46 protein-coding genes and 1 pseudogene (1 of these 47 cut by a window edge) are annotated in these 57,671 nt (G+C 42.0%); 21 read left to right on the top strand and 26 right to left on the bottom strand.

The features are described from left to right. The 3 genes from ACEYW6_RS00920 to ACEYW6_RS00910 all read left to right on the top strand — a co-directional run. Positions 1 to 397 carry the 3' portion of a hypothetical protein gene (locus ACEYW6_RS00920; protein WP_412978274.1) on the top strand. 197 nt of this gene lie to the left of the window's left edge, so the window shows 397 of its 594 coding nt (coding positions 198-594); its start codon lies off the left edge, out of view; it ends in the stop codon at positions 395 to 397. A 68-nt stretch (positions 398 to 465) separates the two neighbouring features. Continuing rightward, on the top strand, positions 466 to 2,196 hold the full coding sequence (locus ACEYW6_RS00915) for an ABC transporter ATP-binding protein (RefSeq protein ID WP_412978273.1): 1,731 nt from the start codon (positions 466 to 468) through the stop codon (positions 2,194 to 2,196). 239 nt (positions 2,197 to 2,435) lie between these two features. After that, positions 2,436 to 4,244, top strand: coding sequence for an ABC transporter ATP-binding protein (locus tag ACEYW6_RS00910; RefSeq protein ID WP_412978272.1), 1,809 nt, complete (start codon positions 2,436 to 2,438; stop codon positions 4,242 to 4,244). Between the two features lie 111 nt (positions 4,245 to 4,355). Here the strand turns inward: ACEYW6_RS00910 and ACEYW6_RS00905 are convergent, their stop codons facing one another. The 8 genes from ACEYW6_RS00905 to grpE form a co-directional block, all read right to left on the bottom strand. Then, complete coding sequence (locus tag ACEYW6_RS00905; protein WP_190899417.1) at positions 4,356 to 4,628, bottom strand: hypothetical protein; 273 nt, start codon at positions 4,626 to 4,628, stop codon at positions 4,356 to 4,358. A 407-nt stretch (positions 4,629 to 5,035) separates the two neighbouring features. Next, positions 5,036 to 5,887 (bottom strand): SDR family oxidoreductase, encoded by an 852-nt coding sequence (locus ACEYW6_RS00900; protein ID WP_412978271.1) that lies wholly within the window; start codon positions 5,885 to 5,887, stop codon positions 5,036 to 5,038. A gap of 128 nt (positions 5,888 to 6,015) precedes the next feature. After that, positions 6,016 to 7,605: a glycoside hydrolase family 57 protein gene (locus ACEYW6_RS00895; RefSeq protein WP_190899413.1), complete on the bottom strand. Its 1,590-nt coding sequence runs from the start codon at positions 7,603 to 7,605 to the stop codon at positions 6,016 to 6,018. Positions 7,606 to 8,080: 475 nt separating this feature from the next. Then, complete coding sequence (rsgA, locus tag ACEYW6_RS00890; RefSeq protein ID WP_412978270.1) at positions 8,081 to 9,190, bottom strand: small ribosomal subunit biogenesis GTPase RsgA; 1,110 nt, start codon at positions 9,188 to 9,190, stop codon at positions 8,081 to 8,083. Further along, positions 9,187 to 9,444, bottom strand: a complete 258-nt coding sequence (locus ACEYW6_RS00885; protein ID WP_190899400.1) for a sulfurtransferase TusA family protein — start codon at positions 9,442 to 9,444, stop codon at positions 9,187 to 9,189. The genes rsgA and ACEYW6_RS00885 overlap by 4 nt, the downstream gene beginning before the upstream one ends. Continuing rightward, positions 9,444 to 10,574, bottom strand: a complete 1,131-nt coding sequence (gene dnaJ, locus ACEYW6_RS00880; protein WP_190899398.1) for a molecular chaperone DnaJ — start codon at positions 10,572 to 10,574, stop codon at positions 9,444 to 9,446. Before dnaJ ends, ACEYW6_RS00885 begins: the two co-directional genes overlap by 1 nt. 664 nt (positions 10,575 to 11,238) lie before the next feature. Further along, a complete protein-coding gene (dnaK, locus tag ACEYW6_RS00875) occupies positions 11,239 to 13,197 on the bottom strand; it encodes a molecular chaperone DnaK (RefSeq protein WP_412978269.1) in 1,959 nt (652 codons plus the stop codon). Between the two features lie 226 nt (positions 13,198 to 13,423). Further along, complete coding sequence (gene grpE, locus ACEYW6_RS00870) at positions 13,424 to 14,164, bottom strand: nucleotide exchange factor GrpE (RefSeq protein ID WP_412978268.1); 741 nt, start codon at positions 14,162 to 14,164, stop codon at positions 13,424 to 13,426. A gap of 470 nt (positions 14,165 to 14,634) precedes the next feature. On the opposite strand from grpE, the gene ACEYW6_RS00865 reads away from it, so the two are divergent. From ACEYW6_RS00865 to ACEYW6_RS00850, 4 genes are all read left to right on the top strand, one after another. Then, on the top strand, positions 14,635 to 16,641 hold the full coding sequence (locus ACEYW6_RS00865) for a GspE/PulE family protein (protein ID WP_412978267.1): 2,007 nt from the start codon (positions 14,635 to 14,637) through the stop codon (positions 16,639 to 16,641). An 84-nt stretch (positions 16,642 to 16,725) separates the two neighbouring features. Then, a complete protein-coding gene (locus ACEYW6_RS00860; protein ID WP_412978266.1) occupies positions 16,726 to 17,856 on the top strand; it encodes a type IV pilus twitching motility protein PilT in 1,131 nt (376 codons plus the stop codon). Between the two features lie 81 nt (positions 17,857 to 17,937). Continuing rightward, the gene (locus ACEYW6_RS00855) at positions 17,938 to 19,161 is read left to right on the top strand and encodes a type II secretion system F family protein (protein WP_412978265.1); all 1,224 of its coding nucleotides are present in this window, start codon (positions 17,938 to 17,940) and stop codon (positions 19,159 to 19,161) included. A 134-nt stretch (positions 19,162 to 19,295) separates the two neighbouring features. Further along, positions 19,296 to 19,856, top strand: coding sequence for a hypothetical protein (locus ACEYW6_RS00850; RefSeq protein WP_412978264.1), 561 nt, complete (start codon positions 19,296 to 19,298; stop codon positions 19,854 to 19,856). 134 nt (positions 19,857 to 19,990) lie between these two features. Here the strand turns inward: ACEYW6_RS00850 and bioU are convergent, their stop codons facing one another. From bioU to ACEYW6_RS00835, 3 genes are all read right to left on the bottom strand, one after another. Further along, the gene (gene bioU, locus ACEYW6_RS00845) at positions 19,991 to 20,995 is read right to left on the bottom strand and encodes a (S)-8-amino-7-oxononanoate synthase BioU (protein ID WP_412978263.1); all 1,005 of its coding nucleotides are present in this window, start codon (positions 20,993 to 20,995) and stop codon (positions 19,991 to 19,993) included. Positions 20,996 to 21,291: 296 nt separating this feature from the next. Beyond that, positions 21,292 to 21,789, bottom strand: coding sequence for a DUF3368 domain-containing protein (locus tag ACEYW6_RS00840; protein ID WP_412978262.1), 498 nt, complete (start codon positions 21,787 to 21,789; stop codon positions 21,292 to 21,294). After that, on the bottom strand, positions 21,786 to 22,031 hold the full coding sequence (locus tag ACEYW6_RS00835; RefSeq protein WP_094348425.1) for a UPF0175 family protein: 246 nt from the start codon (positions 22,029 to 22,031) through the stop codon (positions 21,786 to 21,788). The genes ACEYW6_RS00840 and ACEYW6_RS00835 overlap by 4 nt, the downstream gene beginning before the upstream one ends. Before the next feature lie 162 nt (positions 22,032 to 22,193). Here ACEYW6_RS00835 and ACEYW6_RS00830 point away from each other — a divergent pair, with 162 nt between their 5' ends. From ACEYW6_RS00830 to ACEYW6_RS00805, 6 genes are all read left to right on the top strand, one after another. Further along, positions 22,194 to 22,760, top strand: coding sequence for a hypothetical protein (locus tag ACEYW6_RS00830; protein ID WP_412978261.1), 567 nt, complete (start codon positions 22,194 to 22,196; stop codon positions 22,758 to 22,760). A 206-nt stretch (positions 22,761 to 22,966) separates the two neighbouring features. Next, positions 22,967 to 23,314 carry a DUF6883 domain-containing protein gene (locus ACEYW6_RS00825; RefSeq protein WP_412978260.1) on the top strand — a complete coding sequence of 116 codons (348 nt, stop codon included), beginning with the start codon at positions 22,967 to 22,969 and terminating at the stop codon, positions 23,312 to 23,314. Between the two features lie 20 nt (positions 23,315 to 23,334). Next, positions 23,335 to 23,583: a DUF4926 domain-containing protein gene (locus ACEYW6_RS00820; RefSeq protein WP_412978259.1), complete on the top strand. Its 249-nt coding sequence runs from the start codon at positions 23,335 to 23,337 to the stop codon at positions 23,581 to 23,583. Between the two features lie 750 nt (positions 23,584 to 24,333). Further along, the gene (locus ACEYW6_RS00815) at positions 24,334 to 24,543 is read left to right on the top strand and encodes a DUF2997 domain-containing protein (protein ID WP_012406943.1); all 210 of its coding nucleotides are present in this window, start codon (positions 24,334 to 24,336) and stop codon (positions 24,541 to 24,543) included. A 39-nt stretch (positions 24,544 to 24,582) separates the two neighbouring features. Then, a complete protein-coding gene (locus ACEYW6_RS00810) occupies positions 24,583 to 24,969 on the top strand; it encodes a DUF1257 domain-containing protein (protein WP_190727888.1) in 387 nt (128 codons plus the stop codon). Then, positions 24,969 to 25,430, top strand: a complete 462-nt coding sequence (locus tag ACEYW6_RS00805; RefSeq protein WP_196509570.1) for a ferredoxin — start codon at positions 24,969 to 24,971, stop codon at positions 25,428 to 25,430. The genes ACEYW6_RS00810 and ACEYW6_RS00805 overlap by 1 nt, the downstream gene beginning before the upstream one ends. A 145-nt stretch (positions 25,431 to 25,575) precedes the next feature. On the opposite strand, the gene ACEYW6_RS00800 is transcribed toward ACEYW6_RS00805, so the two are convergent. From ACEYW6_RS00800 to ACEYW6_RS00790, 3 genes are all read right to left on the bottom strand, one after another. After that, positions 25,576 to 25,860 carry a YiaA/YiaB family inner membrane protein gene (locus ACEYW6_RS00800; RefSeq protein ID WP_412978258.1) on the bottom strand — a complete coding sequence of 95 codons (285 nt, stop codon included), beginning with the start codon at positions 25,858 to 25,860 and terminating at the stop codon, positions 25,576 to 25,578. A gap of 269 nt (positions 25,861 to 26,129) precedes the next feature. Further along, a complete protein-coding gene (locus ACEYW6_RS00795; RefSeq protein ID WP_412978257.1) occupies positions 26,130 to 27,800 on the bottom strand; it encodes a DUF4335 domain-containing protein in 1,671 nt (556 codons plus the stop codon). Between the two features lie 230 nt (positions 27,801 to 28,030). Beyond that, entirely contained in the window at positions 28,031 to 28,636 is a 606-nt protein-coding gene (locus ACEYW6_RS00790) for a DUF3038 domain-containing protein (RefSeq protein ID WP_012406938.1), read from the bottom strand. Positions 28,637 to 29,606: 970 nt separating this feature from the next. Between ACEYW6_RS00790 and ACEYW6_RS00785 the strand changes: the two genes are divergently transcribed. Next, the gene (locus ACEYW6_RS00785; protein WP_412978256.1) at positions 29,607 to 29,759 is read left to right on the top strand and encodes a hypothetical protein; all 153 of its coding nucleotides are present in this window, start codon (positions 29,607 to 29,609) and stop codon (positions 29,757 to 29,759) included. Positions 29,760 to 30,019: 260 nt separating this feature from the next. On the opposite strand, the pseudogene ACEYW6_RS00780 reads toward ACEYW6_RS00785, so the two are convergent. Together ACEYW6_RS00780 and ACEYW6_RS00775 are read right to left on the bottom strand one after the other, a co-directional pair. Continuing rightward, positions 30,020 to 30,169: pseudogene (locus tag ACEYW6_RS00780) on the bottom strand (IS5/IS1182 family transposase); the annotation flags it as partial. Between the two features lie 81 nt (positions 30,170 to 30,250). After that, positions 30,251 to 32,668, bottom strand: a complete 2,418-nt coding sequence (locus ACEYW6_RS00775) for an endonuclease MutS2 (RefSeq protein WP_412978255.1) — start codon at positions 32,666 to 32,668, stop codon at positions 30,251 to 30,253. 450 nt (positions 32,669 to 33,118) lie between these two features. Here ACEYW6_RS00775 and ACEYW6_RS00770 point away from each other — a divergent pair, with 450 nt between their 5' ends. Both ACEYW6_RS00770 and ACEYW6_RS00765 read left to right on the top strand, forming a co-directional pair. Next, complete coding sequence (locus tag ACEYW6_RS00770; protein ID WP_412978254.1) at positions 33,119 to 33,784, top strand: DUF1449 domain-containing protein; 666 nt, start codon at positions 33,119 to 33,121, stop codon at positions 33,782 to 33,784. Between the two features lie 19 nt (positions 33,785 to 33,803). Next, entirely contained in the window at positions 33,804 to 35,753 is a 1,950-nt protein-coding gene (locus ACEYW6_RS00765) for an SPFH domain-containing protein (RefSeq protein ID WP_412978253.1), read from the top strand. On the opposite strand, the gene ACEYW6_RS00760 is transcribed toward ACEYW6_RS00765, so the two are convergent. From ACEYW6_RS00760 to ACEYW6_RS00750, 3 genes are all read right to left on the bottom strand, one after another. After that, positions 35,750 to 36,046 (bottom strand): DUF2288 domain-containing protein, encoded by a 297-nt coding sequence (locus tag ACEYW6_RS00760; RefSeq protein ID WP_412978434.1) that lies wholly within the window; start codon positions 36,044 to 36,046, stop codon positions 35,750 to 35,752. The two genes, ACEYW6_RS00765 and ACEYW6_RS00760, sit on opposite strands and share 4 nt — an antisense overlap. A gap of 77 nt (positions 36,047 to 36,123) precedes the next feature. Beyond that, positions 36,124 to 37,161 (bottom strand): AI-2E family transporter, encoded by a 1,038-nt coding sequence (locus ACEYW6_RS00755; RefSeq protein ID WP_412978433.1) that lies wholly within the window; start codon positions 37,159 to 37,161, stop codon positions 36,124 to 36,126. 154 nt (positions 37,162 to 37,315) lie between these two features. Beyond that, positions 37,316 to 37,954, bottom strand: a complete 639-nt coding sequence (locus tag ACEYW6_RS00750) for a lysophospholipid acyltransferase family protein (RefSeq protein ID WP_412978252.1) — start codon at positions 37,952 to 37,954, stop codon at positions 37,316 to 37,318. 307 nt (positions 37,955 to 38,261) lie between these two features. Here ACEYW6_RS00750 and ACEYW6_RS00745 point away from each other — a divergent pair, with 307 nt between their 5' ends. Then, positions 38,262 to 44,132, top strand: a complete 5,871-nt coding sequence (locus ACEYW6_RS00745; RefSeq protein WP_412978251.1) for an AAA family ATPase — start codon at positions 38,262 to 38,264, stop codon at positions 44,130 to 44,132. A gap of 284 nt (positions 44,133 to 44,416) precedes the next feature. Here ACEYW6_RS00745 and fabD read toward each other — a convergent pair whose 3' ends face one another. From fabD to ACEYW6_RS00710, 7 genes are all read right to left on the bottom strand, one after another. After that, positions 44,417 to 45,298: an ACP S-malonyltransferase gene (gene fabD, locus ACEYW6_RS00740; RefSeq protein ID WP_412978250.1), complete on the bottom strand. Its 882-nt coding sequence runs from the start codon at positions 45,296 to 45,298 to the stop codon at positions 44,417 to 44,419. A gap of 122 nt (positions 45,299 to 45,420) precedes the next feature. Beyond that, positions 45,421 to 46,413 carry a beta-ketoacyl-ACP synthase 3 gene (locus tag ACEYW6_RS00735; RefSeq protein ID WP_412978249.1) on the bottom strand — a complete coding sequence of 331 codons (993 nt, stop codon included), beginning with the start codon at positions 46,411 to 46,413 and terminating at the stop codon, positions 45,421 to 45,423. Between the two features lie 112 nt (positions 46,414 to 46,525). Further along, on the bottom strand, positions 46,526 to 47,548 hold the full coding sequence (plsX, locus tag ACEYW6_RS00730; RefSeq protein ID WP_412978248.1) for a phosphate acyltransferase PlsX: 1,023 nt from the start codon (positions 47,546 to 47,548) through the stop codon (positions 46,526 to 46,528). Between the two features lie 263 nt (positions 47,549 to 47,811). Further along, a complete protein-coding gene (locus ACEYW6_RS00725; RefSeq protein WP_412978247.1) occupies positions 47,812 to 49,293 on the bottom strand; it encodes a leucyl aminopeptidase in 1,482 nt (493 codons plus the stop codon). 313 nt (positions 49,294 to 49,606) lie between these two features. Then, a complete protein-coding gene (locus tag ACEYW6_RS00720) occupies positions 49,607 to 50,788 on the bottom strand; it encodes a hypothetical protein (protein WP_412978246.1) in 1,182 nt (393 codons plus the stop codon). A gap of 414 nt (positions 50,789 to 51,202) precedes the next feature. After that, the gene (locus ACEYW6_RS00715) at positions 51,203 to 52,030 is read right to left on the bottom strand and encodes an alpha/beta fold hydrolase (protein ID WP_190896823.1); all 828 of its coding nucleotides are present in this window, start codon (positions 52,028 to 52,030) and stop codon (positions 51,203 to 51,205) included. Between the two features lie 158 nt (positions 52,031 to 52,188). Beyond that, entirely contained in the window at positions 52,189 to 52,914 is a 726-nt protein-coding gene (locus tag ACEYW6_RS00710) for a lysophospholipid acyltransferase family protein (RefSeq protein WP_412978245.1), read from the bottom strand. 379 nt (positions 52,915 to 53,293) lie between these two features. On the opposite strand from ACEYW6_RS00710, the gene metG reads away from it, so the two are divergent. The 4 genes from metG (at position 53,294) to ACEYW6_RS00690 (ending at position 57,394) form a co-directional block, all read left to right on the top strand. Further along, positions 53,294 to 54,898, top strand: a complete 1,605-nt coding sequence (metG, locus tag ACEYW6_RS00705; protein WP_412978244.1) for a methionine--tRNA ligase — start codon at positions 53,294 to 53,296, stop codon at positions 54,896 to 54,898. 166 nt (positions 54,899 to 55,064) lie between these two features. Next, positions 55,065 to 55,694 carry an NYN domain-containing protein gene (locus ACEYW6_RS00700; RefSeq protein WP_041565095.1) on the top strand — a complete coding sequence of 210 codons (630 nt, stop codon included), beginning with the start codon at positions 55,065 to 55,067 and terminating at the stop codon, positions 55,692 to 55,694. Further along, positions 55,694 to 56,902 (top strand): LPS export ABC transporter periplasmic protein LptC, encoded by a 1,209-nt coding sequence (gene lptC, locus ACEYW6_RS00695; RefSeq protein ID WP_412978243.1) that lies wholly within the window; start codon positions 55,694 to 55,696, stop codon positions 56,900 to 56,902. Before ACEYW6_RS00700 ends, lptC begins: the two co-directional genes overlap by 1 nt. A gap of 96 nt (positions 56,903 to 56,998) precedes the next feature. Beyond that, positions 56,999 to 57,394, top strand: a complete 396-nt coding sequence (locus tag ACEYW6_RS00690) for a metal-sensing transcriptional repressor (protein WP_190896817.1) — start codon at positions 56,999 to 57,001, stop codon at positions 57,392 to 57,394. Positions 57,395 to 57,671 lie beyond the last annotated feature (277 nt).

Raw genomic sequence — 57,671 nt, 5'->3', positions numbered from 1 at the left:
GTACGATGGTTCTGTTGTAGAGTATGCAGTAAATATTGGCGATGAAATATCAGAACAAGGTTCTCAAAGCCCTAAAAGAGCAACCCATGATGAAGCTCGAACTATTGTAACTTTACTACGTCCTGAATTAGTCAAAGCTTCCCCCAATCTTCCTAAAGATTCTCCAAAAGACGATGAGTTTATCCTTTTTGTACCCAAAGTTGCCCGCCAATCTCAATATGCATTATCAGTTCGATTTCGCTATCCTGAGAACACTTTTCAAAATTCTGTAGCTCAACCAAAAAATGTTCCTAATCAAGCATTAATGTCTGTTCATCCCTACTGGAATTTTCCCATAACTATGGGCAAAGTAAAATTTGAGCAATCGGTTAAAACAACAATTGAAGATATTTCTTAATTACCAAATAAGGGTGTAGGTGCGGTTCCTAACCACTTTTTTAGCTACTTTCAATACGGAAATTACTTATGAAACAAAAACCAGACGTGCCTATTGAGGCACTAAAGCGAATTTTGACAATGTTGCAAAAATACCCAGTAATGGTATTAGCTGCGATCGCTAGTTTGTTAATCATGACGGTTGCTAATATGGCTACTCCTCAAATTATTCGTTGGGGAATTGATGCAGGTATTGCCAAAAACAACTTAAAAGTGATTTTGACTTGTGGGGGATTGATGGTTTTGGTGGCTTTGATTCGGGGATTGTTCAATTTTGGACAAAGTTTTTTTGCAGAGACAGTATCTCAAGGTATTGCTTATGACATTAGAAACACATTTTTTAGCCAAACCCAGCATCTAAATTTAAGCTACCACGATCGCACCCCCACATCACAATTGCTCACCCGCATTAATAATGATATCGAACAAATCTGCGTCTTTATTGGTGCCACCCTGCTGCAAATTTTCGGTGCTGCGATCGTATTATTAAGTAGTGTGGCAATTTTGCTATTAATGAATTGGAAGTTGGCACTAATAGCATTAGCAGTTATCCCAATTTCATTCATTTTACTAGGCGGATTTTTTCAGAAAAATGCTTCCTTATTTACTAAGGCGCAGATGCAATTAGAGAATTTAAACGCAATTTTAAAAGAAAACTTACTCGGTGTGCGTGCAGTCAAAGCTTTTGTGCGTCAAGAAACAGAAATAAACCGCTATGGTGTTGCTAACCAAGAGTTTATTGCAACAAGTATCAAAACCATTTATGCGTTGCGAGATACATTTCCGATAATTTTTCTAATTAGCAATTTACTTGCAGTTATCATTTTTGGCTACGGAGGTTTAGAGGTAATCAACCAGAGCTTTTCTATTGGCAAATTAATCGCCTTCAATTCTTATTTAGTATTTATTATTCAACCAATATTTCAGACGACTTTCGCATTTCAATCTGTTGCCCAAGCAGCAGCATCAGCAGCTAGAGTTTATGAAGTAATAGATACAGAAATTGAAATTAGGGAATCTCCGAATGCAATTTTTTTGAAAAAATGCGAAGGCAAAATTTCGTTTGAAAATGTTGATTTTCGCTATCCAGAAGCAAAAGAAAATACCTTAAATAGTATTTCATTTGAAATTCAAACAGGTCAAACAGTGGCAATTTTAGGCATGACGGGAGCAGGTAAAAGTACAATTGCTAAATTGATACCACGCTTTTATGATGCGACAAATGGAATAGTCAAGGTTGATGGATATGATGTTCGCTCTTTAAATTTAATTAGCTTACGTTCTCACATTGGTTTTATTTCTCAAGAAGCAAATTTATTTTCTGGAACTATCCGTGAGAATATCGCTTATGGAATACCAGATGCTTCTCTTTCAAAGGTGATTGAAGCAGCTAAATTTGCTCAAATCCACGATTTTATTATTAGTTTACCTGATAGTTACGATACTGTTATTGGTGAACGAGGAATTGGTTTATCAGGTGGGCAAAAACAAAGAATTACTATCGCTCGTATATTGATAAATGATTACAAAATTTTGATTATAGATGATAGTCTTTCTGCTGTTGATGCAAAGACAGGAGCGTTAATTCAAGAATTCTTCAAATTACTAATGCAGCAGCGCCAATGTACTATAATTTTTCTCAGCCAACGGATTAATAATATAGTAAATAGTGCTGACGAAGTTTTCATAATTGATCAAGGACAGTTAGTCACCAGAGGTTCCTATGTAGAGTTAATCGAAAATACCATCCTAAAAATATAAATGAGCCGCTTAATACGAACTAATTTCATTATTTTTGACATTAGTTATTGTCAGAGGCTGATATCAACTAGAGTTAATTACTTATCATTTGTCATTGCGAAATATTCGCCTTTGGCATTCCCATAGGGAAGCAATTACAAGGTTTTGCGATTACTTCCCTTCTCTGAAAACGGTCGTAATGACGGTTATTTACGCGGACATGATATTATCTTCACCTTGCTCTTATCCTTATGTCATCTATGAACAGAAGAAATAATATTTTGGAATCGGCATCAAAGGTAAATACACCATTACCTGTTATACGTCGTTTTAGTCAATACTTTCGCCCATATATCAAAGGTATCCCTAAGATTTTGGGGCTAATTATTATTAGCTCAATTACCCAAGCCATAGCACCATTACTGACTGGTTGGTCAGTAGATAATTTGATAGTAAAAGGTAATTTATTAGGATTGTTATGGATGCTCGTTATATTATCAATAGTATATTTTATTGGGTTTTTCTCAAGTCGCACTTTGATTGTTAAAGTTGGCGTGATTATGCAGCGTATACTCGCACAATTACGCCAAGATATTATGAACAAATTACAAACATTACCCCTCAGCTTTTTCGATCAAAGTAAAGCGGGTGATTTAATGAGTCGTCTACTGAGCGATGTAAATACCTTAAATCAATTATTCAGCCCTATCTTGCCACAAGTTATTGGTAGCTTTTTTGGTTTATTAGTAAGTGCTATATTCATGCTTTATATAAACTTACAATTAGGTTTAATTACTAGCCTAATGATGCCAATCATACTATTGACAACTGCCTTTTTTGCACGGTTAGCTAGAGCAAAGTTTCGCATTACGAGACAAACAATTTCTCAACTTTCGATTAAAATAGAAGAAAATCTTAACAATATCCAGGAAGTTCAAGCATTTAACCGCGCACAACTCAACATTCAAGAGTTCCGCACACTTAATGCAGACAACCGAAATGCCAATATTCAAGCTACAGCAATTACTGCTGCTTTTCTACCAACAATAGACCTATTTAATACACTTGCTTGGGGGATTGTATTAGCTTATGGTGGTTTTCTCGTCTATCAAAATATCATGACAGTGGGAGCAGTCACCGCATTTTTGTTTTATGTCCAGCAATTTTTTCAACCCATCCAACTTATCAGTAACTTCTATACTCAAGCACAATCTGGATTAGCCGGATTAGAAAGGATATTTTTGCTTTTGGATGAACCAGTCCAGCTTCAAGATGCCACAGATGCGATCGCAATGCCACCAATTCAGGGTAAAGTTCAATTTGAACATGTAAATTTTGAGTATAAGCCTGGACAGAAGGTTTTAGAAAATGTATCTTTTAATGCTGAAGCAGGACAAGCGATCGCTTTAGTTGGAGCCACTGGTGCAGGAAAAACTACTATAATTAGCCTGCTTTCCCGCTTCTATGATGTGTCAGATGGTGCAGTAAAAATTGATGATATAGATATACGAAAAGTTACACAAGCCAGCTTGCGTCGTCAAATTGGTGTTGTGTCACAAGATACTATGATTTTCAGCAGTAGCGTTGCCGAAAATATTGCCTTTGGCAATCCTCAAGCAACAACAGCAGAAATTGAAGCAGCTGCAAAGATTGCAAATATTCATGACTTTATCTTGACCTTACCCGAAGCCTACGCTACACAATTAGGAGAACGGGGAATGAATCTCAGCAAAGGACAACAACAATTAATCAGTATAGCTCGTGCGGTTTTGGTCAACCCGCGCATCTTGATTTTGGACGAAGCAACCAGTAACATTGACAGCCAAACAGAGAATTTAGTTCAGCAAGCGATCGCTAATTTAATTAAAGGTCGCACCAGCTTTATTATCGCTCACCGCCTGACGACTGTAACTAACGCAGACAAGGTATTAGTCATCGAGCAAGGACAAATCATCGAACAAGGTACACATGCACAATTGATGGAGCAAAAGGGAGTATATGCAAACCTTTATTCTCTACAATTGGCAAATAATATCAAAACTAGTTTGAAAATAGGGTCTAGGAACTAATCATTAGAGATGAGCAAAGAGACATTTTCATGGTTATTTGTAGTATTGTTCTGTGATTGACTTATCTACTGCCATGACTGAAGAATTTTACCCATACGCGAACAGTTATAACTACTGAATTTTGAATGCGATAATACCAATAAATACAGCAAGACCTAGCGCTCTCCGAAAATAATTAACACCTTGAAATAATTCCAACCACGCCCAAGTAAACAAGGAGCCAGTTGCCAGTACGTCTAACACTGTATTAATTTTGCCACTTGTAAAAACTAGAGTTAGTAAACTAGTTACTATCCAAACAATAAGCGGTAGGTTTGGCATCTGAGCTATAACAATTTTGCCATCGCTGTCACGGAAGGTTTTATCAACTAATGTATTTTCCATTATTGCTACCTAGCTAAAAATGATTAACTTACAAAAACTATCGGCGGCTCTATCGAGAATATGCTTGCATTTAATTGCAATTTCCTTGATTATCTTAAAACATTCAAAACTCTCTTTCCAAGCATCTAATTGCTGAGATTAGAGCGGGAAGCATATTCATATATGATTATATTGATAGGCATACTCACCAAAGCGGCGGGAAGCTCACTTTTTCAAAGGGTGTCTGGGATAGTCGCCCCGCCGCTGTTGACTGATGACTGATGACTGTTGACTGTTAACCGTCATCAGTCAACGTAAAATACCATCCCCTTTTAGGGGTGGGATGAACTTAAACGAAATCTGCCAATATATCTGTCATCGGCTTTTGCAATTTGGAGCGATTGACAAAAACCGCTATGCCACTTACTTTATAACCAAAAATGTCGATAGTCCTCGACATACTGTCGTATAGTCAGCGGTGAACGATTGAGCAATTGCTCTGTATCAGATGTGATGTTGCCCGCCAATCCTAAACGAGCGGTTGTGTAGATTGCTACCATTACTAAAACAAAGTCCATTGGCAACCCCGATAAGCGCATTTGTCGAACAAACTTTAGCGCATAGGGATTATAGCGTACCCTTTTACCTAAAACCGATGTGAAGATGTCAGCTACTTCGTAATAGGTTAAGGCTTCTGCACCCGTAAGCGCATAGGCTCGTGACTGATGACCATCTTCAATCAAAGTACGAACTGCAACAGCAGCAATATCTCGCACATCAATAAAACTTGTTTTACCATTACCTGCTGGCATCAGCAATTCACCACGAGTTTTGATGTCTTCTAGATGGGTGGTGTTAAGATTTTGCATAAAAAAGCTGCCCCGTAAAAAGGTGGCAGGAATACCCAATTGTTCGATATAGCCTTCAATTTTTGAGTGCGGCACAAAAGGGTTGCGTTCGGCTCCCAGTATTGAAAGAAACACGATATGCTCAACGCCTGCAAGTTTTGCAGCATCGAGCGCTGGGGCAATTTGTTTGCGAACATTCGCAAGGGCAGGCGGACGCACTAAAAAAAGTTTATTGACTTTCTCAAAAGCATGAGCAAAGGTGTCGGGATTGTTAAAATCGAACGGGACGCTCTGGATATTGCTGCCTAATATCTGTTTAGCGCTCTTCGGATTTCTAACTGCGGCACAGACATTACAATCGTGGGATAGCAGTAAGCGAAGAACTTCTTGACCGACATTTCCAGTCGCACCAGTCACTAAAATTTTCAGCATTATCAGCAATTCTTGTTAGAGCGGACTGAATTTCATAAACGCTCTGTTGTTGGAAAAATAAACACTCCTTACTACTAATATAAGGTGGGCATTGCCCACCTTACTGCTGTTGATTACTTTGTGTGAGCCTATAGTGGACGGTAGACGCGATAGTTGATTTCGGGGAAAATATTATCCATTAACTCGACTTTTTCCAGCCAACCACTGTCAACTTTGCGGATTTTAACGTCTTCATAGAGCTTATTAAACCGCATCAGGTGCGATCGCGTCCGTCTCACCGCATAGGGTACCATCGTTCCCGTCCGCATAATAAATGCCCAGTCGGAAGATTGTGCTAACAACAATTCCCTTGCTGCTTGGTTGAGCGCTCTCCACTGCAATTCATCCTCTGGTTCCAAATGCGATATTTCAATCATCCGTTCAGCAGCTTTGTGCAAATGCGGATAAACCCACGCATTCGTTTCGTTCAACCAATACTCGTGGAAACCCTTGAAACCCCAACTTGATTGCGAAGGGCGACAAACTTGCTGCGTCGGCTGATCTCGCAAATAGTCTGCTAAATGGGTCATTGCATAGGTTCCTTGGTCATACCATGACTTGCGGAATAGGTAATCGATGAACCAGGGACCTTCATACCACCAATGTCCAAATAACTCTGCGTCATAAGGCGAAACGATAATTGGCGGTCGCTGCATTATACCATAGAGATGCTCAGATTGCCGCTCTCGGTTATACATAAAGTTAGCAGCGTGTTCCGCAGCCTTTTCCTTAGCCCAATACGGATCGTAGAGTGCTTTATCTGAAAGTCCTAAGCCACGCCCAGTAATTTTGTGATACTTAATGCCCGTGTTTTTCCGCTGACCATTGGGCATAATGTAGGGCTTGATGTACTCATATTCTGCTTCCCAGCCCAAATCTTTGTAAAATTCCCGATATTCCGCCGCCCCAGGATAGCCCACCTCAGAAGACCATACCTGTTGGGAAGATTCATGATCTCGTCCAAAGACAGCAACACCAGTTTCTGTATAAATTGGGGCATAAGTGCCAAAGCGCGGACGGGGACGGGCATAAAGGATGCCATGCCCATCAGTGAGGAAGTAGCGTAACCCAGCATCGGCTAGCATCCGCTCTAAACCTTCATAGTAGGCGCATTCAGGCAACCAAATGCCTCTGGGTGCTTGTCCAAAGCTTTGCTCGTAATGTTCGCAAGCTACCTGAATTTGCGCCCATACCGCCTCTGGATACATTTTCATCAACGGCAAATAGCCGTGAGTAGCGCCGCAAGTGATGATTTCCAGGTTGTTACTGTCTTGGAACTGCTTAAAAGCTGTCACCAAGTCACCTTGATTGCGTTCCCATATCTGACGCGCTTCTTTAAACTCAGTAATGTAATGTTCGGCTAAATAACGAAGATGTCCGTTATTGACATTATGTTCTGCTTCTAGTTCTATAAGTTCTTCTAGTTGGGTCAAGTGCGCGTCATAGCGTTCTTGCAGCAGAGGATCACGAAGCATCGACACTAGAGGTGGTGTCATACTCATCGTGATTTTAAAGTCGATACCGTCTCGCTTTAAGCCTTCAAATACTTTCAATAAGGGGATGTAGGTTTCTGTGATGGCTTCATAGAGCCATTCTTCCTCCAGCACGTAGTCACTTTCCGGGTGACGAACGAAGGGCAGATGTGCGTGGAGTACAAGCGCGACGTAGCCGATAGCCATAGTGATTTTGGGGTGATACTTGTAAGTTGAAGGTCGAGAGGTTTGGCAGAAATTAACAATATTTTAAGACTTATGGGGATCGTAAAAGCAGTTTTCAATTGAGTTAAATACAGTGTTTGTAGGCGCACAATAATGTTGTACCCCCACCGCGTGTTGTTAACTAGCTTTGAATCTCTGTAAAACCTGCCTATTTGTTTATTCTATAATCCTGTACTTAAAATATTTACTCAGCTTCAATTCCTATGGCTCGTAAGCGTTCTGCCAATTTTTCAGCACGTTGGCATTCCTGTTCTAGTTATTGCTTGCCTTGCTGTAACTGTTGATTTGCTTCTGCTAGCAACATTACTAGATGTTCATCTGGGGTAAAAAAGCGTAATCTACCAGACAAGATAGTTTTTATATTTGTATCGATGCTGTAGTGACAAACCTTTACATATTAGTGCGTAGGTGCAGCCCGTCGTAGACATCGCACTCCTTATTCCTCATCTCGATATAATTCCTGCAAGTCTTGTAATTGAGTCTTCCGGGAAATGCGGCGGTATTTTTTACTTTCTAACTTGGGTTCGTATTGACTCTGCCCTTTGCCTTTGCTTTTGCTTTTTAACTTCATGGTAGATTCAGGATCAGCTTGTTGGTGCAGCTGAGTTTGACGGGCGATCGCATCGGACAAAAATTCTAAATAATGTTCATATCGTTCCCAGTCTCCCCGCACCACGCACTCAGGCTCATCTCGATGCAGACAATCACTAAACCGACAGCTAGCAACTGCTAACCGCTTTCTTGCTTCTGGGAAATAATGGATTAATTCTTCTGGGTTACAATCCATGTCTGGCTGGTTAAAGCCGGGAGTGTCTGCCAACAAACCACCGTTAGGCAACTCAAATAATTCTATATGGCGAGTGGTATGACGACCACGAGCCAGTTTGCCAGAAACTTCTCCCACTCGCAGCTGAAGAGAGTCAATCAGCGTATTAATCAGGCTGGATTTGCCAACGCCGGAAGGCCCAGCAATTACAGTAACTTTATTGCTCAAATATCTGGCTGCTTGGTCGGTATTTATACCATCTTTGACGCTGATAAATATCGGTTGATAGCCCCAACCAAGCAAGCGATCGCTAACTTGCTGCTGTTCCTGTTGGGAAATTAAATCACTTTTATTCAAACATAAAAGCACATTTAAGCCAGTAGACTCAGCCTTAATCAGAAACCGACTCAGTTGATAAGGTTCCAAAGGCGGATCGGCAACGGCAAATACTAATAGGATTTGGTTGACATTGGCGATCGCCGGACGATCTAATTCGCTGTGACGGGGTAAGACATCAGCGATCGCTCCCCGTCCCCCAGCCCAATCTGGCTCTTCTACCACAACGCGATCGCCTACCATCACCTGTTGCCCAATTTTTTTCAGGCGTGTTCGGCGAGTACAGAGCAGCAGGAGGGGATGAGGGGGATGGGGAAGATGAGGAGGATCTTGCTCCCTCATCTCCTCATCCTTTTCATCCAGCTGTACTCGGTAAAAATTAGCTTGCACGGCTAGCACCGTACCCAATAACTGTCCAGTTGTGGCAAAATTTTCCCCTGTCATTGGCCAGTAACTGGACGGCGTACTATCAGAGAAAAATAACTACTACAGTCTGTAATTTGTTCTACCTGATAACCTGCCATTGTCAGACTATCGGGAACCTGCTCAATCGGCTCACCAGGGTCTAGCCAGACTTCTAGCAAACCTCCCAATGGCATTTTCTCCAGACGTAGTTTTGTCCGCACAAAATTAATTGGGCAAGGGGTGCCGCGTAAATCAAGTTGAGCATCGGGAGTTAAAAGAGAAGAGGGCTTCATTACTTAAATAAGTTTCCCAAGAATCCTTCTAGACCGCCTTTACCAGTGCGATCTCCCTTAATTTTAGCCAGTTTCTCCAACAGTTCCCTCTCCTCAGGGGTGACCTTGGTGGGAATATCAATTAATACTGTCAGCATATGATCCCCTCTACTAACCGGATTACCCAAACGGGGTACACCGCGATTTTCTAACTTCATCACCGTATTGGGCTGGGTTCCAGCCGGAATGATTAGTTCCACTGGCCCATCTACCGTATCTACCTCTAACCGACAACCTAAAATCGCTTGCAGATAGCTAAGTTTGATTTCAGAGAGAATATTAATGCCATCCCGTTGGAATTCCTCGTCCTCATTTACGAACAAGTAAACGTATAAATCTCCAGGAGGGCCACTGCGTTGACCGGCATCTCCTTCACTAGAAATCCGCAAGCGTGTGCCATTATCCACCCCAGCCGGAATGGTAATTTTGAGTTTCTTTGTAACTTGATTTGCGCCCTTTCCATCACAGGCATCACACTTATCTTCAATTACCATCCCTGTCCCATTACAGGTGGGACAAGTTGAGACTTGGGTAAAACTGCCAAAGGGTGTTCTAGTGACACGGCGGACTTGACCCGATCCGCTACAAGTAGAACAAGTCCGGGGGCGGGTTCCAGGTTTAGCACCAGAACCGCTACAGACTTCACAATTTTCTAGATGGGAAATGCGAATTTCTTTTTCGCCGCCAAATACCGCTTCCCGAAAGTCTAACTTCAGGTCTAGCCGTAGGTCATCGCCCCTGGCAGGCCCACTGCGCCGTCTTTGTTGCGTGGGACTACCCATACCGCCAGCAAAGCCGCTAAAAATGCTTTCAAATATATCGGCAAAACCACCCATATCGCCGACATCTTGGAAGCCAGGGCCAGCAGCACCTGATACACCCTCTGGACCAAAGCGATCGTAACGAGCGCGGGTTTCTGGCTCTGAGAGTACCTCATAAGCACGGTTAATTTCTTTAAAGCGATCCTCCGCGCCCGGTTCTTTGTTCACGTCTGGGTGAAACTTCCGGGCTAAACGGCGATAGGCTTGTTTGATTTCTTCTTTGTCGGTGTCACGAGAGACACCCAGGATTTCATAATAGTCGCGGGCCATATAGCAAAGGTAAAAGTTAGAAGGAAGAAAGCAGAAGGCAGTAGAACGTCACTCGCGGTCACTTGCTACCCTACAGGAAGGCGTTTTGCCTACAGCTCTAGAAGAGCAATGCAGTGTCCTTCAGAGGGTGGCTTGCCGGAGGTCAGGCAGAAGATAAAATTAATTTTTGTTAATAATTGATTTTACCCTTTACCCTTTACAAAAATCACCGACAAATCTTGAGCAACATGTGCTTTCCTCGTGGGAGACGACAAAAGCCACAGAATTTATGAGCAGAGGAAGCCTATGCTCAGACTTCTCACTGCCGAGTCGGCTATCTCTTTTACAATTGTGCTACGTAGGAGAGGAAAACCCCGCCCATTAACCAGAGGGGCTAGCCGCACCATTAGGTGTGGAAAACCACCCATATGCAATGGAAGTGCATCTGAACTGGCACACTGCCTAGCCCACTGTAATTTGCTTCTACAATCTAGCAAACCGCTGGGGTCTTGTGAAACTTCGCTAAATTTATAATTAATATATATTTTAGATAGATTAAATTCTTTTAACAAAAATCTGCAACTTTGGGGAGTGGGGAAGATGAAGGAGGTGGGGGAGCAGGGGAGACGGGGAAGAAATAACTAATGACTAATAAGCCCCATAACCCATACCCCATGTCCAATCCCTAATCTATCGCCTCATAATCAACCTGGGCAGTACTTTCTTCGTCGAAATCAAAGTTGAATTGTGGTATGAGTGTACCGTTCATTGGTGAGTCTACTTCTGGGGTAAAGTGACTACCTGAAGCCTCTTCAATCTCATCTGTTTGGCTGTTAGCTCGATTGTAGACATCAGCACCAATTGCAAACAGGGTTTGTTGGAAGTCGTCTAAGCGCTGCTTAAATTCTACTGTGGAGATGCTAGAGTCAATCATTGCAGCTTGGAGTTGTGAAACTTTTTCACTAGCCAAGGTTTTCATCTGGTCGCCGATAAAGTTGCTATTATCCTTGATGGTGGATTCGTAACTGAACAACAGATTATCTGCTTGGTTTTTGAGTTCAACCAGTTCTTTACGTCTTCTATCTTCTTCGGAAAACAGTTCGGCCTCTTGGCGCATCCGTTCAACTTCGTTGGTACTCAAACCACCTGTATTGGTAATCCTGATACTCTGTTCTCGACCTGTACCTTTGTCTTGGGCAGAAACCTTCAGGATGCCGTTGACATCGATTTCAAAGGATACTTCGATTTGCGGCACACCACGGGGCGATGGGGGTATTCCTGCTAGCAAAAACTTGCCGAGACTCTTGTTATCTCGTGACATTGCCCGTTCACCTTGGAGGATGTGAATTTCTACTGAGGTTTGCCCATCAACTGCTGTGGAAAAAATTTGTGACCTACTTGTAGGAATTGTGGTGTTGCGTTCAATAATTTTGGTGAACACTTCACCCAAAGTTTCAATTCCCAAAGACAAAGGAGTGACATCCAAAAGTAAGAGATTATCTACTTCGCCACCCAACACCCCTGCTTGGATAGCCGCTCCTAATGCTACCGCTTCGTCAGGGTTGATAGAGCGATCGGGAGCTTTGCCATTGAAAAACTTAATCAGCGCATTTTGAACTGCGGGAATACGAGTAGAACCACCTACCAAAATAATCCGATCTATAGCTTGTGGTTTGAGATCCGCATCTTTGAGCGCTTGGATCATTGGTTCGATGGTACCTTCAATTAATTTCCCTGCAAGCTCTTCAAATTTAGAGCGGCTGAGTTCCATCTCCAGATGTTTTGGCCCGGTATTATCAGCCGTGATAAACGGCAAGTTGATGGAGGTATTCACCATGCTGGAGAGTTCAATTTTTGCCTTTTCCGCTGCTTCCCGCAGGCGTTGCAGTGCCATCTTATCTTGGGAAAGGTCGATCTTTTCTTGCTGCTGGAAACGTTCCATCATCCAACGCACGATCGCATTATCAAAGTCGTCTCCACCTAGGTGGTTGTTGCCACAAGTCGCCTTAACTTCAAAAACACCATCTCCAAGTTGCAAGATCGATACGTCGAAGGTACCGCCTCCCAAGTCAAATACTAAAATTAGCTGCTCTTGGTCTTGCTTTTCCAATCCGAAAGCTAAAGCCGCAGCTGTTGGTTCATTAATGATTCGCAGGACTTCTAGTCCAGCAATTGTGCCAGCATCTTTAGTTGCTTGTCTTTGGGCATCTGTAAAATATGCTGGTACGGTGATCACTGCCTGAGTGACCTCCTCACCCAAAAAGTTTTCCGCATCCTGCTTGAGCTTTTGCAGGATCATGGCGGATAGTTCTTGTGGCGTGTAGTTTTTTGAGCGAATTTGAACATCAACGGTATCGTCTCGACCTTTGATGCAGTTGTAGGGGACGCGATCGCGTTCTATATCAGTGTCATCCCAACGCCGCCCGATGAATCGTTTAATACTGTAAATTGTGTTTTCGGCATTGGTTACGGCTTGGCGCTTTGCCAATTGACCAACCAAGCGATCGCCACTCTTCCCAAATCCCACAATACTTGGAGTAGTTCGTCCACCTTCAGAATTGGAGATCACCAGTGGTTGACCGCCCTCCAAAACTGCGACGCAACTGTTAGTAGTGCCTAAGTCGATCCCAATAACTTTTCCCATACTTGCCAGTATTTTTACTGATTCTTTATGCTGTAATATGTCGCGGACTAACTTTTTTGCTTTGAACCAAGGCTAGCGGATAACGTCTGTGGAATCCCTGTTGCTGGTAGCAAAAGAGAAGTTAAGCACAGAGAGTTATCCAAAGCCTTGTCCAAGTTTTAGGTACGCGATGCTCGTCCTTGCTAGAACCCAGGCACTTCAGGTCAGTGAGGCGAGCGACTACAGCTTAACTGTTGGCTGAACTCGACTGATCTTCTGGTGCAGCAGGGGTATCTTCCTTAGGAGCAGCTACTTTGACCATTGCATGGCGTAGCACGCGTTCGCCCAAGAAGTATCCGCGCACTAACTCTTCTAACACTGTTCCTTCAGGATGTTCATCCGTAGGTTCGCGCATTACTGCTTCGTGCAGGTTAGGATCAAATTCTTGGCCTTCAGGACGCATTGGTGATACACCCAAGCGCTTCAGGCTATCTACTAATTGTTTGTAAACGCCTTGGTAACTTTTGTGCATGGTCATTTCGCCATCAGATTGAGGTTTGAGGTGCGATCGCGCCCGCTCAAAATTATCGACTACTGGCAGCAATTCCAGAATGGTATTCCGCTTGATTTGTGTCTCTAGCTCTTCTTTTTCTTTGCTAGTACGTTTCCGATAATTCTCAAAATCAGCGGCAATCCGCATATATTGCGTACTACGCTCTTCTAGTTGGGTTTTGAGAGACTCGATTTGTTGAGTCAGTTCTGCCAAAGCTGTCGTTTCCACTTCAGTTGCAGCGACACCATTTTCTTGATTGAGAGTAGTCGTATCTCCCGATACATTAGTTTGGGCTGCCACTTGCTCTGCAACCTCGCTACCAGATTCATTGAAATTAGTTTGGGCTGGGGAGTCACTCTTCATTGCTTGCTTTACCTCTGTTGGTTCACCCAATTGCTGGCTTGTATTGTTTATCTGTTTATTTTCATCCATCATTGTCTACTCATTCCAGATGCTTTTTATGGCAGTGTATCTCCACAGCTTGCAACCGTCGTCATCCACGACGTGCCACTGAGGCTGATTTTTTTGCCGATAAGTTCCTGGAAGTGATGTAACCGTCATCTTATTGTGACAAATGGTGAACACGTTAGCCCAGACTCTACTAAGGCGGTAACCCGAACGAGTAATTTGCAATAGTAGTGCTGAATGTGACTCGTCCCTCATTTTATTTGAAAATATTTTGAATTTTGTTAGCGCAGCGTAATAGCCTTCTTTTCTCCCAAGGGGACACGCTAACGCGAACGAGAGGCTTCTCTACGAGACGCTACGCGTAGCGTCTCGTAGAGAGCGTCATTTTAAATTCGGAGGAAAGTGACGTGACTCAGGACTTTTTTAGGAAATGAGAATTCTGTCTCACAGCCTGGGAATACTTTAAGCATAGGTTTCCCCAAATCAATTGCTCATTTATGACTTACTCGTCACCACAACGGCGCAGTACCGCTCTAACTACCAGAACAGAGTTTTCGCCCTTCGGCAACAAGCTAGTGCAATCTGGCTATGTCAATACCGAGCAGATGAGGCAGGCACTAATTGAAAGCCGCAAATCTGGCAGACCCTTAACGGAAGTACTAGAGTCAATCACTGGGCAACAACTATCACCTGAGTTGCTCAGGCAATACAAAAAACAGCAGCTATTTGAACTTAAAATACTATACGGTGTTGAATTCCTTGATCCGGAAGTCAATTCCTTTGGCAGCACGATGATGGGGAACCTGATTGAAACCCTCATCCCAGTGGATATCTGTCGTCGCCATCGTTTAGTACCATTATCGAAACACGAAGACCAAACCCCACCTTCAGTTTTAGTGGCGATGGTTGCTCCAGATAATCTAGAGGCTTCCGATGACTTGAACCGCATCTTGCGCCCCCAAGGCTTGGCGTTGCAGCGCATGGTCATTACACAGGAAGACTACCAGCAGCTAATCAACCAATATCTGGATGAAATGGCTGTTCGGCAAAAGCACCTGGAACAAGAAAAGTTTACAGATATTAATCAGGATTTAGAAAACCTCGGAAATCTCGATATTTCGGATGCTCCTGAAGAAATGGAGGCTGATTTAGGGGCAGCGATGAAGGGTGCAGAGGATGCCCCAGTCATCAACCTAGTTAACAGAATCCTGGCTAAAGCCTTGCATGAGGGCGTTTCTGACATTCATATCGAACCGCAAGAAGAAAACTTACGCATTCGCTTTCGGAAAGATGGCGTACTGCGTGAAGCTTTTGATCCCCTACCGAAAAAAATTATCCCGGCGGTGACAGCCCGATTTAAAATCATCTCCAATCTAGACATTGCTGAACGCCGTCTACCCCAAGATGGACGTATCCGGCGGATGTTTGAGGGACGTAAGGTGGACTTCCGGGTGAATACCTTACCCAGTCGCTACGGGGAAAAGGTGGTGCTACGGATTTTGGATAACTCCTCCACCCAACTGGGATTAGATAAGTTAATTACCGATCCAGAGACTTTAGATATCGTCAAGGATATGGTTAGCCGTCCTTTTGGTCTAATTTTGGTAACTGGGCCAACTGGTTCTGGGAAAACAACCTCGCTGTATTCTGCACTCTCAGAAAAGAATGATCCCGGAATTAATATCAGTACTGTAGAAGACCCGATTGAGTACAGTCTTCCAGGGATTACTCAAGTACAGGTAATTCGGGAAAAAGGGCTAGATTTTGCTACCGCTTTGCGGGCTTTCTTGCGGCAAGATCCAGATGTGCTGCTGGTGGGTGAAACGCGGGATAAGGAAACAGCAAAAACAGCGATTGAAGCTGCCTTGACTGGTCACTTAGTATTAACTACCTTACATACCAATGATGCCCCAGGAGCGATCGCTCGTTTGGGAGAAATGGGGATTGAGCCTTTCATGGTTTCTAGTTCCCTAATTGGCGTTCTAGCTCAACGTCTGGTGCGGCGTGTATGTTCTGAATGTCGTGTTCCCTACACTCCTACAACTGAGGAACTAGCTCGTTATGGTCTATCAGCTTCCTCTGATGTGGGAGTCACCTTCTATAAAGCTAACACCTTGACATTAGAAGCGATCGCGGAAGCCAAAACCAAAAATCAGCTTTGCTCAAAATGTAATGGCATCGGCTACAAAGGGCGTTGTGGTGTTTATGAAGTCATGCGAGTCACCGAAAACTTGCAAACTCTCATTAACGAAGATGCACCCACGGAACGTATCAAGGAAGTGGCAATAGAAGAGGGCATGAAAACCTTGCTGGCTTACAGCTTGGACTTAGTGCGCCAAGGTTCCACCACTCTAGAAGAAGTAGAACGAGTGACGTTTACTGATACTGGTTTGGAAGCCGAGTTAAAAGCCAAACGCAAGACTGGTCTTACTTGCCGGACTTGTGATGCCACATTGAAACAAGAATGGCTGGATTGTCCCTACTGTATGACATCCCGGTTTTAAGAGTAATAGTCATTAGTCATTGGTTAGTAACTTTAAACAAATGACAACAAGGACAAATAACAAACATTAAAAGGAAGCAGAACTATGGAAATGATGATTGAAGACCTGATGGAACAGTTGATTGAAATGGGTGGCTCGGATATGCATTTATCCGCAGGTTTGCCTCCTTACTTCCGGATCAGTGGCAAACTCACCCCCATAGGTGAGCATGTATTGACAGCCGATCAATGTCAAAGGCTGATTTTTAGTATGCTCAACAACACCCAGCGTAAAACTTTAGAGCAAAACTGGGAGTTGGATTGTTCTTATGGTGTTAAGGGTCTAGCTCGCTTCCGGGTCAATGTCTATAAAGAACGTGGTTCTTATGCTGCTTGCTTACGGGCATTAAGTTCTAAGATTCCTAACTTTGAAAAATTAGGTTTGCCAGATGTGGTGCGGGAAATGACAGATAAGCCCAGAGGATTAATTCTGGTAACAGGCCCTACAGGTTCCGGCAAGACAACTACCTTAGCGGCAATGATCGACTTGATTAACCGCACTAAAGCAGAGCATATTTTAACGGTGGAAGACCCAATTGAATTTGTCTACGAACCAATTAAAAGCTTGGTTCACCAACGGCAACTGGGTGAAGATACTAAGAGCTTTGCTAATGCTTTGAAAGCAGCTTTGCGAGAAGATCCAGACATTGTTCTGGTGGGAGAAATGCGCGATTTGGAAACGATTTCTTTGGCAATTTCCGCAGCCGAAACAGGACACTTGGTATTTGGTACTCTCCACACCAGTTCCGCAGCACAGACAGTTGACCGGATTATCGACGTTTTCCCCCATGAAAGACAAACCCAAGTCCGGGTGCAATTATCTAACTCGTTAGTGGCAGTATTTAGCCAAACCTTGGTGTCCAAGAAAAACCCTAAACCCGGTGAGTATGGTCGGGTGATGGCTCAAGAAATTCTGATTGTTACTCCTGCTATTTCTAACTTGATTCGAGAAGGCAAAACATCTCAAATTTACTCAGCTATTCAAACTGGCGGCAAATTGGGGATGCAAACTCTGGAGAAGGTTTTAGCCGATTTTTACAAAGCAGGAACGATTTCCTTTGAAGCGGCGATGTCTAAGACTTCTAAGCCAGATGAGATCCAACGCCTCATCGGCACTTCTACACCGCAAGCAGTTGCCGCAGGTGCGAAACCCGGTGCGGCTGCCAGAGCGCATTAAAGGAATTGGGAATAGGAGAGATGAAGAGGGTGGAAACCCTTGATTATTTTAAATTTTGAATTTTGAATTTTGAATTGATTTATGCCAACCTACGTTGCCCGTGTTCGGGATTCTCAAGGAAAATCCCGAACAGAAAAAATTACTGCTGAATCCTTGACGCAAGCTCGTACTAATCTCAGAGATCAAGGTTTTGTAGTTCAAGAACTCAAACAATTTCAAGGATTTCAGGCAAATTTTGACTTAAAAAAATTCCAGACTTCCTTAGTTAAGGTTTCTGTGAAAGACAAAGCCGTTTTTTCCCGTCAATTTGCCGTTTTGATGAACGCAGGAGTTGCAATAGTTAGAAGTCTGGGGGTACTTTCTGAACAGTGTAGTAATCCTAAACTGAAACAAGCTCTTGTGGACATTAGCAGTGATGTTCAAAGCGGAATGAATCTTTCAGAGTCAATGCGGAAGCATCCTGACTGCTTCGATGGATTATATGTAAGTATGATTCAAGCAGGCGAAGTTGGTGGTGTTCTAGACGAAGTATTGAATCGTTTAGCCAAGTTGTTAGAAGATGTTGCCCGCTTACAAAACCAAATTAAATCAGCATTGTCTTATCCAGTGGTTGTGGGTTTTATAGCAGTTGCTATCTTTCTCGGCATGACCATTTTTCTCATTCCTGTTTTTGCAAAGATTTTTACAGAAATCGGAACTGAATTACCAGCTTTAACGCAATTTTTGATGGATGCTAGCCAATTTTTGAGAAGTCCAAAGGTTTTCGTACTTATCGGTGTTCTTGTAGCACTGAAAGTTGCCTTTACACAATACGGTAAAACTCCTGTTGGTCGCATCACAATTGATCGTCTTTCCCTCAAGATGCCATTATTTGGTGACTTAATTCAAAAATCTTCGGTTGCCCGCTTTAGCCGGACTTTTGGTTCTTTGACTCGTTCAGGTGTACCAATTTTAACTTGCCTGGAAATTGTCCGAGATACATCAGGAAACCAAGTAATTGCCAATGCTATAGACGCAGCCCGCATGGAAATTCAACAAGGAGGTATGATTAGCATTGCTTTACAAAAAGATAGCGTTTTTCCGGCTATGGCAATTCAGATGATTAGTATCGGAGAAGAAACTGGAGAATTAGATGCAATGTTGATGAAAGTTGCCGATTTCTATGAAGATGAAGTCGAGCAAGCAGTAAAAGCAATGACCAGTATTTTGGAACCGGTAATGATTGTAGTTCTAGGGGGAATGGTTGGAACCATTTTGTTAGCGATGTATCTGCCTATGTTTGCGGTGTTTGAAAAGCTGGGATAGGGGATTAATAGTTAGGAGTTAGGAGTTATAAGTTAGAAGTTTAAACTCTCTATTTATCATCTTCATTCTTCACTCCTAACTTATAAATTTTATTTTTACCTCCTAACTCCTAACTCCTAACTATTTAATAAACTATGACTGTGCAAAAATCTCACTACGAAGCGAGTTTGGCAGAGTACAGCAATCACCTAGCTGCGATCGCCTTACTAAAGCAATATCGGCCATACTTAGAGATGATTCCCAGTCTGCGCCGTCCAGATGAAAGTGTCATCACTATTCCCTTGCCAATTGTCCGTCTTCGCAACACTGCTACAACAGCCCCACAAACGATTTGCTTACCCTGTGATGTGGCAATTTTGATGTGCGATCCAGAGTGGAAAATCAAAACAGGAGCAGAAATTTTAGTCTTTATTCACCGTGCTCACGAAGACTTTTCTGATTTGTTAGGACGTTGGCGACAAACCCAAGTTTGCCTAGACAATGATTATGAGTGGTTGATGCCTCTCCGCCACAGTCATATTTTGAGTGAGGGAGCTAATACAATATATCCTCTGTTTGTCGTTTTTAACGATACTTTAGAACGCATCCAACGAGGACTCTTAGGAGCTGAACTTCCATTTATTATACAAACACCAGATTCGCTGCTTGAGGAGAATTTTACAGATATTTTCTCTCCAGAACTTCCACCAGCTTAGAAAAACTTTAGAAGTTAACACTCAGGAGTTTGGAGTTTAAAATCGCAAGTTTAGAGCATATTCAGAGACTTCAAATTTGCGATTTTATATTTTTAACTCCTAACTCCTAACTCCTAACTCCCAACTCCTAACTATTACCTAACAAATTGGGGCATAATTTCGGCAGCAGTGAATATTCCATAAATGCCGCGTTGGTGCAATTGTCTACCAGCTTTGAGATAGCCAAAAGCAGGGCCGCAGACATTGGCTGCCATACTGGTTTCATCTCCCAGAGTAAAGGTATGGGTGGAAATCTTACCTTCAAAGGTACGCCCTGTTACCTTAACGTTGGTGCTGAGGGGCTTTTTGGGATTGCGAGTATCGACTACACCACCAACAGTAACGCGATCGCGATCGCAAATTCCCGCTACCTCTAGCATCACATCATCAGCGTGTTCCATATTCGTCAAGGTAAGCACGCCATTAGTTTTATCTAATAGTGCTTCTACTTCCGCGTCAGTCATGACCCTAGCAGTTTCCACTGTGTAACCAGGCATATGACCAATGTCTTCCCGAACGGTGGCGCGGTAAGCTTCCCAGTTAGCAATTCCCACCCCAAAAGTAATTTCGACTTGATGAATTTCGGCGTAGCTTTGGGCGGCTAATGCGGCGGCGGCGGTTAACAGTCCAGGTGTAGCACCACATCCTGTCATGTAGGTAATTCCGGCCGCTTGCAGTTCTTCTTTCATTACCAGTAGTTGTTCTACAGCAGTGGTGCGCTTAATCGCATCCACTAGCACCCCACGCCAACCAGATTTAATAAACTCCTTGGCTACAGAGGGAATAAAGTCATTTGGCAAGTTGGGTAAAGCCAGAAAATACCCATCCACAGGTTGAGCTATTTCAATTACATCCTGAATACTTTGATTTGTTAACGTACCAACTGGCTCTAAATGACCTACCGAACCTTGGGACTGGTAGGTTGCAATGCATTCTTGAGTATTTAAACCTTCAGCAGCGTAAGCGTAACCTTTTTGATCTGCGGCTGCGACTAAAATCATTTCCTGTTTAGCAGCAAGTACCTTGGCGGCGGCTTGTCCGAGTCCGCCGAAACCTAGTACTCCTATGCGGATAGCTGGCGAAATATTTGCTGTACTCATAGTCAATTACTTAAGTTGAATCACAAGCCTTCAAACTTTACCATCTCAGCTTGTGGCTGATGGCTGACAGCTTTTAGCTATAAAGGTTAATTATGCTTCATTATCCTGGTTTCTTCCCCAACCAAATCAGTTTTTTCACCAGAAATTCTTGCTGAGTGATTTAGGCTTGAGCAAATTTTCACGCGAAATAGCATCAAAAATCCAAATATACCTTAAAGCGATGCCTACGGCTGGCTACGCCTACGCGTGATGGTAGTTATAAAAGCTATACCACCTTTGGTCTAGGCTAGAGCATATTAAATAGTGTCATCTTCATCAACAAGCTGCAAAACCCTCTTGTATAAAGGTTCAGCCACCCAGAATCCTGCTTGATTAATTAGAGCATCTAACAGAGGTTTCACGGCAGAAATTAGCCTTTGACTTTTAGCTTCAACCAAGATCCCTAAAATTCCTGTGTAACTAAGATTTAGGCTAGCTGCAACCATGCGACCACGACGTTCATCAATCAACACTTGATCTGCTTTCATTTCCACTGCTAGAGCGATCGCTTCAGCTTCACCAATATCCAGTTCATTGCTGAGTGCTTCAACCAATGTTCGATCTTGAACTGGACGAGTTTCAATCCAGATAAAAGTTTGTACTTCAGTTGCACCTGCAACTGGAAAGTTGGGATCAGTCAGTTCTCGGTAGACAGCTTCAGGAATTAGGACTGTTCCGTAAAGCTGTTGTAGTAAATGAAGATGGTTAATGGCGGCGAGGTTATTAATGGGTGAAGTATCACTGACAATGATCACAGTCTACCCATCGCCCGCAAGTTTTCTATATCTTGTTCAAAATCCTCCACACCATAATGCACTGAAATTTGACGACTTGCGAGTAGATGCTGAAATGCTATACGGTTTATCCCTGCAAATCGGCTGGCTTGAGCAAGGGTTAACTTTTCTTTTTGAAAGAGCATCACTGCAATTTCCTGCTTCATTTCGCCTTCAGTCATCCGAGTTGCGGTTAATATTTCATTAGGAATGACGACGCTCATAATTATAATTTTCTCTATCACTACTATTCTAAGCAGCTTCAAACTCTTTGTTGCTGATTTGGTATACAGCGAAATGCCACTAGTATTAATACTGTTACAGTTTTGGTAATAATTATGCTCTAGTAGTAGAGTATCGTGTACCAGATTATGAGAAATTGATTTATGAATTTTGAAGATATTACCAATAAAGCCGTTGAAAAAGGTGTAGAAAAAACTTTAGGCGTTAAAGACCTAAAGACGGTAAAAGCCGTTGTAGAAACTGGTGCGGCCGCAGGGGCTGCTGTCAGTGCTGCTACAGGGTTATCTGTTGCAGCAACTTCAGGAGCAGGAATCACTTCTGGTCTAGCTGCGGCAGGTGGTGTGGTTGGTGGTGGTATGGCCGCTGCTCCTGCTGTATTGGCAGCAGGCCCAGCTTATGCTGGAGCAAAAATAATGAATGAAACTTTGTTCAAAGACCAACCGGATTTGTCTGCGGAAGAACGTGAAGCTCGTGCAGCTGCAAGAACAGCTACAAATATTGGGGCTGCTGCTGGTGTAGCTGGTGCTGGTGCTGTAACAGTAGCTGCTGGTGCTTCTGGTGCTGCAATTATGAGTACCCTTGCAGGTATCGGTGGTGTTGTTGGGGGAGGTGCGATCGCTGGTACTGCGATAGTTGCTGCTGCACCTGTTGCTGCTGCGGCAGCTATTGGATACGGGATATACAAACTTTTCGGCGGCGGTAAGGAATAGCATTAACTCTGTTGAAAAAGTTGAATAAAATTCAATAAATATACCCTTGCTATGAATTAAATGTATAATATGTAGTAAGTAAATAAAATTGAAGTGCCTGTGTATTTTAAGCGCAAATAGCCCCTTGGCTGTAAAACTTAATTTGCACAGGCATTTTCTATGTTTATATTCCCTAAACTCCATTAGCTACTCTAAAAATAAAAATTATGTCTAATTCAGCTAATTTAATTCCAAATGCAGAAAATGCAGTCATTGATATTCGTAAACTGCGTGATTATTGCCTCAATCCAGAACATGATGAAGGGAAACATAAAGCTCGCGTTTTTTGCTCAACTCTAGGTATAACAGCTAACGATGCTGAAGAATTGCGCCAGATTATTCTCAAAGTTGTCAAAACTCATCAAGTTCGCTTGGGACGACGCGATGAATTTGGACAACGCTACACTCTAGATTTCACGTTGGAATGGCAAAATAGAAGTGCAACCATTCGGAGTGGTTGGATTATCGAAGAAGGTTTTAATATCCCAAGATTAACAACCTGCTATCTGCTGTAAATATTTGGAAGTGCTAGAAGATGACTAAAAATACAATCAAGTTGCTGGATGTAGTAGCACTGACAGCTGATCTGCCTGAATACAACTTGTACCGTGGTCAAGTTGGCACAGTAGTAGAATTATTAGCTGGCGGTGCTGCATTTGAGGTGGAATTTAGCGATCGCAACGGCTGCACTTACGAATCTGTCGGTTTACGCCCAGAGCAAATTATGGTATTACATTTTGAGCCAGCATCCCCAGATTCAGTTTCGGAAATGGTGACAGCATGAGTGGTTGTGCCAAAAGCAATTTTAATAATGTTACTAGGTTGCAATTTTCACTTAATTAATAAGCACTATATTACTAGATAAATGGCATATTTGGCAAAAGAATATCACAGGAAACAAGGTGAGTTTCAACGTCGCCGGGATGCTGCAAAGATTGCTGTCCAAACAGCTACAATATTTATCTCTGATCAGGCTCGGCAAGTTATTAGAGAGTATTCGAGGGTTTGGCAACTAGCTCCTTCTATAAGTTCATAAATCCAAAGGAGTGTTTTCACTTAATGATTAGTTGTGACCCAGAGGTTACTTGTTACTGCGTACTCAAGAGGTATAAAGCAGCTAGTGCTCTTTCAGGATACCCAGTGCTGCATCTAACCTAAGTTAGAACCCTTGCTAAAAATAAGTCTAAACTAATGGTAATGATAAAGTTTTTCAATAAATTTTATATTTTTGTGAATTGCCCTGCTGGCTATACTACGTCTAATGGTTATTTTTAGGACTTTTACAGCTTATTTAGCAAGCTTAGTAGTTACCTTGACTAATTGGTAAGGTTAAGAGAGACTAACTAAAGACTGATGTGCCTGCTTATATAATTAATAAGTTTTGTAAAGATTCTGAGATATATATTTTGAGAGATGGAACATTATTTAACAAATGGCAAGTTTGTATCTAAGTAAAAATGTTCCGATGGCTATATTTGTAGCCTTCTGCTAAAGCAGTAAAATTTAAGCGTACTTATCGTGGTTGGCCAAGAGCATGGAGACATTAGAGTTCATAATCTATCCAGACGGTCGGGTACAAGAGAAAGTCACTGGCATTGTGGGTGCTTCTTGCGCTGAGGTTACAGCAGCAATAGAGGCACAGCTGGGGCAAGTACTTAATCATGAGCCAACCTCAGAATATTTCGCCGCGAAGGTGCAGCAATCTAATGTGGCGAATACACACACCACTTACAGCGATTGGTAAGTTTTCACAGTAGTTTAGTGTAATTAATTCACAACCACCATGTCACACTTTAGCCAAATTAAGACTCAAATCCGTAACCTTGATTCTTTAAAAGATGCTCTGACTGAATTAGGCATAGACTGGAAACCCGGTCCACGCGAAGTACGCGGTTATCGTGGTCAAACCCATCCTGCGGAAGTTAGTATTGAGCAGGAAAATGGCTACGACATCGGCTTTAGATGGAATGGCAAGGAATATGAACTGGTGGCTGATTTGCAATATTGGCAGCAAAACCTGTCTGTGGATGGATTTTTACGTCAGGTAACACAGCGTTATGCTTATCAAACAGTTGTGAAAGAAACCGCTCGTGTTGGCTTTCAAGTCTCTGAACAACAAAAAAATGAAGATGGTTCAATTCGCCTAGTAGTACAGCGCTGGAGTGCGTAATGGCTGATTTTCTGCCGTCGCCGGAAGAACAAGAAGACAATCGTTCCGGTTTGGAACCAGAATTAGGGGGTTTTTTACGGGATGCCCCAGAACGTTCTGGTTTAGAACCGGAATTGGGCGGTATTCTGCGCCAAAATGGTGTTTATGTTGATGAAATCACCTGTATTGGTTGCAAGCACTGCGCTCATGTTGCACGTAACACCTTCTACATTGAACCAGATTACGGGCGATCGCGCGTGGTTCGGCAAGATGGGGACGCGGAAGAAATTATCCAAGAAGCAATTGACACTTGTCCAGTTGATTGCATTCATTGGGTTGATTACACTGAACTGAAAAAGTTAGAAGATGAGCGCAAATATCAGGTAATTCCTGTAGTGGGTTATCCGGTAGAACAGGCAGTTGCTGCTAGTGAACGTCGGCGTAAAAAGCAAAAGTTAAAGACCAAAAAATCCCGTTATTAAGATAAAAACGTTAAATTAATATAATAAAGGACTGGATATACCAGTCCTTTTGTTTTTGGTCATATAGTTAATTTTTAACAGCTTTTTGGTAAAGCTTTTTAATTCAAAATTGGCAATCCAAAATTCAAAATTGGTATAACTGCCTTCATTTTAAATTTAGAGGATCGTGTTGTGAAAGCAATTTTTCTACTTTTGCCTCGTCTAATCTAGCAGTTAATCTTCTAGTTTCGTGCAAGTCTCTAGTAGTTTTTGCCAAAGTAAAAGTTGAGCCAACAGAAAAAGCTAAACCCATACCCATAAAGCCTTTTACCCAAGTATTCACAGGCAAATTTACAATACCACAGGTGGTCATAGAAATAGAAATCACAAAAGCTGCCCAAGTTTGAATAACCCAAGCGGGACTGTCTTTTTGAGTACCAATTGTTTGCATATTTCCTACCTTTTATATGAGTTATTTATACCAATTCATAATTAATAGGCGTAAGATTTAATCTGGGTTTTCAGACTTGTAACAGTAGTTTTATTTGGGAGAATTGGTGTTAACAGTAATTGTATTGATTGGTAGGTTTACTGGTATCAATAGGAAGACCAGTTTGGTAACTGGACTCAAAAAGGCAACCTCAAGAGCAATTGGATTAAATAGAAACTGGCACAAGGTTTGTACCAGTTCTACAAGTGGCATTAAACGGATTAGTTTAATTATTCATCTGGAAACGTCTGTACCTTGCCATCAGGACTGAGAACAACTCGAATTCTGACATTTTGTCCGCGCGTATTTGCGGAAACAAAAGGTTGACCAACTTCAGGCATCCCAGCGGTATCAACGAATTCTCTTGCTGCCTTATTAAGGGGAAAAATTCGTTCGACTGTGCCGTCAACACTGACTATCAAACTGTACTCTAATGTTTGTCCTAGTCCAGTGGGTGGTTGCCAACGTTTTTTTAGGTATTCTCTAGCTTCTGCTATTTGGGGTGTATCAAATAAAGTGCCAGTAGCCACTTCTGTGGATGTAGGGGTTTTGCGTCCATCCCCTAATTGATCGATGAATGGATTATTATCCGCAGTTCTAGAGGAGGGAAGTTGTGAAGCAGGTTTATCTCCAGGAGAAGGTGGCTGTAGAGAATTAATTCTTTCCTCTAGCTGTTGTGAGTTTAGTGGGGAAGGTTGGGTAGGGATATTGCTAGCACTATTATTGGGTATAGTGCCAATAGATGGAGGGACTGGTGAGATATTAGTTGGTAAGCTGCTTGTGTTAGAAGATAGTCTGGGTGGCAAATTACGCAGTTGAGGGATAGTACCAGCTTGGGGACTTGCCCCTGTAGGGTTCTGTCCCAGATTTGGTAGTATGGCTATTTCCTGTCCTGGGGTTTTGCTGGATGGTGCGTTAGCGTTCGCAGAGCGTCTCGTAGAGAAGCTCGCCGTTCGCGTAGCGTCTTGCAGAGAAGGCATCGCTTGATTAGTGGGAAGGGTTGAAGTCGTACCCTGCGGTATTGTCAGTGCATTATTTGGAAATAGAGGTGGCGGTGTAGAGAAACTGGAACTAGGGGCTGTTAGAGGTGCTTGGGGCAAACTAGATGTAGAAAGTGGAGGGGTGGAACCTAGCAAATTATCTGATGGAGTGGTAAGTCCGGGTTCAGGCGTGGGAAAGTTTAGTGAGGCTGAAGGTTCTAAAGCAGTCTTTAGGGCTGCTGGATCTGCTGTTTTGGCTGTCTGCTGTTGCTTTTCCCTAATGTTGTTAGCATATTGCCAAGTAACTGGTAAAAAACCTACACCTAATACTAATACTGCGGCAATAGGGGCCCAAGCAGGGAACCTCAGAGTCGAACTCCTGCTATTGAGAGTTGGGAGTGCCATGACATCAGTTGAGTATTCATCTAAAGCACTTGCCAAATCAAATAGTTGCAGCAGACTGAGTTGAATTACGGGGCCAGATGAGTGGTTAGCAAGAGAACCGAGAAATAAATTATGAGTTAAATAGCTGCTTGGTTCTAGGTGGATATTTGCCCCAGAAATCTGGGTATTAAAGGAATTTAATGTTTTTGTTGAGGAATTTAATTCCGGCTCATCCAGTGCTGTGCTTGACTGCTGGGTACCGGAGAAGCTGACCCAAAAGCTTTCTGGAGGCTGTTGAAGGAATTCTTGTACGTAGTTTGTAACTGCATCACATAAGGCTTCTAGTTGGTCGCGATCGCCTCGAATTGGGACTCTGTGTTCTTCTGGTAGTCGGGGATCATCAAAACGTAGCTCAAAGCTCAGGTGCTTGAGGACAGTTTTCCCCATCCAACGGGACAGAGGTGAGCTTTGGGCGAATACTTCTAGCGTGCAAGTAGGCGGTGTGTAGCAACGAATGACAGAATTTGATAGAGGCATGGCAGGAACTGCGAAGAAGACTATTTGGGATTTTGCAAAAAGTTGAGCCAGTTGCTTGCAAAGAAAAGTTGAAACGGCGGATTCCTCCACTCATAACTTTGTCAGGTTCCTTCCTTTATGCAAGGAGGAAGCAGTACTGATAGCGCATCGCCCAAAAGCTAACGACTATCAAAAAGGAATCCTTACCTAGCAAACTTTCCAAAGCGAATTTTGGTTGAGGAATTTCAAATCTAAAATTTTGTAGAACGATCTATAAGTGCTAGCCAGAGACGGCGATGCCCACCAGGAGCACTGTAAAAAAGTAAATCTACAAGCAGTTTTAGTGCCAGGTTGGTAAGTAAATCCGTTGAGATTTTCTCGTCCTCTTCCATCCGCTCTTGGTAGGTGTTGCAAAAAGCATCAATATAATCTCCAAGTAAAGCAGCCTGGTGAGGTTCCCGGTTATTTTCTGCCATTTGTTCCAACAGTCCGACAGCGCGGCGAATCAATTCCTGGTGCTGTTTGGCTAGGTAGCAGATAATCAGAACAAGCGATCGCGCTTCTTCGACATCTAGCTTTTTTCGCCCTCCTTGACCTTTGCGTAGGGGATTTGATTGGCGCAGTCGCCATAAAGCTACGCGGTCTGGCACTCTTGACTCTAAATTCAGATCAGTTGCTGCCGAAAGCATAGCCTCTGAACCAATCCCAGTTAAAGTTTCTAGCGCCAACAGCACCAAGTCTAATTGGGTTTTGATATTGTCCCATTGAACTGTGTTTGGGGCTGGAAGCTTGATTAAATCCTCCCACTGGGAATTTGGAGTGGCTGAGTTGGCGGCCGAGTGCATAACTTTTAGCATAGGTGATCAAGCTGATAGGGGATGTTGCTGTTACCCATTTTGAAACCAGACTCTCTAGCATCAAGCTTGGTTTCCCATAGCTATGAACCTGAGGCTTCAGCTAGATTTTTTCTATGTGGTAAACAGCAGGTATCTTTGTCCTACTCTAGATGAAAATTTATTTTCAACAAAGTAGAAAATTATCAATTCTAGTTAAGGTTTACTCGACTTTCGCTGCTAGCTCCGTACAAGAGTATAAATAAACAATCTTAAGAATGCTAACCGCTAATTATCGCTAAGTAATTATGTAGAATACCTCCTAATTTATTTGCGGTTTTAAATTTTGAAATTTCTTGATGTTTATTATTTGGTCTTCATGTATACATAATTACTATACAAATCTTTTGCCTGTTGCTAAAGGTTCTTCTTGCTGCTGGACATCATCTCACCTCAGTTTTGCTTGTGTGCAGCCTGTTATTTCAGGACAGACTGGGCGACATCAGGACGATTGATGCCTCCATGAAACTGATGACAAACTTAAAAATTTAATAAAGTCAGCATTTGAAGATATTGGCTAATTGATTTTATCCAACTTAGTTGGTATTACAGATCTAACCACAAACCACGCACATGAAAGAAATAACACAACAGGTTTATTATTTAAGTCTACTAAGGGCTTTGTTCCCGTCGGTGCAAGACAAATTTTATGACACTGTGTGTACCTCGCTTCACTTTTTTTCCTTTGCTACACCGAATTATTGAGCCGATACAAAACATCAATATCTTTTGCAGCTTTTATCAAGAAATTTAAGGTGACTAAAGGCTAGATTTTTCATGTTCCATAAGTGATAAAATTATTTTTTTTATTTCTAACTTTAGGATAATTTAATCTCTACAAAACAGTTTTAAAAATAAAACCATAGGTATTAAGCATATGTCTTTTTTGTAGATATATGTTTGATACCTGATTAAGTAAGTGAGGTCAACAATTATGTCAAACCAAGTCGTTAAATCTGATTTGCTTGAAGAGCTATCCAAAGATGAACAGCAGGTTGTAGCTGGTGGCTGGGGTCGAGGTGGCTGGGGTCACCGTGGCTGGGGTCACCGTGGCTGGGGTCACCGTGGCTGGGGCGGCTGGCGCTAAGTCGGCAAAACTCATAGATTACGCAGGCTCTTAGTTTAAACTAGAAAATTTGTGGGGAAAGGAGAAAACTTACATAACTCACTCAAGATAAATCAAATTTTGGAGGAACTAAATTAACATAACAGAGATATTAAAGCTAAATGCTATATATAGCATTTAGCTTTCTACTCCTTTCTGACTAAATAAATTGGTAGCAAACATAGTTTCAGTTATTGATTAATTACTGAAATTATTTAATCAATTTATTTTTTTGCTCCGATTTATAGGGCTAATTCGTGATTATAAATCCCTGCAATCCAATTCGACCTTAAACCAAAACGTCGGTGACGATTTCGATATCTATAATCCAAAATTTTAAAGGTTTTTAGACGACGATTCACGTGTTCAACAGTGATTCTTAATCGATTGAGTTAATAAATAAACTCGCAAACAGTAAATCTTGGTTGGTATTCTCTCTAAAGATTCTCAAGATTACCATTTGCAAGTAAAGTTTATTTGATGTGAGCAACGGTAACACCACTGCCGCCATCTCCTTGTTCTGCTGGTTCGTAGTTGTTCACTCTGGGATGATGTTGCAAAAAGGCGTGAACTCCTTGTCGCAGCTTACCAGTGCCGTATCCGTGAATAATCCAGACTGGGCCTGTAGCTTCCGAGATGGCTTTATCTAAAATATATTCGGCATCAGCCACCCGTTTACCGCGTAAATCAATGGTGTTTTGCGAGGTGCGAATTTCTGGAACACTTTGCGGTGGTGGCGTTACTGCTGCTGGGGCTGGTTTGGGTTTGACGATTGGTTCTGCTTTTTGACCATCTAAAGATTCTACGTCTTGCAACTTCACAGTCATCTTCATTAGCCCAAACCGAACACTTAACTCGCCATCTTCATCAGGGGCGGTGATTACATCCGCTATCTGTCCGAGTTTGGGAATGCGGACGCGATCGCCTATTTTGGGCATAAACCCAGCTTTTGGTTTTGCTGGCGTTGCTGGCTGATATTGCTGGCCAATTTGATTCAAGGCATTAGTTGCTTGCTGCGCCTCTTGGGCTGTAGGCGTACCTTGCTGCAAACGGCGAATCACTTGGGCAATTTCACCTTTTGCTTGAGCGATCGCTTGTTTTACTGCTACTTCCTGTGAAGCCCGCAAACTGCTTTCTCTCTCCTCCAAACTTGCGGCTTTTGCGGATACTTCTTTGTATAAACGTTCCGCTTGCTGCAACAAACTTTGGGCTTCGGCCGCTTTGGTTTCCTGGCGGCGGCGTTGCGCTTCTAAGCCAGCAATCACCTGGTTAACTTCATCTGTGGCCTCTCCCACTTGAATTTTCGCTTCTTCTACCACTTCTGGTTTTAATCCCAAGCGTAGGGCAATAGTCAGAGCGTTAGAACGTCCGGGGATGCCCCACAGGAGACGATAAGTAGGCGAGAGAGTACTTTCGTCAAATTCTACAGAGGCATTTTCAAACCGCTCATTTTCGTATTTCAGGGCTTTTAATTCCCCGAAGTGAGTGGTGGCGATCGTTAGCTGGGCGTGGTTGGCTAGATATTGCAACAAGGCGATCGCTAAAGCACTACCCTCAACTGGATCGGTTCCTGCACCGACTTCATCGAGTAAGACTAGGGATTGGGGATTAGGAATTTCTTTTTCTCCAGTCTCCAGTCCCAAGTTCCCAGTACCCAATGCTTCTAGAATCCGACTAATCCGGCGGATATGCCCAGAAAATGTGGATAAACTTTGCTGTAAGGATTGTTCATCGCCAATATCTGCCAACACCTTATCAAACCAAGGTATTTCCACTGGTTCGCGGGCGGGGACAAATAAACCCACTTTGGCCATCAATGCTGCTAACCCCAAGGTTTTTAAGGTTACAGTTTTACCGCCAGTATTTGGCCCGGTAATGGTCACTACCCGAATCAACGGGTTTATCAGTAAATCTACAGGAACTACTGGTTGCCCTTGTTCATGCTGTTGCTGCCACACTAACAGTGGATGTCGCAAATTCCGCAAAGTAATGATTTCACTGTCTTCCCGCTGGATAAATCGCGGGGGATTCGCTCCTAGCCAGTAACTATAGCGCGATCTAGCGGTTGCCAGATCCAAAGTAGTAGCGATCGCTAACAATCTTTCCAAATCTGGTTTTACTGCGGCTACTTGCTCCGTCAAAGCACGGCGAACCGCTTCTTCTTCGGCTTGCTCTCTTCTGATGATCTGCCGCAGTTGGTTACCTAGAGGTACTACCGAATTAGGTTCCACGTACAAGGTGGCACCACTGGTAGATGTATCGTGAACAATGCCGGGGATAGCATCTTTTTGGGGTGCTTTTACGGGGATGACAAAGCGATCGCCCCGTTGCGTAATTAGCTGTTCCTGAACTGCTCCAGATTTTGCCTGTAAGATATTTTGCAGCTTTTGGGTAATTTGGCTGCGTACTCGCCGCAAATCTGTGCGAATTTCTCCCAGTTTTTGACTCGCGCGGTCAGTTACCTGGGCCCGTTCATCAATACAGCGGTGAATTTCCTGTTCTAGTTCTGGATAAGTCCGCAAATCGGCAACCAAATCAGTCAATATCGGCAAATCTTCCTGATTGTCAATGACACGGCGCAAATTTCTGGCACCAGCAAGGGTGGTAGCGATCGCTAACAGTTCATCCCCTGCCAAAACTCCACTGCGTTCTGCCCGTTCTAAGGAATCACCAATATCTTGAATTCCCTCAAATGACAGTCCCGTGGTGAGGCGAGTTTCCAGTTGGTAAACTTCTTTGGTTTGCTCTAACAACTGTTCGCTTTGGGCCTGAGAATCGGGTATTTTCAGATTACGCGCAGCTGTCGCCCCTAGCTTAGTTGCCGCAAAGGTGGCAAGGTGCTGGCAGAGGCGATGCCATTCTAATAGTTCTAGGGTTTCAGATTGGATCAAGGTTTCAACATCTAATCTGAAATTATGGTAACAATTCTAGCCCCTAGATGGATAAATCTTAAAGGAGAAAATTTTGCTTTAGCCAATAGTCAATCAATTTTTGGATTGACCATACCTTTTTCTCTGTATTTATGTGTTTCACGATACATGCTTGCTACTTAAAATTCTAACTTTTTTTAAGATAAAAATTTTTGTAGGCTCAACATAACAAAATAGGACGACTAGTTATCTGAAAAAAGAGTCGGTTTTCGGCAATCAAAGTAATTTTCATTTATTGAGGCTTTGGTTAATATTTTATTCAAATTTTTAAGAATGATATCATTTTATTTTTATGGTCAAATACTCCAAGTAAATTCATGTAACTTGTTATATTTATAGTTGTAGTACTAAAATAAATTCAAATAGATTCTATGTTAGAAAACTACCAGCACATATCATTTACAAAATATTATGCTGTTTAGCCCAGCCAACTTGCCCTATTGGATTTTTCTGGGAATGGGAGTCTTGTTGTTCTTTTTTATGATAATTTCCGGCGGGGGAGGGCAAGATGTTGATGCAGATGTTGATGTAGATGCAGATAGCAGTAACGAATTGAGCTTTGGGCAATTCCTGGGATGGGTAGGTTTTGGTAAAGCACCACTCATATTGTTACTAGCAACAGATTTAAGCCTGTGGGGCGTTTTGGGGTGGATGTTAAATGTTTTTATTAGTGGAACTTCAAATAGTAATATTACTGCTTTTGTTGGAAGTGTTATATTATTTGGTTCGCTGATGATCAGTTTATTAATGGGAGGATTGATAGCACGACCAATTGGCAAGATTTTTGCCGAGTTTGGCGAGGATGCGAGTAGCGATCGCTTGATAGGTTGCGTTGGTATTGTTACCTCTGCTTACATTCCTACCGATAATCAAGGCAGAATTGGACAAGTAGATGTGCTAGATATCAAACGAAATTTTTTAACAATTAGTGCTGTGATACCAGACTGGGCAACTATTGCACCACAACGTGGGGAAAAAGTTTTAATCATTGAACATAAAGCACAAATTTACGTAGTTATTGCCAAAGATAGTCCTGATCAAGAACAATGGTTAACTAACTCATCTCAGAGAAATTAAATTTAGTGAGAGGAAAAATATGCTTTTTTGGTTAACTTTCATTCAGTCCTTACCTAGCGTCACAATAGCTGAAGCTCCACAAATTAATTTTCAAACACAAAAAAAGCAAATAACATTAATTTCCCAAACACTTCCAGTTAAAATCCAGCCGACTGTTGCCCAAATTAACGGGGGATTAGTATTTCCTGGAATTATTGCTGCTTTGGTTTTATTACTACTATTTAGCCTGTTTGCTTATACGCGGGTTTATGTAGTTACACCCAACAACGAAGCTTTCGTCAGGACTGGTGGTCTTTTTATTAAAAAGAAATCAGTGATTCTCTATGGTGGTTGTATTGTTCTACCGGGATTTCATCAGCTAACTCGTGTACCTCTGCGAGAAATTTCTATTGATGTGGAACGCACAGGTAAGCTTGCAGTTCGGACTAAAGATTACTTACGAGCAGATATTAGAGTCACTTTTTATGTATGTATTAATGCCTCCGAAGATGATGTTTTAACAGCAGCCGCTAGACTATCTCAAAATGGCATTAAAATTACTCCTGAAGATATTAAAAATGCTTTAGAGAAACGAGCAGATGATGCAATTAGGGCGGCAGCTAAAACTAAGGATTTAGCGGAAATAGACTCTGATAAATTAGGGTTTGCTCAGGAGGTGTTGAACTTAGTTGGCACCGATTTGAAAAAAGTGGGATTAACTCTAAACAACATCGCCATTTCCGAAATATTAGAAAGTGTTACCTACGATCCAGATAACTTCTTTGATGCTCAAGGTGTGCGTTTACGAACAGAAATTATTCAGCGCTCAATTCAACAAAAACGGGAAGTTGAGTTAGCAGCACAAGTGACTATTGAGCAAAAAGAACTAGATGCCCAAAAGCGATCGCTACAAATTGCCCAAGAACAAGAAAGTGCTAAATTGGAGCAAAAATTGCAAGTAGAAGCATTAAAAGCCCAGAAAGAACGCGAAATTCAAGAATCCAAAGATAGAGAAGCTGCAACAGTACGGCGTACCAAAATTTTGCAGGAAAAATCAATTGAAGAAGAAGAAATTCGCAAAAAATTATCGGTGCAGCAAAGCCAAATTGAAGCTGATATTTCCCTAGAAGAACGCAATAAACAGCTAAATGTAGCGCAAACATTGCAAAAACAAGAATCTGAGCTTGCAGAGATTTTACGTCAACAAAGTGTAGAATCTGGAAAGCTACAAGCACAAGTGCAGATAGCTGAGTCAGAAAGATTGGCAAAGCTTGCTCAAGAAGATGTAGCGATCGCTATTGCTAACAAAAAACGCGAAAGCTTTGTTGCACAAGCACAACAAGCCAAAGCCGAGGAATCAGTTAAGACAGCAGGTGAAGTTGAAAAAGCCGAACGCAACAAACGCCTATCGGTGATTGCTGCGGAACGAGAAGCTGAAGAACGGAGTATTGGCGATCGCAACGTTGTGGAAATCGATGCTTTCCGCCGTCGTCGTCAAGCAGAAATCGCCCAACAAGCAGCAGAATTAGAAGCTGAAGCAATTCGCACTCTAGCAGCAGCTAACCGCGATAAAGTTTTAGCAGAAGCAGAAGGTATTCAAGCAAAAATTTCTGCCGAAAATTCCATTAGTAACGCCAACCTCACTGCCAAAATTATTACCTCAATCTGGCCAGAATTAGCCGATAAACTACCAGAAATTGTCACCGCTTTAGCACCACAACCGGGAGTTTTAGGAGATACTCGTATTTACTCATTCCCTGGTGCAAACGGCAGTAGTAGCAGTCAAGATATTAACAAATTACTACTATCCACCAGTGGACTTTCCTTAATCAATACTTTACTTGACGAAGGCAAATTAGGCGAATTAATTGGCCAAATCAGCCAGTTAGTGCGTGGCAATAACCAAGTAATAACTGACACAACAAGCCATATTTCCTTAGAAACTATCACAACACCAACTCTGATGGAAAACGCCACAAAAACTGATTAAGCAGCAACTATTTCTTGCGCCAGAACGTAAGGTTGAACAATGAGAGTATTAAATCGCTTAGTGCGATCGCTATTCCATTCTCCCACCTGTGCTGTCGTGGGTTTGGCAATCAATTGCTTATCAATCCACTGTTCCACCGATGGTATGTTATCACTGGCGATCGCTACTCCAACATCCACCAAGTTTAGCTCAAGTGCCACCAAAATTACTGCATCTCTTTGTACATGAGGAATTAGCCACTCCCACTCTGCCTCATCCAAAATTTTTGTTAATTCTGCTCTTAAATCCGACATCATTCCCCAATGTTTATTTGTAGATGGCTATTTTCCCATTATTAACTAAAAGGTACTTCATGACAAATAACCAATTACTAAACTTCTGATTTCATTTCATCAATTTCAAATAAAGATACAATTACTCCAGCTATAGGAATAGATATAAAAACACCTAATAATCCTGCTACTCTAGCGCCTATTAGCAAAGCAAAAAATACCACTACAGGATTAAGATTCAGCGCACCTTGCATAATTCGAGGCGCAATCAAGTTGTCTTGTATCTGTTGGAGGATAATACAAGCTATCAATACTTTCAATGCTAACCACACACCTTGAGACAACACAAATAGAGTAATTGTGCTTACTCCTAATGTTGCTCCTATGCCAGGAATGATATCAAGAATTCCAACTATTATTGACAATATCAAAGCAAAAGGTACTTTTAATATTAAGAAAACTAAAAAAGTAGAACTTGTGAGAAATGCACTTAATAATAACTGACCTCTAAAAAAACCTAAAAAAGATCGTCTGATTATATTTGTAAATCTGTGACGGCGGTGTTTTGGGACTATTTTTAAAATAAAATTCCACAATTTTTCTCCATCTAATAGCATGAAAAAAGCCACAACTGCAATCAATATAAAAGTTACGAAATTTGTCATAAACCCTTGTAAAATAGCTAAACTAGTCACAAGGCTTGATACAGCTTGATTCCGCAATTGTTCTTCGATGAAACTTAAATCTATCTGTAAATTACGGCTTTGCAAAAATCCTTCTAGTCGCTCTAATAAAGGTACTAAAGAATTTAAAAATGCAGTGATACTATCAATTAATTGTTGTCCTTGAGATAAAACCGTTAAGCCCACGGTAATTATCAGACCGCCTATAATCACAATACTGAGCAAGAAAATGACACCAACCGCTACACCGTGGGGCAAAAAACGCCGCAGTCCCTGTACAGGATAGCTGAGTAAAAAAGCCAAAATTGCAGCAAATGTAAAAATAACAATGACCGCTTCAAAGTAAGCTAAAAGCTGTACAATTGCCCAGCCAGAAGCAACCAAAAGCAAAAAGCGGACTAGCGCCAGATTATTTAATCGCTCCCAAAAATTCTTGGCTTCAAAGCCGCTCATATGCTGTTTAGGGTTAAATTGATTGTAGATTTGCCTAGCAGTTGCATTTAAGCACAAAGTTAGACTTCATTGCTAGAGCACATTGACCTTAAACATACAGAGGCTAAGGTGCGATCGCTACCTCCCTAAAGCATATATTTCTTGCTTGTCTAACTCATCTTCCTAAATCATGCATCTCGTTAATTACCGTGGCACACTTTTGTGTCAACGCTTCCAATTCGTCTTTATTGGTGGAACTGGGAGCATCAATCAAGTTACCAATTCTCACAGTGATGGGAACTGCGCGAGGTAGGGACGAGCCTTTTTGTAAAATCTCTTCAGTACCCCAGACACTCACGGGTAATATTGGGGCTTTTGCTTTCGCCGCTAGCAGCAGTGCGCCTCTCTTGGGGTCTGTAATTCGACCATCTGGAGTGCGAGTACCTTGCAAGAAAACACCTACAGCCCAACCATTATTGAGATATTCTAGGGCGGAACGGATGGCATTGCGATCGGCATTTCCTCGACTCACCGGGTAAGCACCGTACAATTTAATCGCTTGCGCCAAAATTGGGATCTTAAATAACTCTTCCTTAGCCATGTACGCCACTGGACGACGTACACAATTGGAGACAATTGGCGGGTCAAAATAACTAGCGTGATTACTCACTACCAACAATGGCCCTGATTGGGGGACATTTTCCGTACCATAAATCTGGCCCCGAAAGTAAGCGTGAAGCATGGGGCTAACGACCGACCATTTAAAGGCGTGGTAAAGTGCCAGACTGATAAACGGTTCGCGGTTTCTGTCCACAGAAGATAATTCAAATCAGACTGAATTTAGCATACGCGATCGCAAGGCCCAGAGCAAACTCCAAAAAGCTGTAGAAACCCAAGGTACTGATTTCGACAATTTTAAGTCAGCTTTTTTGCTACATTCCTTAGCTTTGAAAATATCCTTTTAGGGGCTTCCAATGAGAAAATATCCAGTATTCGGCGAAACTCCGTAACGCATCATATCTAGGAATATTGGATAATTTATTGTTTGATATTCTTTTAAATTATGAATTGCTTCACCCATCTGGGAATACTAAATCTGTAAATCGTCAGGATTTAGCAATATGGTTAACACTCTAGTTACTATTCCCGGATATCAAGTTAACGAACAACTTTATAATGGTTCAAGAACCATAGTTTATCGCGGTTATCGAGAAACTGACTCTTTACCTGTGGTAATTAAACTGTTGAAAAATCCTTATCCAAGTTTTAGTGAACTGGTGCAGTTTCGCAATCAATACACCATTGCCAAAAATCTCAATTCTCCTCTAATCATCCAAACTTATAGCCTAGAACCGTATCAAAATAGCTATGCATTGGTGATGGAAGACTTTGGTGGAATTTCTCTTAAAGAATGGGGAACAGGGGAAAAACTACGAAATCTCACGGAGTTTTTACAGATAGCGATCGCACTGTGCAATACCTTAGAGATCTTGTATTGCGATCGGATTATTCATAAAGATATTAAACCCGCCAATATTCTAATTAATCCAGAAACCAAACAAGTTAAATTAATTGATTTTAGTATTGCATCCATATTACCGCGGGAAACTCAAACACTGATGAATCCTAATGTATTGGAAGGGACGCTTAGTTATATTTCTCCTGAACAGACAGGAAGAATGAATCGAGGAATTGACTACCGAACTGACTTCTATTCTTTAGGTGTGACTTTTTACGAATTGTTGACGGGAGAATTACCGTTCCAATCCAATGATCCGATGGAGTTGGTACATTGCCATTTAGCAAAACTTCCAGCAAATATGAATAAACCTCGCTCGCCTTTGGCTCCCTCCCCATGCCAAGGGGAGGGTTGGGGTGAGGTTTCTTTTCCTATTCCCCAAGTTCTCTGTAACATCGTGATGAAATTGATGGCGAAAAATGCTGAAGACCGCTATCAGAGTGCATTGGGACTGAAATTTGATTTAGAAAATTGTTTATCTCAAATCCAAGAAACTGGTGAAATTAAAAGTTTCCCAATTGCCCAACGGGATGTGTGCGATCGCTTTATTATCCCTGATAAACTTTATGGACGGGAAACAGAAGTAGAAATCCTACTCCAAGCATTTGAAAGAGTTAGCCTTGGTGCAACAGAAATGATGCTGGTAGCTGGTTTTTCTGGTATTGGTAAAACTGCGGTTGTTAATGAAATTCATAAACCGATTGTTAGACAACGCGGTTATTTTATCAAAGGAAAATTTGATCAATTTCAACGGAAGATTCCCTTAAGTGCATTGGTGCAAGCATTTCGGGATTTCATGAAGCAACTATTAACAGAAAGTGATGGACAAATCCAGCAATGGAAAAGCAAAATATTAGAGGCTGTGGGTGAAAATGGACAAGTAATTATTGAAGTCATCCCAGAATTAGAAAGAATTATTGGTCAACAACCATCGCCTCCAGAATTATCAGAAAATGCAGCACAAATTAGATTTAATTTAATATTCCAAAAGTTTACCCAAGTTTTTACCACTGCCGAACATCCATTAGTGATGTTTTTAGATGATTTACAATGGGCAGATTCAGCATCGCTGAAGTTAATGCAGTTATTAATGGCTGATACAGGACATCTTTTATTAATTGGTGCATATCGTGATAATGAAGTCAAAAAAGCACATCCGTTAATGTTGACCTTGAGTGAAATTGAAAAAACACAAGCAACTATTAATACAATTACATTGGCACCACTAAGTCAAAGACAAGTGAATCAGTTAATTGCTGACACACTTAGGTGTTCTGAGGATTTAGCGTTGCCTCTTTCCCTACTTGTATCTCAAAAAACTCAAGGTAATCCATTTTTTGCTACACAGTTTATCAAAGCATTACATCAAGATAGGCTGATTCAATTTAACTTTGAATCAGGCTTTTGGGAATGTGACATTGCACAAGTGACGACTCTAGCGGTTACAGATGATGTTGTTGCCTTTATGGCATTTCAACTACAAAGATTGCCACAATCAACTCAAAATATCTTACAGTTAGCTGCTTGTATTGGCAATCAATTTGATTTAGCAACCTTGGCAATTGTTTCGGAATCATCGGAAATTGAAACGGCTGCTGATTTGTGGAAAGCTTTGGAAGAAGGGTTACTTTTAACTACTGGTGATGTTTATAAATTCTTTCAACACAGTGGACAGGATTTTGAATCAAAGCCTTTAAATTCCAATTTCCAAGTCCCAATATATAAATTTTTACACGATCGCGTTCAACAAGCTGCTTATTCTTTGATTCCAGAAGCTCAGAAGCAGACTACTCACTTAAAACTTGGTCAGATCCTGTTAAATAATATTTCTAAAAGCGAAAAAGAAGAGAAAATATTTCAAATTGTTAGTCAATTTAACCTGGGGTTAGGGTTAATTACTCAACAGATAGAACGAGATCAACTAGCTCAGTTAAATCTGTTAGCTGGACGGAAAGCTATAGCTGCCAATGCCTACACTGCTGCGATTGAGTATCTAACGCTAGGAATAGAACTGCTAACAGCAGATAGCTGGCAAAGTCATTACGATCTCACCCTAGCGCTGTATGAAGATGCAGCAAAAGCAGAATACTTAAATACTAGCTTTGAAGAGGCTGTCAAACTGACAGACTTTATCTTGCAGCAAACTACGCAGATGTTGGACAGAATTAAAGCTTATGAACTAAAAGTTCAGATTTATATTGCCCAAGATCAGCAAGTTAAAGCCATTGAAACAGGGTTAAAAGCACTGGAGCAGTTAAACATTTCGTTGAGGTCAACTGATGTAGAACAGGAGAATCGTTTAGCTCAACTACCAACTTTAATAAACTTAGGCAATATTCTAGAAATGACCAATCTGGAATCTCTGGCTGCACTGCGGTTGCTGATTAGCATTACACCTCCTGTTCATCATGTCAAACCGGATATGTATCCGTCAGTAGCACTGACAATGCTCCATCTTTGTCTTGAACAGGGACATTCATCCTTGGCTGCTTTTGCCTATGGAAGTTATAGTGTATTTCTTTGTGCTGTAATCGGAGATGTCGATACCGCTTATCACTCCGGTCAGATATCTTTAAAGCTACTAGAGCAATACCAGAGTAAAGAACTCAGTCCAAAAATTTATATGATTTTTGGTGTTTTTATCTGTGCTTACAAAGAGCATGCTCGAAATACACTCACATTTTTACGGGAAAGTATACAGTGTGGGCTAGAAGTTGGAGATATCGAACATGCTAGCTATTCAATGATGGCTGAGTGTACGCATTTATTCTTAATTGGAGAAACTCTAGATACTGTTGAAGAAAGACAAGCAAAATATATCGTTCTACTTTTAAAATTTAAACAAAAACATTGTGTTGATTATGCCAAAATTTGGAGGCAAGTCACCTTAAATTTACTCGGACAATCCTCTCACCAATATTACCTGACTGGTATTGATTTTGATGAGACAGGAATGTTGCCACATCTCCACAACACCCACAATCATCAGTCACTATTTGCCATCTATCTTGCCAAAACAGCTATCCTTTATACCTTTGACCAGTATGAACAGGCTGCAAGCAATGCAGAAAAAGCCACTGAGTATATGGATGGAGCCTTTGGTCTACTATTAGTTGTGGCACATAACTTTTACTACTCTTTGTGCTTACTTGCAAATTATTCTAGCTGCGATCGCGAACAGAATCAGCAAGAATGTTGGTTAAATCAGGTAATTACCAACCAAAAACTCATGCACTATTGGTCTGGCTATGCTCCTGTTAATTTTCAGCACAAGTACGACTTAGTTGAGGCAGAAACAGCGCGGGTAATGGGAGATAAGCTCAAGGCGATGGAATATTATGATCGCGCCATCTCCCTTGCCAAAGCCAACGGCTACATCCAAGAAGAAGCACTTAGCAACGAATTAGCAGCCAAATTCTACCTCGACTGGGGTAAAGAAAAAGTCGCTCAACCATATATGCAAGAAGCATACTACTGCTACGCTCGTTGGGGCGCAAAAGCCAAAACTAATGACTTAGAAAAACGCTATCCCCAACTGCTTCAACCCATCTTGGAACAACAACGAATTAACCTTAACCCTCTAGAAACTATTAGCTTTCGTGGTACTTCCTCATCTACTCGTAGTTCTAGCACTGACAGCACTTGTATTTCTGATGGTCTGGATTTTACCTCTGTCCTTAAAGCCGCTCAAGCTATATCCAGTTCTCTAGAATTAGATCAACTCATTGCTAGCCTCACCCGCATTATCCTAGAAAACTCTGGCGCGAAAAAATCTGCACTAATTCTTCCCCAAGGAGATACTTGGCAAGTTAGAGCAATTACCTTTATTAATCATGGATCAAATTCCCAGATTGCGATACAAACCATTCTTGACACACAACCACTAGATACTTGTCAAGATATTCCCATAACAATTATCAATTACGTTAAAAATACCCAACAAACAGTTGTGATCGATAACTTGCAAACAGATATTCCTGGTGTAATTGGGGAATATATGCACCGAATAAAACCTCAGAGTGTGTTGTGTACCCCGATTATTAATCAAGGGCATTTGGTAGGGATTCTTTACCTAGAAAATCAACTAACTCAAGGGGTATTTACTAGCGATCGCCTCAGCGTTATTAACTTACTTTCTTCCCAAGCAGCAATATCCCTAGAAAATGCCCAATTGTACACTAATTTGCAGGACACCGAAGCCCGCTTTCACCGCCTTGCGGAAAATGTTCCGGGAATGATTTATCAATTCCAACTTTTACCAGATGGTATCACCAGGTTAAGCTATGTTAGCACTGGTTGTTATGAAATTTACGAAGTCCCATCAGAGCAGGCAGTAGCTGATGCTAACAGTTTGATATCTCTGACTCACCCAGAGGATATGGTGCGTTATCAAGAGACTATTACCATTTCTGCTCAAACCTTGGAGCCTTGGCTATATCAAGGACGAATTATCACCCTTTCTGGTCAGTTAAAATGGGTTCAAGCTGCATCCCGTCCAATTAAACAAGCTGATGGCTCAATTATTTGGGATGGCTTGTTGTTAGATGTCACAGAACGCAAACAAGCCGAAGCCGCCGTCATTCAAAAATCCCAAGAATTGAAAAAAGCTTTAGAAGAATTACAACAAGCACAATTACAAATGGTTCAGAGTGAGAAAATGTCTGCATTGGGTAATTTAGTTGCTGGGGTAGCCCATGAAATGAATAATCCTTTAGGCTTCATTGCTGCTAGTCTCAAACAAACTAAACCTACCATTGCGGATATTGTTGAACACTTGAAACTATATCAAGCAAGTCTTCCCAATCCCGATGATCAAATCAAAGAACATGCTGAAGAAATTGACTTGGATTATAGCTTAGAAGACTTACCCAAGATTATTGATTCAATGACTATGGCGTGCGATCGCCTTCACAATATTAGTACCAGTCTCCGAACTTTCTCCCGTGCTGATAAAGATTACAAAGTGCCGTTTAATATTCATGAAGGTATCGACAGTACGATTTTAATTCTCAAACATCGCCTTAAAGCAAACGAAGAACGTCCAACAATTGAAGTGATAACTGATTATGGTAATTTGCCGCAGTTTGAATGTTTCCCTGGGCAACTAAATCAGGTATTTATGAATATTATGGCAAATGCCATTGAGGCGCTAGATGAATCAAATACAGGACGGAGTTTTGAGGAAATTAAGGACAATCCCAACCAAATTATCATTAAAACCTCAGTAGCAAATCAAGGCGTGAAAATTTCTATTGCTGATAATGGTAATGGGATAAATGAAGAAGTAAAACAAAAGATTTTTGACCACTTATTTACTACAAAAGGTGTGGGTAAGGGTACAGGATTAGGATTAGCGATCGCTCGTCAAATTGTTACGGAAAAACATGGAGGAGTGATTGAGGTAAATTCTACACCAGGCGAAGGTACTGAATTTGTCGTAACCCTACCGATAGAAGCTAACTTCATAGCTTGATGAGAATTTATTTTTCCCATTCCTCAAAGATGGCTTCGATATTATAATTGCAACATCAATCAAAGATAAAACTGTAAAAATTGCGCCTAGTTACTTAACGGTAGAGGGGTGACAACAGAATCTATCAAAAAAAAGGACGGAATTAGGATTAGCGTAGACGCAAAGCGGCTTTTCGTCAGACATCGCACGTCAAATTGTTGAAGAAACCCACAATGGCAAATTGAGTTTTAACTCTGCTCTGCGCGAGGGTACAGAATTTTCATTGAAATGAAGTTATAAAAAAACTAAACAGGTAAATCAGCAGCACTCTGGATGTTTTTTAAAATTAAGTCAGGGCTACTGCGTTTAATCAAGCCAGTTAGGACTTTACCAGGCCCAATTTCCATTACTTGTTGGATACCGTTAGCTGGTAATTGCAGAGAGATTTCTCGCCATCTTACAGAACCAGTCATTTGTTTATTTAGGCGCTGCTTTAAAATCTCGGCATCAATAGATGGAATTGGTTCTACATTAGACAAGATCGGCACAGTAGCTGGCTGAAATTCCACAGATTCTAAAATGTCTTGGAATTCCGTAGCCGCGGGTGCTATTAAATGTGAGTGAAATGCTCCAGAAACTTTTAGTGGAATAGCACGCTTTGCTTTAACTTGAGTCATCACTGCTTGTACAGCCTCAGTCGTGCCTGAAATTACCACCTGACTCGAACTATTGTCATTTGCTAGCACCACATCAGGCGTTTGGGCAATGACTTTTTCCAACTGTTCGCGGTCAAAGTTCATCAAAGCTGCCATCATCCCACCAACGGCACTATCCATGAGTTCTGCACGACGCTTTACTAGATATAAACCAGCCGACCACTCAAAGACACCCGCTACATAAAGGGCAGAATATTCTCCCAAACTGTGGCCAGCAACTAAATCTGGCTGGTGTCCACGTTCTCGGAGAAGGTCAGCAAGAATGCTTTCTACCACATAAAGAATTGGCTGAGTGTATAGCGTCTGTGATAACTTTTCTTCTTCGTTTTGACAGATTTCTGTTACAGACCAGCCCAAAATTTCCTCAGCTTGGGCAAATTTGTTTTTAGCGGAGGCTATATCTAATAAATCAATTCCCATTCCCAGTGCTTGAGAACCTTGTCCGGGAAACACCCATGCAGTTTTAGTCATTAGTCATTAGTCATTGGTCATTGGACATTGATCATTGGTCATTAGTTATTGGTCATTAACAAAGGACAAATGACTAATGACATAGACGCGCCAGCGGCTTCCCGCAGGGTAGGACAAAATATTCACCTTCCCCATTGAAAAATTGCCGCACCCCAGGTCAGACCGGCACCAAAGCCGGATGCAGCAACAATATCATTAGGTTTAATTTTACCTTGCCGCACTGCTTCATCCAAAGCTAAGGGAATGGAAGCAGCAGAGGTATTGCCGTACTGAGCGAGATTACTTATAACCTTATGTTCTGGGACATTCAAGCGTTGGGCGACGGCATCGATAATCCGCTGATTGGCTTGATGCAACAGCAGCCAATCTATTTTGTCAACACTAAGGTTGGCTTGAAACAAGGCTTTATCAATGATTTCTGGCACTTTCTGGACAGCAAAGCGGTAGACTTCTTTGCCGTTCATAGTAATAGGTTGGTAAGTGCCTTTGGTGATATTTACACCAGTGAGTAGTTCTTGAGAAGCGCCTGCATAGGCAAGGTTGAGGTGATGGTTTTGAGTGCCATCACTTTTCAGTGCAAATCCTAATAAGCGATCGCTTTTAGAAGCCTGCAATACTACTGCCCCTGCACCATCACCGAACAATACACAAGTGCGCCTATCTTGCCAATCTACCCAACGGGAGAGGATATCTGCCCCTATCAACAGTACATTTTTATAGACACCTGTTCTAATGTATTGGGCTGCCGTAACTAGACCAAATACGAAGCCAGAACAGGCTGCTGTCAAGTCAAAAGCTACTGCGTTGGTGGCTCCCAATTGAGCCTGTACTTGACAAGCACTACCAAACAAATCATCAGGGGTGGAAGTCGCTAGCAGAATCAGGTCTAGGTCTTCTGGTTTAATTCCCGAAGCTGCGATCGCCTGACTGCTGGCGGCAGTAGCGAGTACACTCAAGGACTCAGATGGCAATGCTAATCGCCGTTGACGAATTCCAGTTCTTGTAGTTATCCACTCGTCTGATGTTTCAACTAGTTCAGTTAATGTCTGATTGTGTAAGGAAGTTGCTGGTACTGCCGAGCCACTTCCGGTAATTGCTATGCCTAAGTTTTCCACTCCTAATCTCCCTAGCTATCAGCTTTTTGTCTTTTGTCCCTTGCCCTTGTCTTTTGTCTTTCGTCCTTGCAAATGACAAATGACAAATGACTCATGACTTATGACTGAATCGCTAACCGCTTTCGCGCTCTAGGATATATTGGGACTGAATTCGTTGTAGCACCTGGTTGTCAACGGCTTCTTTGGCCATACGAATTGCATTAAAAATTGAAGGAGCTTGTGAGCTACCGTGACCGATAAAACAGACTCCTGCCACGCCTAATAGCAAAGCGCCGCCATGTTCTGCGTGATCCATCCGCTGCTTAATCCGCTTCAGGTTTGGTTTTAAGAGTGCTGAACCGATTTGACCATGCAATCCTTGGGGTAATTCTTCCCGCAGAATTTGCAGAATCACTTCTCCGACTGCTTCGGCAAATTTTAATAAGACATTTCCTACAAAGCCGTCACAGACAATCACATCAAAGCGACCGGAAAGCACATCACGCCCTTCGGCATTGCCAATAAAATTAATTTGGGAATTTTCGCGGAGCAATTGGTGGGCGCGGACGGCTGCATCATTGCCCTTAGAGTCTTCTTCACCAATATTCAACAAACCCACTTTAGGTTCGGTTGTACCCAAGACATATTGACTGTAAGCCGATCCCATGACGGCAAACTGCTCTAAAAACTTCGGACGGCAATCTACATTCGCGCCGACATCAAGTACCAACACTGGCTTACCAGCAATAATTGTCGGAAAAACAGTCCCAATGGCTGGGCGGTCAATTCCCGGCAATCGTCCTAAGCGGAGCAAAGCTGATGCCATAGCTGCCCCGGAGTGGCCAGCAGAAAATACGGCATCTGCCTTTTGCTGCTTGACTAAATCCATCGCCACATTGATAGAAGCCTTGCGTTTGCGTCTAACTGCATTTAAAGGCTCCTCATCCATAGCGATCGCTTCCTCCGCAGGAACGATCTCCATCTGCCCTAAATTCTTTTTTGGCGGCAAGGCAGCTTCTATTTGTTGGGGATCACCAACCAGTAATACATCTACACCCAATTCTTCCCTTGCTCGCAATGCGCCAGCAACGATTTCACCGGGTGCATGATCCCCTCCCATTGCGTCAATTGCGATCCGTACGCGAGTCGATCCCATTGCTCAGAGCTTTTAGAAACCTTATAAATTTTACCAGATGGCTTTGCCGAAAAAGCTTAACTTTCTGACTGCCAAATTACTTCTGTTACTATTGCAACAATTTTTGCTGGCAAGCTCAAGATAGCATGAATTGGGAATGGGGAATGGGGAATGGGGAATGGGGAATGGGGAATTGGGAATTGGGGAGAATAACATTACCTCTTTCCCCCTGCCCCCTGCTCCCTGCCCCCTGCTCCCTGCCCCCTGCTCCCTGCCTCTTCTCCCTACTCCGCAATGCCCAGTACCCAGCTAACTAGCGTCCGAACGCCGTAGCCAGTTGCCCCAGAGCCGTTGTAGCCATTTTCTTTATCTGTCCACACTGGGCCAGCAATATCTAAGTGCGCCCAAGGTGTTTCTTTGACGAATTGCTTAAGGAAAAGGGCCGCGGTAATGGAACCACCTGGGCGCGGACCAGTATTTTTCATGTCGGCAATGCCAGACTTTAGCCCTTCAAAATATTTTTCTTCCATTGGCATCCGCCAAATCTTTTCTCCTGAGATTTGGGCGGCTTTCTCTAACTGGGAAGCTACAGCATCGTCGGGAGTGTACAAACCAGCTATATCTTCACCTAAGGCAATCACGTTAGCACCGGTTAGGGTGGCTAAATCCACGATCGCATCTAATCCTAATTTGTCGGCATACACCAAGGCATCTGCTAGGGTCAAACGTCCTTCAGCGTCGGTGTTGTTCACTTCGATTGTTTTGCCGTTTGATGCTGTAAGTATGTCTCCAGGGTGCATAGCACGGCCGCTAATCATGTTTTCAGCCACCGCCGAGATGAAGTGAACCTCAACATCTGGCTTAATTTGAGCAATTGCTTTTGCCGCGCCCAAGGTAGCAGCTGCACCGCCCATATCAATTTTCATGGTTTCGATGCCGCTACCAGCACCTTTAATGTTGAGTCCACCGGAATCGAAGGTTACACCTTTGCCAATAATTGCTAGTTTCTTTTTGGGTGTACCTTCTGGCTTGTAAGTTAGGTGAATGAATTTAGGTGGCAACTCGGAAGCTTGCGCTACTCCCAAAAATGCACCCATACCCAACTTTTCACAGTCTTCTTTTTCCAGAATTTCTACTTGTAAACCGTAGTCTTTAGCGATCGCTTGAGCAGTTTCGGCCAAAGTAATTGGTGTTACTGCGTTGGCTGGCGCTGCCACTAACTGCCGTGCCAAATTTACCCCGGAAACGATTTGATTGGCGCGGGTGATGGCTGCTTCTTGTCCACCGAATCCTAGTAAATCTACGGTTTCTATTTGTGACCCTTTCTCTTCGGGTTCTGATTTAAAGCGAGTATCTTGGTAAAGTGCCAATTCTACGCCTTCTGCGATCGCTTGGGCACTTGCGGCTGGATCGTTATTCCACAATGGGAAACTAAATCCCAGAATTTTGCTTTTTTGCTTTTTTGCCACTCTGGCTACAGCAGCAGCAGCGCGTCGCAAAGTATCGAGTTTTAGTGCATCTGGCTTGCCTAAACCTACCAGAATCAATTTACGCACTGGACTACCAGGATTTACACGAGTGAAGATGGTGCTGTTGGCTTTACCTTTAAATTCTTCTTCAGCAATTAGTTCTTTTAAGACCCCGGAAAACTTTTGATCTAAAGTTGCCAATTCTCCAGTTAACTCTACTGCATCTTCAAATAATCCAATTGCCAAACTATCGCCTGCCCACTCTAGCAAAGGCTTATCACTAGGTTGAATTGTCATGTTGGGATTTTGTGTAAATATTCCTTCTTGTACCAGTATTGCTCAAAATTCTTGTTTCAGGCTGAGGGGAGTGGGGGGTGAGGAAGATAGAGGAGATAAGGGAGCAGGGGCCAGTAGCTATAATTTAGCGAATTGGTATAAATGGAACTCCATTAATGAGTCTTTGATCCTCATTAATCCACCTCAGAACTTCATTAATGAGTCTTTGAGCATCGTTAACGAGGCTTATAACTCCACTCTTTTACAGAAATTAAAGCAGAAAGCCATTGGCTAAAAGCCGTGGGAGTTTCAACTACTGCTTCCTACCCCATGACTAATGACCAATGACTAATGACTCAATTGCATTTGTATCAATGTCAAATTTGCTGGCGATCGCTCTCATTATATGTTGCTCAACTGGTGTAGTCTTATCGTCAAGCTGGGCAATTTTGTAACACTGAGCCAGCAAGGGTATGGCAAAATCACGATTCAGCTGATTGAGTAATATATCTAAAGACTTAAGTGATTTGATATTTTGGGCAATGGCATCCAATGAGTTATTACTAAGATTTACAGCTTGTAATTCTGGCAAAATTTCTTGCAAAGTCTTCTCTGGATGACTAGCGAGGATCATGTGAACTAAAATTTGATCCATGACTGCTTCTTGAGCGATCGCAGTTTCTAGATACTTTTCACTTTCAGCTTTCAATGTTGCTATTGTCTGTGGCGATGTAAGCGAAGTTGATTCATCCAGCTTGGCTTCATAAAATCGACAAGCAGCATACCCCAATGAATAAATCATCGTCGCATTTGAACTAGCTGCGATCGCTGCACCTGCAAAGGGCACATTTCTCAGCAAGCCTAATCCCGCAGCTTTCAAAAGACGCCCTCCACCCAAGGCCAGACCAAAAATTGCCAAAATTTCACCTTTCCGGGCAGGATCTTTTAAATCTAGCCCATAGTCAAATGCAATTTGATAAAGCATTTCTGACTGCAATTTTGTTGTCGCTGTTAAATCAATTGCCAACAACGCCACTGCTACTCCTGGCAAAATACTAGTAGCTAGTCCAACTGTGCCTGCTTGAGTCGCTTTTTCCAACATGATTCGGTGAGCAATCTGGCTGGGTGATTCATTTGGATACTGTTGCTTGAGCTTGTTTACCGCAGCTTCTGCTTTTTCCAAATCAACAGCGTCAGTATTACCAATCAGCCAATTTAGATTTAATACTCCAGATAGTTTTCTAATCAACCAATTTTCGCTGAGGCGATTCACAACCTGACCGCTGGTTTGAGTTGTTTGCTCAATTAACTTATGTGTTTGTTTCGCTGTCGCTTCTCCCACCCCTACTGCTGTGTCTAAAACTGCTTTGCCAGTCTGAGCAACATTTGTAAGAAAAGACTCTAATATAGACGGTTCATTTTCTACTGATGATTGAGCTTGGATATTTACTTCTGAAGTTTCTCTAGGTGAATTAACAGATTTATTCACCTCTATTTTTTGGGGTTTGTCTGCCATTGCTTGACACCATCTTGTAAAGCCTCTCTATTTAAACTTGTAGCGAAATATTAGCGGCTCTACATCCCTCTATAAACGTAAATATCAGTTTAAGATTAACTATTTTATTATCCAAACTACTATCTTAATCGGTCAGAATAGGAACATATTGCTCAAGGGTGAGTGTTCCCAAATACGCCAAAACTCGATTTATATCTAATTCCCGCGCTTGATCTAGCAAGACAATGAAAGACAGAGACAAAGCACCAGCATCGGCTGAAAAACGCTGTTATAAACTGAGATTATTGGACACCCAAGAACCATTTTGGTAGTTAAAGGTGCAATTATTAGCGTTGGGTACTTTTCCCCAAGGTATACCGACCACTACAGCACGTCGAGTTCCTTGCTGTTCTGTCCTCTAGGAATACTAGTAGGCTATCCTCTCACCTCTAGCCCCGTACTCATATCAGCATTACTTTCTAAAAAGTCATTATCTTTAAGAATTTCATAGAGATTAATGTCTTCCTCTAGCAAACAAGCATGTCCGCAATTCGGCAACACCACAATTTTGGTATTTGGTAAGATATTAGCTATCCGCTTCACTTCAGTTACAGAAGGCAAAAGGCGATCGCTACCACCGGCAATCAACAAAGCTGGTTGAGTTAAGCGACCTAATTTCTCGTCATCTACATCAAATTCTCGTAGTAAAGACAACCGCCAAAGAACGGTTTCTGACGGGACAGAACGCATAGTTTTCAGCAGTTCATGGCGATCGCTCCGAGAAATTCGTGGCAAAGATGCTAGAAACGGCAACAACCCCAGTGCGCCAACATCATACAACTCGGATGGCACCAAGTAAGTTAGTTGGGATGCCCAATTCAACCAAGGGCGAAGACGAAAGGCAGAAGCTGGGTTAATTAAAATAATTCGCTTGAATAAATGCGGTGCTTGGATTGCTACTTTCATTGCCAAGCAACCACCAAACGACTCACCACACAGGTAAACTGCCCTCTGAGAACTTTTTTCTAATTCGGCGTGGATTAAGTCCAATACACTCTTAGCTAGCACATCCCAAGTATTAAGGTCTTGGCGTGGGATCGCCAAACAACGGACATCAAAGCCAGTTTCTAATCCAGCGGTTTGCGATCGCAATAGTTGACCAGTTCCATCCATTCCTGGCAAATATACCAACAGCGGATACTCTGGCTGTACTCGTTTAGGAGTCAGGAAACAAGGGTTTAGCTCAACTTCTGAGATAGTCATTGGTCATTAGTCATTAGTCATTAGTCAATGGTATAAAACTTTTGGACTGCTGATTGTTGCTTTTACGAGCTTCGGTACTTTTGAGCAAAAACAAAAAAGGTCTCAGAGCAAGCTACTGAAAGCTTTGGAGACAATCCAAAATTTCAAATCGAATGGCTTTAATAGCAACCTTGACGCAGTAAGGTGCTAATTTCACCATGACAGTGTTCTGTCAGTTCAGCCACAACAGTTCTGGCTTGCTTGCCGTGATATTTTTGCTGATGTTGGGGCGTAATCCAATAAGGGCAACCGATTAACACCGCAACCCGACGATAAATTACCAGAGGATGCCAGCCAGCTTGCTTAAATAAAGGTTCTGAAGGGTCAAATAAACTCAAAAACCTTAAGGGGAAACCAGAAGTGTTTACCTCGTCTAAGGAGGCGATCGCGATCGGCAAAATAGCTAAATCCTGCACATTCGCTCGCAATGCCAAATGGGCAAATCCTCGCTGAAACTCACCTACTTGGTTTGGCTGAGTAAATTTCACCATTGGTTCAGTCCCTTCTGGAAATACTCCCACCATCTGCTTGGACTGCAATAGCAACTGTGACTGCGAAAAAAAGCTTTGCTGGCGGTTTTGAGTTTCTTCCAAAGGAAAACACCCCAATTGATCGGTGACAATCTCCCGCATTACTGGCACTTGTCCCATATAGTGATGGCAAGCAAAGCGAATCGGATTCGATAACGCCGCCATTAAAATAAATGCATCCATAAAGCTGCGGTGATTGCTGACTACCAACACGCTGGCATCCTGGGGAATGCGATCCTCATAATAACGAAACATTTGGGTTGAAAGCGCCGCCAGGAAAGCGCGAGAAATCTCCAGGGGGCTATTTCGACTCATACCTAATCAATATATTTTTCCGGTAAATATGACGGTTTATCTTAATTTAATTTTTACATTTCTTTACTACTGCCATGACCGTCTTAAGATAGAAATGTCTAAATCTACAAAAGTAGCTAGATTTTCTGCTTTCTCGGTTTTGTATTTTTGATCACAATAATATCTAATAGAAAGTATTCAAAAAAATTATGATTAGTTGATTTTCATCTTTTAAGCAAAAATGAGTTGAATTGATGCATATTACAAAACAATTCTTGGTCTGAGAAGTTTGCTAATATTAAGGTATTATTGGAAAAAATAGGAATATTATTGTATAATTGCGTGGTTTTGCCAATCAAAGTAAGTGTAAAACGTTTTAATAAGTTAATTTTTATTTTGTATGAATCTAGTGAATAAAACAGAAAAGACATTTGCACTAACGACACCTCTATATTATGTAAACGATGTCCCCCATATAGGCAGTGCTTATACGACGATCGCAGCAGATGTAGTAGCGCGATTTCAGAGATTGCTGGGGCATCAGGTATTACTAATTACAGGTACAGATGAACATGGGCAAAAAATTCAGCGATCGGCAGAAAGTTTAGGCAAAGCACCACAAGAGTTTTGCGATGAAATTGTCCCTAGTTTCGTGAATTTATGGCAGTTACTAGACATTCAATATGATCGCTTTAGTCGAACTACCGCACCTCGTCATGAAGCGATCGTCAAAGAATTCTTTGAGCGAGTCTGGAAATCTGGTGATATCTACCAGGGACAACAAAAAGGCTGGTACTGCGTATCCTGCGAAGAATTCAAAGAAGAACGGGATCTGCTAGAAGGACATCGTTGCCCGATTCATACTAACAAAGAAGTTGAGTGGCGAGACGAACAAAACTATTTTTTCCGCTTATCCAAATATCAAAATCAGCTGACAGAATTCTATCAATCTAGACCGGATTTTATTCAACCAGAAAGTCGGCGTAATGAAGTCCTCAACTTTGTCAATCAAGGGCTGCAAGACTTTTCCATTTCACGGGTGAATCTAGATTGGGGTTTTCCCGTACCAGTTGATCCCAAGCACACCCTTTATGTCTGGTTTGATGCGCTGCTGGGTTATGTAACGGCATTACTAGAACCAGATGCAGAACCGACTTTAGCAAATGCTTTAGAAACATGGTGGCCGATTAACTTGCACCTAATTGGTAAAGATATTCTGCGCTTCCATGCAGTTTACTGGCCAGCAATGCTGTTGTCGGCTAGCTTACCCTTGCCAGAGCGAGTATTTGGGCATGGCTTTTTGACCAAAGATGGGCAGAAGATGGGCAAAAGTCTGGGTAATACCCTTGATCCTATAGCCCTAGTTCAGCGCTATGGTAGTGATGCCGTTCGTTATTACTTCCTTAAGGAAATCGAATTTGGCAAGGATGGAGATTTTAATGAAGTTAGGTTCATTAATGTTTTGAATGCAGATTTGGCAAATGACTTAGGTAATTTGCTCAATCGCACTTTGAACATGGTGAAGAAATACTGCGCAGAGAATCATGTCCCATCAATCGGCAATGAAGGGATTCCTGACGAAAATCCTTTAAAAACAATTGGTTTACGTCTAGGAGAACAGGTGGAAAAAGCCTATGAGGAGCTAGCTTTCAATCAAGCCTGCGGGGCTATCCTTTCACTGGTACAAGCCAGTAATAAGTTTATTGATGAACAAGCTCCTTGGTCATTATATAAACAGGGACAGCAGGAGTCGGTGGAAAAAGTTCTCTACGCAGTTCTAGAATCAGTTAGACTAGCAGCTTATCTGCTATCCCCAATTATTCCGAACATCAGTAGCGATATTTATCAGCAGCTAGGCTTCGGAATAAACTTTAACGATCAAATACAAAGTTCAATTACCGCTCCTTTTGCTATCCATGCTACATGGGGGATACTATCCAGTAAACAACAGTTGGGTACACCCCAACCAATTTTTAAGCGAATAGAACTCCCAAAAAACGATTAGTCCTTATCAAAGTCTGATTTTGTTCAATTTCTTATTTTCTCAAAAAATTTATCGGGGCTGATCTTAAATTAGCCCCGGAACATTATCATAAGCCGCTGTGACTAGCATCTAAAAGTTGGTAATTTGTATCAAAAATAACAGGGATAAAAATTGAGGTATCACAATGATGTTGAATAATTTTGAAACCGATTCAATATTTACGCCAGAACAAGTTTTGGAGAATCGGGGTCGGGTCGCCATATTTATTGATGGCTCAAATCTATTTTACGCTGCACTACAACTAGGGATTGAAATCGATTACACGAAGCTACTGTGTCGATTAACTGGAGGTTCTAGATTACTGCGGTCTTTTTTCTACACTGGGGTAGATCGGACAAACGAGAAGCAACAGGGGTTTTTGCTGTGGATGCGTCGCAATGGCTATCGGGTCATTGCTAAGGATTTAGTCCAGCTACCAGATGGCTCTAAAAAAGCTAACCTGGATGTAGAAATAGCAGTAGACATGATGGCGCTAGTCGATTCTTATGATACCGCAGTTTTAGTCAGCGGTGATGGAGATTTGGCATATGCGGTAAATTCAGTCAGCTATCGTGGCGTGCGGGTAGAAGTAGTAAGCTTGCGATCAATGACCAGCGACAGCTTAATTAATGTAAGCGATCGCTACATTGATTTAGAAGCCATCAAAGAGGATATTCAAAAAACCCCTCGCCAAAGCTATCCATACCGACCTTTATCTGGTATCGGTTTTTTGGAAGACCCCAGAACTAGTGATGGACACCTAGAAATCCAAGAATAATGCCGTATCAATTTGATCAAAAGGGGAGACTAGGAAAGAGAAAAATTCAAAATTTCTCCTCCACTCCCTCTTTTCTTATTTTACCTTTGACCTTGTTCTTGGTATTTGGTTTACTGAGCTGCGGAGGTAAATCCCCGCCAGCTTCTCAACAAAATACTGTGGATTCATCTGGTCAAGATAGTAATTTAACTTTCTTTGATGTCACCCTAGAACAAGCTGATGAAGTCGGAAGACCGATTTGGAAAGTCCGAGCTAAAACCGCAAAATATACCAAAGAAAAACAAATTGGCCAAGCTGAAAGCCCTTATGGTGAACTATACCAAGATGGCAAAGTAGTCTACCAAATCAAGGCAGATGTTGCAGACATTGAACAAGATGGGAAACAGTTGTTTCTTAAAGGTAAGATATTTGCCACAGACCCTAGCAATGGAATTGTGTTGCAGGGAAATGAATTAGAATGGCGTCCCAAAGAAGATTTGTTGATTGTTCGCAACCAGATTAACGGTAGTCATAAACAACTACAAGCAGTGGCGCAGGAAGCGCGAGTCAAAACCCGCGAACAGCGCATGGAATTTTCTGGAGGGGTAGTAGCAAATTCCGCTGATCCCCAGATGCAAGTAAGAACCGAGCATTTGATTTGGAATATTAAAGAAGAAAAACTGATTGGCGATCGCCCCATAGAAATTGATCGCTACAAAGATAATAAAATTAGCGATCGCGGCAAGGGAAAATCTGCCGAAGTCAACTTAAAAACGAAAATTGCCACTATTAAACAAAATGCTCAATTAGAGTTAATAGACCCACCAGTGCAAATAGCTAGCAACTCTATGACCTGGAACATGAAGGCAGAAACTGTTACTACAAATTCCCCTGTGCGGATGTTCCAGCGTGCCGAAAATCTTACCGTCACCGCCAATCAAGGTGAAATGAAAATACCGCAAAAAACGGTTTATTTAACAGGTAATGTTAACGCCATTGGTCAGCGTCGCCAGTCTTTGAAATCTAATACATTAACTTGGTATTTAGACAATAAGTTAGTTGAAGCTCAGGGAAATGTCGTTTATCGACAAGTTGATCCACAGTTAAATTTTACGGGTGAAACAGCCGTTGGTAATCTGCAAACAGAAAATATTGTTGTCAAAGGCGGTAGTTCTAGCGGTAGGGTAGTAACAGAAATTATTCCCCAAGAAAGAGCCAATCGTCAGTAGTCAAGTTAGGGTGAATGGGTCCCACCTTCACCCAAAAATTTTGGGTTGGTCAAGTACTAGGCTAGGATCTTACTAATACAAGTCTTTTGATAGCCCATGAATGGATCAAACCGATTAGGCAAGGAATCCTTGCTAACATCCCAGCAAGCAGAACATTATCACGATACAGACCACGAGCATATAGATCATACTCATGGGACTGGAGAGCCGGCTCATCCTCACGTCCATAGCGAAGAGTCGTTACGGCGAATTGCCAATAGATTATCGCGGATAGAAGGACATGTTCGGGGTATTAAAACAATGGTGCAGCAAAATAGCCCTTGTCCTGATGTTCTACTGCAAATTGCCGCAGTGCGAGGCGCATTAGATAGGGTAGCGCGAATTGTTTTGGATGAACATTTAACTGAGTGTATTGGTAGAGCTGCACAAGAGGGTAATATTGACGTTGAAATTAAACAGTTAAAAGCTGCTTTAGATCGGTTTTTACCTTAAGAATTAGAAAAATAAAAAATTAACTAGTACGACAAGACATTTTGTAGAGATACGAGATTTAGATTTGATGTATTGGCTCAGGCATAAATTTTTTTATGCCAAACTTAACACAAGTATCTCACAGTCATAACTGATGGTTTAGGCAGTTTTAAAGCAATTGCATGGTGGTAAATATACCATCTAAACTATATTAAACCGGGGATATTTTTTCTTACCTATCTTGCCAAGGATCGAAAATGTGATGCCTATGGCGGTAAGCTATCCATTATCGTTAAAA

It is taken from the genome of Nostoc sp. UIC 10607 (genome assembly GCF_047228265.1).
Classification (GTDB): Bacteria; Cyanobacteriota; Cyanobacteriia; order Cyanobacteriales; family Nostocaceae; genus Nostoc; species Nostoc foliaceum_A.
Note: the sequence above shows the minus strand (reverse complement) of the source record. Positions and strands in the feature narration are given on the sequence as shown.

Bases quoted from the DNA above. Each gene is read 5' to 3' on its own strand.
- ACEYW6_RS00915 (WP_412978273.1), top strand. From the start codon at position 466: ATGAAACAAAAACCAGACGTGCCTATTGAGGCACTAAAGCGAATTTTG.
- ACEYW6_RS00910 (WP_412978272.1), top strand. From the start codon at position 2,436: ATGAACAGAAGAAATAATATTTTGGAATCGGCATCAAAGGTAAATACA.
- ACEYW6_RS00905 (WP_190899417.1), bottom strand. From the start codon at position 4,628: ATGGAAAATACATTAGTTGATAAAACCTTCCGTGACAGCGATGGCAAA.
- ACEYW6_RS00900 (WP_412978271.1), bottom strand. From the start codon at position 5,887: ATGCTGAAAATTTTAGTGACTGGTGCGACTGGAAATGTCGGTCAAGAA.
- ACEYW6_RS00895 (WP_190899413.1), bottom strand. From the start codon at position 7,605: ATGGCTATCGGCTACGTCGCGCTTGTACTCCACGCACATCTGCCCTTC.
- rsgA (WP_412978270.1), bottom strand. From the start codon at position 9,190: ATGACAGGGGAAAATTTTGCCACAACTGGACAGTTATTGGGTACGGTG.
- ACEYW6_RS00885 (WP_190899400.1), bottom strand. From the start codon at position 9,444: ATGAAGCCCTCTTCTCTTTTAACTCCCGATGCTCAACTTGATTTACGC.
- dnaJ (WP_190899398.1), bottom strand. From the start codon at position 10,574: ATGGCCCGCGACTATTATGAAATCCTGGGTGTCTCTCGTGACACCGAC.
- dnaK (WP_412978269.1), bottom strand. From the start codon at position 13,197: ATGGGAAAAGTTATTGGGATCGACTTAGGCACTACTAACAGTTGCGTC.
- grpE (WP_412978268.1), bottom strand. From the start codon at position 14,164: ATGATGGATGAAAATAAACAGATAAACAATACAAGCCAGCAATTGGGT.
- ACEYW6_RS00865 (WP_412978267.1), top strand. From the start codon at position 14,635: ATGACTTACTCGTCACCACAACGGCGCAGTACCGCTCTAACTACCAGA.
- ACEYW6_RS00860 (WP_412978266.1), top strand. From the start codon at position 16,726: ATGGAAATGATGATTGAAGACCTGATGGAACAGTTGATTGAAATGGGT.
- ACEYW6_RS00855 (WP_412978265.1), top strand. From the start codon at position 17,938: ATGCCAACCTACGTTGCCCGTGTTCGGGATTCTCAAGGAAAATCCCGA.
- ACEYW6_RS00850 (WP_412978264.1), top strand. From the start codon at position 19,296: ATGACTGTGCAAAAATCTCACTACGAAGCGAGTTTGGCAGAGTACAGC.
- bioU (WP_412978263.1), bottom strand. From the start codon at position 20,995: ATGAGTACAGCAAATATTTCGCCAGCTATCCGCATAGGAGTACTAGGT.
- ACEYW6_RS00835 (WP_094348425.1), bottom strand. From the start codon at position 22,031: ATGAGCGTCGTCATTCCTAATGAAATATTAACCGCAACTCGGATGACT.
- ACEYW6_RS00830 (WP_412978261.1), top strand. From the start codon at position 22,194: ATGAATTTTGAAGATATTACCAATAAAGCCGTTGAAAAAGGTGTAGAA.
- ACEYW6_RS00825 (WP_412978260.1), top strand. From the start codon at position 22,967: ATGTCTAATTCAGCTAATTTAATTCCAAATGCAGAAAATGCAGTCATT.
- ACEYW6_RS00820 (WP_412978259.1), top strand. From the start codon at position 23,335: ATGACTAAAAATACAATCAAGTTGCTGGATGTAGTAGCACTGACAGCT.
- ACEYW6_RS00815 (WP_012406943.1), top strand. From the start codon at position 24,334: ATGGAGACATTAGAGTTCATAATCTATCCAGACGGTCGGGTACAAGAG.
- ACEYW6_RS00810 (WP_190727888.1), top strand. From the start codon at position 24,583: ATGTCACACTTTAGCCAAATTAAGACTCAAATCCGTAACCTTGATTCT.
- ACEYW6_RS00805 (WP_196509570.1), top strand. From the start codon at position 24,969: ATGGCTGATTTTCTGCCGTCGCCGGAAGAACAAGAAGACAATCGTTCC.
- ACEYW6_RS00800 (WP_412978258.1), bottom strand. From the start codon at position 25,860: ATGCAAACAATTGGTACTCAAAAAGACAGTCCCGCTTGGGTTATTCAA.
- ACEYW6_RS00795 (WP_412978257.1), bottom strand. From the start codon at position 27,800: ATGCCTCTATCAAATTCTGTCATTCGTTGCTACACACCGCCTACTTGC.
- ACEYW6_RS00790 (WP_012406938.1), bottom strand. From the start codon at position 28,636: ATGCTAAAAGTTATGCACTCGGCCGCCAACTCAGCCACTCCAAATTCC.
- ACEYW6_RS00785 (WP_412978256.1), top strand. From the start codon at position 29,607: ATGTCAAACCAAGTCGTTAAATCTGATTTGCTTGAAGAGCTATCCAAA.
- ACEYW6_RS00770 (WP_412978254.1), top strand. From the start codon at position 33,119: ATGCTGTTTAGCCCAGCCAACTTGCCCTATTGGATTTTTCTGGGAATG.
- ACEYW6_RS00765 (WP_412978253.1), top strand. From the start codon at position 33,804: ATGCTTTTTTGGTTAACTTTCATTCAGTCCTTACCTAGCGTCACAATA.
- ACEYW6_RS00760 (WP_412978434.1), bottom strand. From the start codon at position 36,046: ATGTCGGATTTAAGAGCAGAATTAACAAAAATTTTGGATGAGGCAGAG.
- ACEYW6_RS00755 (WP_412978433.1), bottom strand. From the start codon at position 37,161: ATGAGCGGCTTTGAAGCCAAGAATTTTTGGGAGCGATTAAATAATCTG.
- ACEYW6_RS00745 (WP_412978251.1), top strand. From the start codon at position 38,262: ATGGTTAACACTCTAGTTACTATTCCCGGATATCAAGTTAACGAACAA.
- fabD (WP_412978250.1), bottom strand. From the start codon at position 45,298: ATGACTAAAACTGCATGGGTGTTTCCCGGACAAGGTTCTCAAGCACTG.
- plsX (WP_412978248.1), bottom strand. From the start codon at position 47,548: ATGGGATCGACTCGCGTACGGATCGCAATTGACGCAATGGGAGGGGAT.
- ACEYW6_RS00725 (WP_412978247.1), bottom strand. From the start codon at position 49,293: ATGACAATTCAACCTAGTGATAAGCCTTTGCTAGAGTGGGCAGGCGAT.
- ACEYW6_RS00720 (WP_412978246.1), bottom strand. From the start codon at position 50,788: ATGGCAGACAAACCCCAAAAAATAGAGGTGAATAAATCTGTTAATTCA.
- ACEYW6_RS00715 (WP_190896823.1), bottom strand. From the start codon at position 52,030: ATGACTATCTCAGAAGTTGAGCTAAACCCTTGTTTCCTGACTCCTAAA.
- ACEYW6_RS00710 (WP_412978245.1), bottom strand. From the start codon at position 52,914: ATGAGTCGAAATAGCCCCCTGGAGATTTCTCGCGCTTTCCTGGCGGCG.
- metG (WP_412978244.1), top strand. From the start codon at position 53,294: ATGAATCTAGTGAATAAAACAGAAAAGACATTTGCACTAACGACACCT.
- ACEYW6_RS00700 (WP_041565095.1), top strand. From the start codon at position 55,065: ATGTTGAATAATTTTGAAACCGATTCAATATTTACGCCAGAACAAGTT.
- lptC (WP_412978243.1), top strand. From the start codon at position 55,694: ATGCCGTATCAATTTGATCAAAAGGGGAGACTAGGAAAGAGAAAAATT.
- ACEYW6_RS00690 (WP_190896817.1), top strand. From the start codon at position 56,999: ATGAATGGATCAAACCGATTAGGCAAGGAATCCTTGCTAACATCCCAG.